Origin of the sequence: Microcoleus sp. B4-C2, assembly GCF_036705265.1 — a bacterium.
Lineage (GTDB): Bacteria > Cyanobacteriota > Cyanobacteriia > Cyanobacteriales > Microcoleaceae > Microcoleus.
Genome location: NZ_JAUBUB010000038.1, coordinates 1 through 52,860 on the forward strand (window position 1 = coordinate 1; position 52,860 = coordinate 52,860).

The 52,860-nt window shown below is 47.8% G+C and carries 35 protein-coding genes; 11 read left to right on the forward strand and 24 right to left on the reverse strand.

Going from position 1 to position 52,860, the window contains the following annotated elements; genetic code table 11:
- Positions 1–149: 149 nt before the first annotated feature.
- The gene (locus QUB20_RS13350; RefSeq protein ID WP_333246799.1) at positions 150–1,334 is read right to left on the reverse strand and encodes an NAD(P)H-quinone oxidoreductase subunit H; all 1,185 of its coding nucleotides are present in this window, start codon (positions 1,332–1,334) and stop codon (positions 150–152) included.
- Positions 1,335–1,391: 57 nt separating this feature from the next.
- Here QUB20_RS13350 and rsmH point away from each other — a divergent pair, with 57 nt between their 5' ends.
- From rsmH to QUB20_RS13365, 3 genes are all read left to right on the forward strand, one after another.
- Complete coding sequence (rsmH, locus tag QUB20_RS13355; RefSeq protein ID WP_333246797.1) at positions 1,392–2,294, forward strand: 16S rRNA (cytosine(1402)-N(4))-methyltransferase RsmH; 903 nt, start codon at positions 1,392–1,394, stop codon at positions 2,292–2,294.
- A 938-nt stretch (positions 2,295–3,232) separates the two neighbouring features.
- Positions 3,233–4,906 (forward strand): SpoIIE family protein phosphatase, encoded by a 1,674-nt coding sequence (locus QUB20_RS13360; protein WP_333246795.1) that lies wholly within the window; start codon positions 3,233–3,235, stop codon positions 4,904–4,906.
- A 508-nt stretch (positions 4,907–5,414) separates the two neighbouring features.
- Complete coding sequence (locus QUB20_RS13365) at positions 5,415–5,837, forward strand: ATP-binding protein (RefSeq protein ID WP_006633914.1); 423 nt, start codon at positions 5,415–5,417, stop codon at positions 5,835–5,837.
- Positions 5,838–6,339: 502 nt separating this feature from the next.
- Here the strand turns inward: QUB20_RS13365 and QUB20_RS13370 are convergent.
- The 3 genes from QUB20_RS13370 to QUB20_RS13380 all read right to left on the reverse strand — a co-directional run bounded on the left by QUB20_RS13370 (position 6,340) and on the right by QUB20_RS13380 (position 8,068).
- The gene (locus QUB20_RS13370; protein ID WP_333246793.1) at positions 6,340–6,765 is read right to left on the reverse strand and encodes a nuclear transport factor 2 family protein; all 426 of its coding nucleotides are present in this window, start codon (positions 6,763–6,765) and stop codon (positions 6,340–6,342) included.
- Between the two features lie 81 nt (positions 6,766–6,846).
- Positions 6,847–6,975 (reverse strand): hypothetical protein, encoded by a 129-nt coding sequence (locus QUB20_RS13375; protein ID WP_333246791.1) that lies wholly within the window; start codon positions 6,973–6,975, stop codon positions 6,847–6,849.
- Between the two features lie 130 nt (positions 6,976–7,105).
- Positions 7,106–8,068 carry an orange carotenoid protein N-terminal domain-containing protein gene (locus QUB20_RS13380; protein WP_333240174.1) on the reverse strand — a complete coding sequence of 321 codons (963 nt, stop codon included), beginning with the start codon at positions 8,066–8,068 and terminating at the stop codon, positions 7,106–7,108.
- Positions 8,069–8,277: 209 nt separating this feature from the next.
- Here QUB20_RS13380 and queG point away from each other — a divergent pair, with 209 nt between their 5' ends.
- Both queG and QUB20_RS13390 read left to right on the forward strand, forming a co-directional pair.
- Complete coding sequence (gene queG / locus QUB20_RS13385; RefSeq protein ID WP_333246789.1) at positions 8,278–9,243, forward strand: tRNA epoxyqueuosine(34) reductase QueG; 966 nt, start codon at positions 8,278–8,280, stop codon at positions 9,241–9,243.
- 187 nt (positions 9,244–9,430) lie between these two features.
- A complete protein-coding gene (locus tag QUB20_RS13390; RefSeq protein ID WP_333056435.1) occupies positions 9,431–10,069 on the forward strand; it encodes an HAD-IA family hydrolase in 639 nt (212 codons plus the stop codon).
- A 151-nt stretch (positions 10,070–10,220) separates the two neighbouring features.
- On the opposite strand, the gene QUB20_RS13395 is transcribed toward QUB20_RS13390, so the two are convergent.
- Together QUB20_RS13395 and QUB20_RS13400 are read right to left on the reverse strand one after the other, a co-directional pair.
- Positions 10,221–11,048, reverse strand: coding sequence for an SWIM zinc finger family protein (locus QUB20_RS13395; protein WP_333246787.1), 828 nt, complete (start codon positions 11,046–11,048; stop codon positions 10,221–10,223).
- Positions 11,049–11,496: 448 nt separating this feature from the next.
- Positions 11,497–16,239, reverse strand: coding sequence for an SNF2-related protein (locus tag QUB20_RS13400; protein ID WP_333246785.1), 4,743 nt, complete (start codon positions 16,237–16,239; stop codon positions 11,497–11,499).
- Positions 16,240–16,688: 449 nt separating this feature from the next.
- Here QUB20_RS13400 and QUB20_RS13405 point away from each other — a divergent pair, with 449 nt between their 5' ends.
- Positions 16,689–18,842, forward strand: a complete 2,154-nt coding sequence (locus QUB20_RS13405) for a polyribonucleotide nucleotidyltransferase (protein ID WP_333240164.1) — start codon at positions 16,689–16,691, stop codon at positions 18,840–18,842.
- A gap of 563 nt (positions 18,843–19,405) precedes the next feature.
- Here QUB20_RS13405 and QUB20_RS13410 read toward each other — a convergent pair.
- Together QUB20_RS13410 and rppA are read right to left on the reverse strand one after the other, a co-directional pair.
- The gene (locus tag QUB20_RS13410) at positions 19,406–20,677 is read right to left on the reverse strand and encodes a HAMP domain-containing sensor histidine kinase (RefSeq protein ID WP_333246783.1); all 1,272 of its coding nucleotides are present in this window, start codon (positions 20,675–20,677) and stop codon (positions 19,406–19,408) included.
- Positions 20,670–21,344, reverse strand: a complete 675-nt coding sequence (gene rppA / locus QUB20_RS13415; protein WP_333056440.1) for a two-component system response regulator RppA — start codon at positions 21,342–21,344, stop codon at positions 20,670–20,672. The genes QUB20_RS13410 and rppA overlap by 8 nt, the downstream gene beginning before the upstream one ends.
- Before the next feature lie 159 nt (positions 21,345–21,503).
- On the opposite strand from rppA, the gene QUB20_RS13420 reads away from it, so the two are divergent.
- Positions 21,504–21,893 carry a hypothetical protein gene (locus QUB20_RS13420; RefSeq protein ID WP_333056441.1) on the forward strand — a complete coding sequence of 130 codons (390 nt, stop codon included), beginning with the start codon at positions 21,504–21,506 and terminating at the stop codon, positions 21,891–21,893.
- 233 nt (positions 21,894–22,126) lie between these two features.
- Here QUB20_RS13420 and QUB20_RS13425 read toward each other — a convergent pair whose 3' ends face one another.
- The 4 genes from QUB20_RS13425 to QUB20_RS13440 all read right to left on the reverse strand — a co-directional run bounded on the left by QUB20_RS13425 (position 22,127) and on the right by QUB20_RS13440 (position 26,452).
- A complete protein-coding gene (locus tag QUB20_RS13425) occupies positions 22,127–23,449 on the reverse strand; it encodes a ferric reductase-like transmembrane domain-containing protein (protein WP_333240160.1) in 1,323 nt (440 codons plus the stop codon).
- A gap of 87 nt (positions 23,450–23,536) precedes the next feature.
- On the reverse strand, positions 23,537–24,808 hold the full coding sequence (iscB, locus tag QUB20_RS13430; protein WP_333246781.1) for an RNA-guided endonuclease IscB: 1,272 nt from the start codon (positions 24,806–24,808) through the stop codon (positions 23,537–23,539).
- Between the two features lie 264 nt (positions 24,809–25,072).
- Positions 25,073–25,855: a superoxide dismutase gene (locus QUB20_RS13435; RefSeq protein ID WP_445299397.1), complete on the reverse strand. Its 783-nt coding sequence runs from the start codon at positions 25,853–25,855 to the stop codon at positions 25,073–25,075.
- A gap of 402 nt (positions 25,856–26,257) precedes the next feature.
- Positions 26,258–26,452: a hypothetical protein gene (locus QUB20_RS13440; protein WP_333246779.1), complete on the reverse strand. Its 195-nt coding sequence runs from the start codon at positions 26,450–26,452 to the stop codon at positions 26,258–26,260.
- Between the two features lie 576 nt (positions 26,453–27,028).
- Between QUB20_RS13440 and QUB20_RS13445 the strand changes: the two genes are divergently transcribed.
- Positions 27,029–27,181, forward strand: coding sequence for a hypothetical protein (locus tag QUB20_RS13445; protein ID WP_333291406.1), 153 nt, complete (start codon positions 27,029–27,031; stop codon positions 27,179–27,181).
- A gap of 87 nt (positions 27,182–27,268) precedes the next feature.
- Here QUB20_RS13445 and QUB20_RS13450 read toward each other — a convergent pair whose 3' ends face one another.
- The 3 genes from QUB20_RS13450 to QUB20_RS13460 form a co-directional block, all read right to left on the reverse strand.
- On the reverse strand, positions 27,269–27,970 hold the full coding sequence (locus QUB20_RS13450; RefSeq protein WP_333246778.1) for a rhomboid family intramembrane serine protease: 702 nt from the start codon (positions 27,968–27,970) through the stop codon (positions 27,269–27,271).
- Positions 27,971–27,997: 27 nt separating this feature from the next.
- The gene (locus QUB20_RS13455) at positions 27,998–29,644 is read right to left on the reverse strand and encodes an alpha-amylase family protein (protein WP_333246776.1); all 1,647 of its coding nucleotides are present in this window, start codon (positions 29,642–29,644) and stop codon (positions 27,998–28,000) included.
- Between the two features lie 123 nt (positions 29,645–29,767).
- Entirely contained in the window at positions 29,768–30,991 is a 1,224-nt protein-coding gene (locus tag QUB20_RS13460; RefSeq protein WP_333246774.1) for a PQQ-dependent sugar dehydrogenase, read from the reverse strand.
- A gap of 688 nt (positions 30,992–31,679) precedes the next feature.
- Here QUB20_RS13460 and QUB20_RS13465 point away from each other — a divergent pair.
- Together QUB20_RS13465 and QUB20_RS13470 are read left to right on the forward strand one after the other, a co-directional pair.
- Positions 31,680–33,023 carry an amino acid permease gene (locus QUB20_RS13465; protein ID WP_333246772.1) on the forward strand — a complete coding sequence of 448 codons (1,344 nt, stop codon included), beginning with the start codon at positions 31,680–31,682 and terminating at the stop codon, positions 33,021–33,023.
- 25 nt (positions 33,024–33,048) lie between these two features.
- Positions 33,049–33,714 carry a methyltransferase domain-containing protein gene (locus QUB20_RS13470; RefSeq protein WP_333232253.1) on the forward strand — a complete coding sequence of 222 codons (666 nt, stop codon included), beginning with the start codon at positions 33,049–33,051 and terminating at the stop codon, positions 33,712–33,714.
- 208 nt (positions 33,715–33,922) lie between these two features.
- On the opposite strand, the gene QUB20_RS13475 is transcribed toward QUB20_RS13470, so the two are convergent.
- The 8 genes from QUB20_RS13475 to QUB20_RS13510 all read right to left on the reverse strand — a co-directional run bounded on the left by QUB20_RS13475 (position 33,923) and on the right by QUB20_RS13510 (position 49,140).
- A complete protein-coding gene (locus QUB20_RS13475) occupies positions 33,923–35,173 on the reverse strand; it encodes a Rid family detoxifying hydrolase (RefSeq protein ID WP_333246770.1) in 1,251 nt (416 codons plus the stop codon).
- Positions 35,174–35,472: 299 nt separating this feature from the next.
- Positions 35,473–40,803 (reverse strand): response regulator, encoded by a 5,331-nt coding sequence (locus QUB20_RS13480; protein WP_333246768.1) that lies wholly within the window; start codon positions 40,801–40,803, stop codon positions 35,473–35,475.
- A gap of 51 nt (positions 40,804–40,854) precedes the next feature.
- The gene (locus QUB20_RS13485; protein ID WP_333246766.1) at positions 40,855–41,757 is read right to left on the reverse strand and encodes an HNH endonuclease; all 903 of its coding nucleotides are present in this window, start codon (positions 41,755–41,757) and stop codon (positions 40,855–40,857) included.
- Positions 41,758–41,814: 57 nt separating this feature from the next.
- Positions 41,815–44,910 (reverse strand): methyl-accepting chemotaxis protein, encoded by a 3,096-nt coding sequence (locus QUB20_RS13490; RefSeq protein WP_333056448.1) that lies wholly within the window; start codon positions 44,908–44,910, stop codon positions 41,815–41,817.
- A 147-nt stretch (positions 44,911–45,057) separates the two neighbouring features.
- Entirely contained in the window at positions 45,058–45,591 is a 534-nt protein-coding gene (locus tag QUB20_RS13495) for a chemotaxis protein CheW (RefSeq protein WP_039887356.1), read from the reverse strand.
- Between the two features lie 699 nt (positions 45,592–46,290).
- Positions 46,291–47,529 carry a response regulator gene (locus tag QUB20_RS13500; protein WP_333056449.1) on the reverse strand — a complete coding sequence of 413 codons (1,239 nt, stop codon included), beginning with the start codon at positions 47,527–47,529 and terminating at the stop codon, positions 46,291–46,293.
- A 358-nt stretch (positions 47,530–47,887) separates the two neighbouring features.
- The gene (locus QUB20_RS13505) at positions 47,888–48,712 is read right to left on the reverse strand and encodes an RNA-guided endonuclease TnpB family protein (protein WP_333246764.1); all 825 of its coding nucleotides are present in this window, start codon (positions 48,710–48,712) and stop codon (positions 47,888–47,890) included.
- A 137-nt stretch (positions 48,713–48,849) separates the two neighbouring features.
- Positions 48,850–49,140 (reverse strand): hypothetical protein, encoded by a 291-nt coding sequence (locus tag QUB20_RS13510; protein WP_333246762.1) that lies wholly within the window; start codon positions 49,138–49,140, stop codon positions 48,850–48,852.
- Positions 49,141–49,863: 723 nt separating this feature from the next.
- Between QUB20_RS13510 and hmpF the strand changes: the two genes are divergently transcribed.
- Entirely contained in the window at positions 49,864–51,609 is a 1,746-nt protein-coding gene (gene hmpF / locus QUB20_RS13515; protein ID WP_333246760.1) for a pilus motility taxis protein HmpF, read from the forward strand.
- On the opposite strand, the gene tilS is transcribed toward hmpF, so the two are convergent.
- Positions 51,606–52,751: a tRNA lysidine(34) synthetase TilS gene (gene tilS, locus QUB20_RS13520; protein WP_333246757.1), complete on the reverse strand. Its 1,146-nt coding sequence runs from the start codon at positions 52,749–52,751 to the stop codon at positions 51,606–51,608. The genes hmpF and tilS overlap by 4 nt on opposite strands.
- Between the last annotated feature and the right edge of the window lie 109 nt (positions 52,752–52,860).

Sequence of the window (52,860 nt, forward strand, 5' to 3'; positions counted from 1 at the left end):
TTTTAGAGACATAAGATAGGCTGCACACTGAAATTATATTTTGACTATTATAGGATCAATCATTCTGTGGCGTTCTCATATCATTATTAACAGTCAGGGCTTTAGTCATACTCGTTTAATAACTAAAGCCCTTACTGCTAACAGGGGGTCTACCTGTCAACCGAGCCCATAATAATGTCGATACTCCCCAAAATTGCCACCAAATCCGCAATCTTCACGCCGCGCACAATGTGAGGCAAAATCTGCAAATTATTAAAATCCGCAGCCCGAATCTTCCACCGCCAAGGAAACACACTATCATCCCCGATAATATAAATCCCCAACTCACCTTTGCCACTTTCGACGCGGACATAATGTTCGCCCTTGGGAATCTTAAAAGTCGGCGCCACTTTTTTGCCAATAAACTGATAGTCAAAACCATTCCATTCAGATTTTGGCCCGCTTTCTAAGCGCTTCGCTTCCAAATTCTCGTAAGGGCCGCCGGGGAGTCCTTTCAAGGCTTGATAGATAATCTTAACAGACTCGCGCATCTCCCGAATCCGTACTAAATACCGGGCTAAACAATCGCCAGCAGCTTCGGTACAAACTTCCCAGTCGAAGTCGTCATAACATTCGTAATGGTCAACTTTCCGCAAATCCCAATTTACGCCGGAACCGCGCAACATGGGGCCGGAAAGTCCCCAGTTAATAGCTTCGTTGCGAGAAATAGTACCCAAGCCTTCAATCCGGCGGCGGAAGATTGGATTGTTGGTAATTAAACGTTCGTATTCGTCAATTTTGGGAATGAAGTAATCGCAGAAATCTTGGCACTTATCTACCCAACCGTAGGGCAAATCGGCGGCGACTCCGCCGATGCGGAAATAGTTATTATTCACCATGCGATAACCTGTGGCTGCTTCCCACAAGTCGAGAATGGGTTCGCGATCGCGCATAGTATAGAAAAAAGGAGTTTGCGCGCCCACGTCCGCCAAAAACGGCCCTACCCACATCAAGTGGTTAGCAATCCGGTTCAACTCCAGCATAATTACCCGAATATAACTAGCCCGTTTCGGGACAGCAATATTTGCCAACTTTTCCGGTGCATTCACTGTCACCGCTTCGTTAAACATCCCCGCAGCGTAGTCCCAGCGGCTCACGTAGGGCACGTACATCACGTTGGTGCGATTTTCGGCAATTTTTTCCATCCCGCGGTGCAGATAGCCCAAAACTGGCTCGCAGTCCACCACATCTTCCCCGTCTAGGGTGACGATTAGCCGGAGTACCCCGTGCATGGATGGGTGGTGCGGCCCCATGTTGAGCACCATCGGTTCGGTTCTAGTCTCAATTCTTGACATAATTAAATGAATTAATGATTACTGACTATTGTTGATTTTTGTTTCGCTTTTATGATTATGAAGGATATCGAGCTCTCTGAGAAGGAGACCCTTGGATCGGATGTCAGTATTGACACCTATCACGTTCCAGTTTTGGGTCAAGAATTAATTGCGGGTTTGGCTGTGCGTCCAGGCGGACACTATTTGGACGCGACGCTTGGGGGCGGCGGACACACGAGTTTGATTTTAGCGGCGGCGCCAGATGTTACAGTGGTGGCGATCGACCGCGATGAACAAGCCATCGGTTTTTGCCAAGCCCGATTTGCCAACTCGCCCGTTGAGTTTTGGCACGGTAACTTTGCTGAATATCAGTCCCCAGAGGCTGAATTTGATGGTATCATAGCAGACTTGGGCGTCAGCTCTGCTCAGTTCGATACACCGGAACGGGGATTTAGTTTTCGCCACCCAGCTCAACTAGATATGCGTATGAACCAGCAGCAATCTTTGACGGCAGAAGAGATTATCAACCACTGGGAAGAAGTTAAACTAGCAGATATTATTTACAGGTACGGCGAGGAGCGACTGTCGCGGCGCATCGCAAGGCGGATTGTGCAAGGGCGCCCTTTTCAAACTACAACAGAACTTGCAGGGGCGATCGCCAGCAGCTTCCCTCCCAAGCAGCGCAACGGCAGAATCCATCCGGCCACCCGCACTTTCCAAGCTTTAAGGATAGCTGTCAACTCCGAACTCGCTTCTTTAGAAACTTTCCTCAACCAAGCGCCAAGGTGGTTAAAACCAGGGGGGAGAATCGGAATCATTACATTTCACAGTCTCGAAGACCGACCAGTCAAGCACCAACTCAGAGGAACACCCAATTTGCAGGTACTGACAAAAAAGCCGATCGTGCCACAATCCGAAGAAGTCGCTAGAAATCCCCGCTCTCGTTCTGCTAAGCTCAGACTGGCAGAAAGAATAACTTGATTCGGCAGTAGTAATATGCTTGCTGCAAAAAGTTCAGAGATTAGGAGGACTTGGATGCAGCAATCAAGTACGATTCGGCAAAGATGTAGGCAATAGCGCCAACAACCCACCACTAACCCTCCGGGTACAGTGGGGCTTGAAATACAGCCGGTGTTGACCAGACTTAGGTAGCAATACCTGCGTTAGTAGTAAGTGTTAAAATTCACACCGAGGACAGTGCCCAGCTAGTTAAGAACTCTGCAATCAGAGCATTAATTAGCCGTTTTGAATGTTGGTGTGTTTAGAAAAGTACCAACTGCTAACAAGGTCATTGCTCGTATCACAGCGTCAGTAACTCAGGGCTAAAGCCACTGAGCTTGTAAGAGAAATCAAACAAGCTGTACTGACCAGCTATCGCCTTAACAGGCTACGTTATTTAGGTCATGACACCCGCTTGATGCGAAGCTAGTCCCCTGCCCTGTCGCTAGTAGTTAAACAGTCTTAAAGTCACGCTCGACAGTGCTGCCAGCCGGCGCAAGCCTCTATAACATTGGCGAAGCTAACTTTACCCCAGAAATGGGAGATTGAGGAAAACCATATCCTCACGCCTTGGGGCAACCATACCCCTCTGCCCCGCGAGGGGATTCAAGGCGATTGAAATCGCCGGGTCGTTTTCCTCTCAGGACTAAAGTCTCGGAGCTTCCCACTTACCGAGTATTTTTTGTGAAAGCTGACTGGGGAATTTTCCCTATTGAAGCGGCCTACCGAGGCGGGTTACAGTATCGAAAGCCTCTCATCTGTGCGAACAGATGGTGCGAAAGGAATGCTCACCTTGAGGTAAAACGGGTTTCTTTAACTCAACTTGACGTAACTGATATGTTGCATATATCCAGCCCCCCTTTTCCTCCCGCCACCTTGCTGATTACAGCTATGGTGGGGGCTTTCAAGGGGGAAAAAAGATGAGTCGGGGAGATGGAAGCAAGCTGAAACTGATGGTAGTCGATGACGAACCCGACAACTTGGATTTATTGTACCGGACGTTTCGACGCGACTTTCAGGTTTACAAAGCAGATAGCGCCCTCAGCGCCCTGGAAGTTCTAGACGAACAGGGTGAGATGGCGGTGATTATATCTGACCAGCGGATGCCAGAAATGAATGGCACCGAGTTTTTGGGGAAAACAGTCGAGCGATTTCCCGATACGATTCGGATTCTGTTAACGGGATACACCGATGTTGAAGATTTGGTTGAGGCCATCAACTCAGGTCAAGTTTTCAAATACATCACCAAACCGTGGAATCCAGAAGAACTCAAATTGGTGATCAATCAAGCCTCAGACACTTACAAATACTACAAGCAGCGCAGCGTTGCATTGCGCCGCGCTTTACGCAAGGAATCTCTGTTCAATGAGGTAATGAGCGTGATTCGCGGGTCGCTAGATTACTCTAGTATGGTACAAACTATTGTTCAAACCGTAGGTCAAACTTTTGAGGCCAACTATTGTATGCTGCGGCCAGTAGAAGCCGATCGACTATTACCGAGTACCTTCCCCTACCAAGCCCAAACCGACGATGCCAGTAGCTTTTCTTTTGATGAAAATTTACTGGTGCAAGCCGTAGCCACCCGCCAAACTCAAGTGAACTCAAACAGTGGGGGGAATGGTAACTCGGTTGAGATTGCTGTGCCCCTGACTTACCAGCAAGAATTGCTGGCGGTACTGGCTTTGTCCCAGATTGGCGGCACTAACCCTTGGTCGGCAGAAGAGATAGAGTTAATAGAAGGTGTAGCAGCTCAAGCTGCTCTCGCCCTGTCTCAAGCTAAGCTATACCAGCGCACTCTGGATTTAGCCAAGCAGATGCAAAACGAGTTGGAAGTGGCTCGCCAAATCCAAACAAACTTGTTGCGCCAAAGTTGGCCGGATTTTGAAACTGTCAGGGTGCAAGCTTGCTGTTATCCCGCGCGGGAAGTTGGTGGGGACTTTTTTGAAGTCTACGTCCACTCCCAAGGGGATATTTGGATAGCGGTGGGAGATGTTTCGGGTAAGGGAGTTCCGGCTGCTCTATTTATGGCGAGCGCGATTTCGGTGATGCGGCGGGAACTTTCCCAAGAAGTTTCTCCAGAGCCCGATCGAGTTATGCAGAACATGAATAGCAGTATGTCTGACGACCTGATCGGCAACAACCATTTTATTACAATGGTTGTTGCTCGTTACACTCCGTCAACGGGACACCTCGCCTTTGCTAATGCTGGTCACATTTACCCGATTGTTTGGTCTCACTCGGAGGTGAAAGCTCAAGCCGCTAGCGGTAAAACGCCAGCCGAGCCTAATTTCCTGAAAGCTCGTGGCATTCCTTTGGGGATACTACCAGTTTGGAGAGGCAAAGCAGGTGCGATCGAATTAAAGTCAGGAGATGTATTTCTGCTGACGAGTGACGGAATTACTGAAGCTAGCGTGACAAGTCAAGCGGTAGCAGGGGGTGTACCAACCCGTTCTATGCTACAACAAGAAGGGCTTTGGCAACTTTTGATTCAGGAACCTGGTTCTTTCAACTTGGACAATTTGTTGGCTCACATCCGAGCTGATAATCCCGTTCAAGAAGACGACCAAACCATACTCTCTCTGGAGGTTCTTTGAATCTGTCAGCGACTCCCGACGCATAGTCGGGGGTGGGTGAGAGCCGAAAAAACTTAAGCCCTGCTTGTTGACGGCCCATAGAGTAGTCCTACAAAGGACGGTGTTATCGTCACCAGTCAAAAACCACAGTAAAAACCTAGCCGGCGATGGCGCAGCTAGTTTCCTGAATCGCTTTCCTGGGGGATTAAATACCTGTAAAGGGTTAAGGTAGAAGGCATTCGTCAGAAAAAACCAACGCTTAAAAGCCAAGGATTGAAACACAGATTTTTTATACCTCACTGCTTACAGTCTCGGTATAATTATCAATTGTTAAGGGGCTTTAAGCCCATAACAAAAGTTTTCAACTATTCTCTTAACTTCTGCCTTCTACCGAATGACGAATGCCTGATTTTTAAACAGAAAAGGCTAGTATCCCCCGATTAGCGACAAGTATTGAGGCCGAATCCATTCGGCTCGTCGTATTTCATACCTGGAAGACACAGGGTTTTCAAACTTACGGGATTTTTTTATGAATACTGAGCTTCATGTGCCAAGCGACTTGCGGTTTTTAACAATTGTTGAAAATTGGTTGCTGAGCAGTTTGGAAGTAGAGCTAGGAGAGCACGTCGATTGGCCGCGTCAGTCGAATCGTTTGCGCTTGGTGTTAGCAGAAGCCTATTCTAACGTGATCCGCCATGCTCACAAAGATCAACCCAATTTGCCCGTGTTAATTCGCTTGAATTTAAAAAATAGGGATATTGGTTTAGAAATTTGGGATTACGGTAAAGGTTACGAAATGGATACTTACAATCCCCCGAGGCCGGAAGCTAAACAGGAAAGCGGCTACGGCTGGCTGATTATGAGCAGACTTATGGATCGGGTGGACTACACTTTGCAAATAGACGGTCGCAACTGTCTCAAGTTGGAAGCGAGTTTGCCGGAAAAATCTTAATTAGTCATTAGTCATTAGTCATTAGTCATTAATGATTGGCAAGGCACTTTTTGACTCGCTTTGGCTGTCTGTCGCACGCGCTGCGGTGACAGCCAATTTTCCGTGCAGTAGCGTCAATCGATTTTAGATTTTAGATTTTAGATTTTAGAATTGAAGCATTGACTTGCGCGAGATAAATACGTTCGGCAAGTTTCATCGGATACAGGTTTTTTATTTCTGGACGGATGAATCACGTGGCGGGTATCCTGGATGCTTGATTGTCAGCCCAAGGCGAGACTGTAAGATTTTAGGGGTAAAGTCCCGATCGCACAAATACCCCAGAAACGGGATTTTTATACCGTGAGTGGCACTTTACCAAAGATTTGGAAAAAACCCGGTTTCAGCCTGATTCTGGCGATAAAGAGCCGATTAACCTGTCGATCGCACGATTTTAGCTATTACGTGCGATCGACAGGTCAAACCAAAACAAACAATTTAAATGTGAAACAGCTTATCAAACATCTCATTTCTTATGTGACCGCAGATTTAGCAATTCTTGGGGAGAAGCTAACAGTTTGACCGTGACTGAAAGGATTTTTTTGTCAGAATTGAGCAAGAACAGCCATCCGACATTAACACCAAATGCGGAAGTTTGCACCCGGCCGCTGACCTGAACTTCTACATTGCCATCTTCTAAAATTTGGCTGACACCTTTCTGGGGTTCTAGCTGCATTCCTCGCGCTTCTTTTTTGAGATAACTGGCGATCGAAATCTTGCCGATAATTGGATCTTCAAACGGCGCGTGCAGAACCCCATCATCGGCAAATAAATTAGCCGTTGCTTCAAAATCGCCCGCGTTTAAAGTTTCAAAATATTGCAGTATCCCTGGCATTGTGATGCCGGCAATCTTTATAGAGCTAGTTATAATAGGTCGAGTTGTTGCGGTCATAAAACAAGTCATTTCAAAGGAATGAGTATACTGTAATCATTCTCTTTGTCGCAGCAAATCCCTCAAAAGATATAAGTAGGGCTAGGAAAATAATTCTCCTAAAAAAGGAGGAACCGGAGAGCGTCGATCGCAGCTTTGGGAGCGATCGACCAAAATCAATACTACTTTCAAAAAATGCAAGTTTAGCCAATCGGCAAACCCTGATACCATCAGTCATTTCCAATCCTTCAATTATTGAATCTAAAATCTAAAATCTAAAACCTAAAATGCTCTAAACCCAGATGCCTAAAGGCATCTGGGTTTTTGGGCAAGCCTGTTTAACAGAGCCAACCAGAATATTCTATTTGCGGATCAAATTGAGCAATTCTTTAGGAGATGCCAACAAGTCGATCGCCACAAAGAAAATTTGACCTTGGGGATCGAGCAAAAACCGCCACGCGATGTTCATACCCACATTCGATCCGAACCAGGGAGTTTCGACTTTGCCAGTGACTTTCACTTGGCGGTAGCCATCTTCTGCGGGTTCCGATACGCCTCGCTCGGGCATCATTTTCAGTCCGATGCACTCTTCGCGCATATAGTTGAGGATAGCGTCGCGACCAACGATCGGCTTTTGGAAAGGTGGTTGCAGGGCACCTTCTTCAGCAAATAAACCGACGGCTGGGGTGAAGTCGAAGGCGTTCATGTAGTCGATGTAGCTGAGCACTGTCTGCTCGCTGATACCCTCAATTTGGGTTTTCACCCGCTCTTCTGGAGCGGTGGGAGTGCTGCGGGGGGCTGAGCGTTTGCCGTACTCTTGGTTAAAAGCAGGGTCATAGCCCATGTTAACTACGGTATTCCGAAGTACGGTAATTTGCTGACCCGGATCTAGTTTCTTGATGGTTTCAAGGACTTGGGTGGCTTCGGGAGACATTTGATAGCCAGCCGGGATCGGAGCCACAAGGCCCTGTTTCATCAACTGTCCCAACTCGTACCAGAAACCGAGTTTGGTGTTGACGCGCAAAGAAGTGTAAATCCGACCAATTGTTGTGTCGGCGTTGCTGGCTAGGTCAAACATGGTTTTGCTTTGAGCAGCCGGCGACATTTGCTTGATTTCGCTCAGAATGCCTTCGACAAGCGCCATGCTGGCTACTCCCGGTGCTGCTGCGGTGATGGAAACGCCCATTTCGGTGTAGGCATACCAGAGCAAGGCTAGTTGGTCTTCAACGCTGAGTTTGTAGAACGCTTCCGTGGTAGCCGGAACAACGCTAGCAATCTCGGTGTTGGAGAAAATAGATTGAGCTGATTGAATACTAACTGCCATATGTATGCTGTGGGATTCGCTGTCGGTTTTACTTGCGTACTTGAATTAGCGAATCGAATTCTCCCTAAATTAAATTATGTAACATTTTTGACATTTTGGAGTTCAAACTTATAAATATAAAGATTGCCAAAGTATTATCAATACTGTCTCAAAATTACTCTGAAAGTTACTAGACTTATGGCACAAATTGTGCAGTGGTTTCTTACGTGATGAAAAAATCAATTAATAGCGATCGCATTAAGCAAAAAGCCCTTGAGTTGGGATTTCACAAAGTCGGGATAGCCTCAACAGACACGGATTTTGATATAGAAAAACAAAGATTGCAAGCTTGGCTGGACAAGGGTTATCAGGCGGATATGGCATGGATGGCAAACCCGAAACGGCAGGATATTCAATTGGTGATGCCAGAGGTGCAGTCATTAATATGTGTCGCCATCAACTACTACACGCCCCACCAACGCCCCGAAAATCCCCTGTGGGAGGGGGGGGACGATGCAGCGATCGAATATGCTAAAATCTCTCGCTACGGTTGGGGGCGGGATTACCATAGAATTTTGCACAAAAAACTGAAGCTTTTGGCAAATTGGGTGCGATCGCAAGGCGAGGGAATTGAAGCACGGTATTATGCTGATACCGGGCCGATTCAGGATAAAATGTGGGCGCAGCGTGCCGGGATTGGCTGGATTGCCAAAAATGGTAATGTAATTTCCCGCGAATACGGTTCTTGGGTGTTTTTGGGCGAAATCTTGACTAATCTGGAGTTAGCGTCGGATGAGTCTCATACTGAACATTGCGGTACTTGCACTCGCTGCATTGAGGCGTGTCCGACGGGAGCAATTACTGAGCCTTTTGTGGTGAATGCCGATCGATGTATAGCCTATCACACGATCGAGAATCGAGCCGAAAAATTGCCCGACGAAATTGCATCTAATTTACAAGGCTGGGTAGCAGGCTGCGACATTTGTCAGGATGTTTGTCCTTGGAATCAGCGATTTGCTAAACCAACTGATGTGGTAGAGTTTGAGCCTTATCCTGAAAATATAGCGCCGACACTTGCAGAATTAGCTGACATCTCCGACGAAGAATGGAACCGCCGATTTACAGCTTCGGCGCTGCGGCGAATTAAACCCGAAATGCTGCGGCGAAATGCGAAAGCCAATCAAATTAACGATTAAAAGTTGATATGTTCGCGCTCAGGGTGCTTAGGGTGCACCTTACCCTATAGATAATAACCCTAGGGTGTGTACGGATCGCCAAGAGTCAATACATTATGCAGTAAGTCATTCCCCCATCTAAAATCTAAAATCTAAAATCTAAAATCTAAAATTGTATGCTTCCCCGTTCCTTATTTGCTATTGTCCAATGACCAAAGTAATTATTTTTGATTTTGACGGCACTTTAGCAGATACAATCGATATTCTTCTAAGCATCACCAACCGTTTGTCAGTAGAATTAGGCTTTAAATCTGCGACCAAAGAGCAAATCGCTCAACTGAGCAATTTAACTTCTTGGCAAGTCCTTCAGTATTCTGGTATTTCTATCTTCAAATTCCCGCTGTTGATTAGAATGTTGAAAGCGGAGTTACGCAGCGAAATCCCCAACATTCGTTTATTTCCGGGGATTAAAGAAGTTTTACTGGAGTTAAAAAAACAGGGATTTCAACTGGGCATTATCACATCTAATTCCAGAGAAAATGTCTTGGAATCGATGAAAAAAAATGCTTTGCAAGACACTTTCACGTTTATTTACTCTGGCTCAACTTTTGGCAAACATAAAGTTATTAATAGATGGCTAAAAACCGAACATATAAATGCTAAAGAAGTCGTTTATGTGGGAGATGAGATTAGAGATATAGAAGCTGCTCGAAAAACCGGAATTAAGGTAATTGCTGTAGGTTGGGGTTTTAATTCTGAGGAGGCTTTGGTGGCACACAATCCTGATTTTTTGATTCAAAGCCCCCAGGAATTGATAGAAATTATGAGTAATTTGCGGGAAGTATAAACTGAAATTGCCAAAAGTAAGACTCCTCGGTTGAAATCTATTCTAGACAAACTCTCGTTCCAGCAGAGAGAAACTCAAGAATAAAATGGGTATTAAAGCTTGATTTGTTATCAGCCATAATCTCTTGTATCATCTCTGGGAATACATTAGGTTAATCTCCTTCGCCCCGTTTCAGTGCTGCTAAAACTGCTTGCTGGCTAACTGCTTGGTAGATTTTGCTAAAATGCTGCTTGAGTGCGTCAGAGGCGGGCGAGGATTTGCTAGCGCTTCCTTTTCCGTCGGTGGCGATGGGAATTGGGCCTAAGATATCTAATACGGTTTCGCTGCTGGGCGGCGGTACAATTACTACTAAAGATGATTCTAGCTGCTGATTGTATTCCCAAAAGCGATCGACCTTTGGCAATTTAGCATTCGTAGTGGGGGCATTTTCGCCGGAGTTGAGTTGGGAATTTTCCTCTCCTTGCGTACCTCGTCTTTGACGAAGTGCTGTCAAGATTTGCTCTTTGGTTCTCCCCCGCAGTTGAAACAGTACGAAGGGGTCTTCACTGAAGCGATCGCCCAATAAGTAGTATACTGCACTGATGTGTTTGCAAGGGTTTTTGGGGTCAGGACAGCTACAGCGCGATCGAATATCAGATAAACTTAACGGAAATAGCGTTTTGCCCGCTGCTGCAAATACATCCTCAATATTGTGCGGCATTTCTCCTGCTAAGAGTTTAGCTGAAAAAACCGCTCTTTGCGACATATTTTCAATCACATAATCCCAATCTTCATCGCTCAATGTATCGAGTCCTAAAGAAACTTGATAGGGTTTTGGATCTGTTCCTTGAACTACGGCAATTACTTCTTGATTGGGAAATTTAATGCTGAGAACTTTACCTTCGCGCGCGTACTGCCAGCCGCGTTCTAACCGCTTTTTGAAGCGGTAGGTATTGATTAAATCTAACCACTGTTGTGTCCACCATTCTCTGTCAATCATTCGATTTTAGATTTTAGATTTTAGATTTTAGATTTGGGAATCGGGAATTGGGAATTGGGAATCGGGAATCGGCCAAACAGGGAATTGGGAATTGGGAACCGGGCATTGGCCAAACAGGGAATTTTCCCTATCTCCTTCTCTTCCCCTCTTCCTTCTTCCTTCTGGCTTCAATCGGGAATTGGGAATTGGGCATCGGGCATTGGCCAAACAGGTAATTGGGATACTGGAGTCAATCGATTTTAGATTTTAGATTTTAGATTAAAGAATTGAAGCATTGACTTGCGCGAGATAAATTCGGGGGCTCCTTTATCGGATACAGGTTTTTTATTTCTGGACGGATGAATCACGTGGCGGGTATCCTGAATGCTTTCGGTCACAAAGGAAAAAACAGCTATCCGTGTATCCGTGACATCCGTGTCGTGCTGTTGGGAATTGGTAATTAAGCACATTATTCTTCTTCGGTTTCTATAATAGCATTGCGATCGAGAATTAGTAAATTCCGAAGTTGGTCTGTATCGAGTTCGGTGAGCCAGTTTTCGCCGGCGCTGACAACTTGTTCGGCTAGAGCTTTCTTACTTTCGATCATATCGTGTATTTTCTCCTCTAACGTACCAGTGCAGACAAATTTGTGGACTTGCACGTTGCGGGTTTGACCGATGCGAAATACGCGGTCAGTTGCCTGATTTTCTACTGCGGGATTCCACCATCTGTCATAGTGGAAAACGTGGGTTGCTCTGGTTAAGTTCAAACCAGTACCGCCTGCTTTTAAAGATAAAATCATAATCGGCGGGCCTTGGGGGTCGTGCTGGAAGCGATCGATCATTTCTTCCCGCTGCTGCTGCTTAACTCCGCCGTACAAAAACAAAACTTCTCGCCCTAAATGCTTTTCTAGATGCGGTTTCAGGAGTTTTCCCCATTCGGCAAATTGAGTAAAAATTAAAGCCCGATCGCCCTCAGCGATCACCTCTTCTAACATTTCCACCAACCGCTGCAATTTTCCCGATTCCTGGCTCTTAATCTCCAATTCTTTCGGCTTAGCTTCTGCTTTCATAAGAGCCGGATGGTTGCAAAGTTGCTTGAGTTTTACCAGCAAAGCCAGAATCATTCCCCGGCGCTGAATGCCTTCGGCTGAGTCTAATTCAGCTATTGACTCTTCGACTATTTTCTGATATAATGCAGCCTGTTGAGTCGCCAGCCCACAAAATACAGTCATCTCCTGTTTTTCGGGCAAATCTTGGATGATTTCTTTGTCAGTTTTCAGGCGGCGGAGGATGAAAGGCCGAACGAGCGATCGCAAAGTCTGCAATGATTCCCTATCTCCGTATTTCTCGATCGGAATTGCAAATCGGCGCTGAAAGAAATTGCGCGGCCCCAAATAACCAGGATTGAGAAACTCCAAAATTGACCACAATTCTTGCAGTCTATTTTCCACCGGAGTTCCCGTCAGCGCAATTTTAAAAGATGCCTCGATTTGCCGCACCGCTTGCGACTGCTTAGCCTCGGAATTTTTAATATTTTGCGCTTCATCTAAAACCAATCCTTGCCATTTAATGCCTTGAAATTCCTTCGCATCGCGGAACACCAGGGCATAACTGGTAATTATTAAATCCTTTCCTTTAATTGCCGTCGCAAATGCTTTGCCTTTAGCGCGTTTGTCTCCGTGGTGAACTAACACTTTTAGCGTCGGGCCAAATTTCTTGACTTCGCGCTCCCAGTTGCCCAATACTGATGTGGGACAAACCAGTAATGTTGGCGCTTCTAGAGAATCTTGTTCTTGTAAATGCAGGAGAAAAGTAATTAGCTGAATAGTATTGTGGCACAAGATATTATTGGCAACAAAATTGTGATGCTTGCTCACCTCAAAATCATAAACCCACCCGCTGTACTCAAAATCCTCAATTTCCTCTATCCGGCAATAAAAAACTTCGCGATCGAGTATAAGTTGCAAATTTTCTCGGACACTATCTAGCTGCGCTACATTGAGATTTGCATAAGCCTCTAGGGTCTGATTCGTCCATTTAGAAGGCTTTAGCTGGCGGTACTCCTGTTCTGCGGAACCACCAAGCACATTTTCCATACCTGCTAACACCTTTCCTAGGCTGATGCGGGAAAACTGCTGGGAACCGTTAATATAAACAGGATTGTGCATTCCGAAATGCCGTAGCGGCAGTTTGGTCATCTCCACTGCATCGGCAACAAGATCCGAAACCGGAATTCCTTCGACATTTGTATTGGCACTAACTTCGCAAATCTGCTCTAATTTACGCTGTTTTTCGGAATCACCGAAGCCAATTTCCTGCAAAAATATGCGCGCTGAGTTACCGCCGAAAGTGCCGATGTAATACGTGCGAAAAATCCCGCTGCCATTGGTGGCGCGTTTCTGCTTAGTGGCGATTCGCAGCCAAATTCCAAAGCGCCGCAGCAGTGTAGAAAGTTGTTGGATGATTAAAGGCGAAGCGGTGCTAATTTCGATAGTCCGCATTTTAGGAATGACAGAACCTTCAGCATCAAAGTAGTTTTTGAGGAAAATTCGTATGCTGTCAAGATTGGCTTGCATGATAAATTGTGGGAAGCTTTTCTCGGCTGACAGTTTCCCCCACTCGTAGCCTTTAGCCTCAAGAAAGCTTTGGTAAGATCGACTACACACAGCTAAATATGCTGCTCTTTCCTTACCGGGAGTACGAACAGCAGGATTATTTATTTTTATCCCATACTTTTTGCTTAAACGGTGAAGTGTGAAACGCAATTCTTCAAGAACTGCCACATCTTTCTGCGTTATTGTGAGCATTGCTTGATCGCGCTGCTCATATCCCTCAGCAATCTGCCAAGCCAGAAACTTGACCAAATCGGGATCTTCCGGCTTTCCTTCCCAATACAATTTAGCAGGAACGCAAACATAATCTCCAACCTTGAGGTCATTTGTCCAGCCATCGCGTCCTAACAATTTGTGGCGGCGGGTAATTGTGATGCTGCTACCATCTTGTAGTTTGATTGTTCGCAACTTTTCTTGTACTTGCTGGCGGTAAAGTCGTCGAATAGTCGCCTGTACAATTTTGCCTGTTTCCTGATGTATGGAATTTACCAGTAATTGCTCGTTAGGTTCAGACCAAAAGCCCTCACCGTCGAATTCTGTTTTTCCGGCATAAGCTTCCCATATTTTTTCAGCTTTTTGTAAAAAACCATTAACAAAAAGCAAAGAATGTGGTAAAATGCACTTTCCTAATCCCATATCGTCCGCGAGACAAGCACCCAAACCCCAGCGTTCTAAGAATGCTAACCAGCCTGCTCCTAGGGCTTGATAAGGCCGCAATTGTCCTCGGAAACTAGCCGGAGTTGCGATCGCACTTACCGCTTGATTATCGCTCAAAGTATTCAACAATTCCTGAAGTTGACCAGTAGCCTCAAAATTCACCACAGGCAATTTTTCGATCATCTGAGTATCGCCCGACGCCAAACGCAAAGCATCCTCCAAAGAAAGAGTCATTTGCTCTTTGCGGCTGGCAAAAAAAGTTTGAGCCGCTTTCACATCCGGCGCGCGCAACTCCACCCACTCACCGTTAATTTCCACCAAAGGCGAATTCAACGCGATCAATCTGTCAAATTCTGCCTTAGAAATGCGCTGTCCGCCGATCGTCAATTCCCACTTAAAATTTAGCAGACTTTGCAATCCCAACCCACCTTTCGCCGGAGTCACTTTCGGAGTTTCCGCTTGAATGCTCAAACCCAAACGACTCGCCCAACCATCCGTCTTTGTCAAACTCGGCGGCAAAACTACGCCCAAGCCACTATCAGCAAACCGCCAAGCTACAGACTTAATAAACTCGTAAGCTTGCAGCGGATTCAATTGGCAAGATTGAGGCCGCTGTGCTTGCAAACTCGGTTCAATTAACGGATAAAGTTTCGAGGCTAAACCCAAGCCGCTGAGCAAAGTTTCTTGAGGCAATTCTATTGTCCGCCCCGCGTAAGCCAAACGCTCAACAGAGTTGTTCCAAACAGTTGTTGCGTCTACCAAAAATTCGGTTTCATCTGCTGCTTGCAAGCAATAATTTAAATTCCAGTTGGCTTTACCGGGCGCTGGTGGTATGAGTTGAAAGCAAGTGCGAAATTGACTTTGTTGAGATAATTGATTTTGCAGGGGTGCAGTCCAAGCACTCAGCTTGGTTGCCAAATTTTCCAATGCTGCTGTTTCTACTTGAACTATCCCAGATTCCTGCTGCAAAGCTTGCAGCCAGTCGCGCACCGGAGAAACTGCTTTGATGTCTAAAGTAGAGCTACCAGCCCATCGCACTTGACTATCTACAATACTACTCAAAAAGCCTAACACCAATTCCTCCGCCCCCATCGGCAAATCCACCGCTAAAGGCAATTGACTGGATTCTTCTGCCTTCTTCCCTCTGACTTCAACATCTGACTCACGCTCATCGATAATTAATCCGTGTATCCGTGTCAAAATCCGTGTCGTGCCTTCCTTCGATTGATATGTTCGGCAAGCCGTCGGCATTTGCTTGACAAAAGTGGCGAGGCGGAGTGTATCTGTAGAACTATCTAACAGGGGTTGCCATTTGGCAATAGCAGAACCGTCGGACTGTTTCTCCAATCCAGGCAAGAATTTGCATCTTGCCAACAAATCCAAACTCCACCTAGCTATATGAGACCAAAAACGCAAATCTGAGCCAACAAAAGAGTCTGGTTCCGTGCTGTTAAGCGGTAGTGATTGCAAGAAAACAAAAGCTGCTTGAGGGTTGAGACAAAAACCCTCTACTTGCCAGGGATAAAGGTAAATTTCCTCGGTTTTGGCGGGTTCCTCAAGTGCTGCTGCGGAGTGCTGCGGCATCAAACTTGCGTTCGATTCTGAGATTTGGGTGGGAAGTGCGATCGCCCGAATTTCCCTTTTAATTGAGGAGTTTGGTGCGCTGATTTCTTCCTTGGTAGTTTTGGGCGATCGCCTAGTTTTTTTGCTTTTTTCCGGGGGAGTTTCTGCGGTTTCCGGTAATTGCCAGTTGAGTTTTCCCGACTGCTGCAAGGAATTTAGGAAAGTTTTAAATTCCGATTCGGTCATTGCTAAGGGGTGCGGTAAATTTATCCCCGATTCTAGGGTTTCAATTGCCCCAAGTTTTCGCCAAGTTTCTCCCCAAATAAATAAGCAACTTTTTTCATTCTCTACGAGCCAACTGCCGTGTAAAATAGCCATATTTTTTTACCCTGATATTTGTATTTAAGTGCGAGGTTGACTACAGCATTTATATGGAATTTATGAAAACTTTATTTAAAACAAACCGAGGAAAATTTGAGCCAGATAGGAATTAGGTAGAATTTTTATATTTAGGTACTTAGGGCACACCTTACCGCTTATTCCCTGACCTAGATAACTAAATCCCTCTTCCTTCTTCCTTCAACGTCCCAATTCCCAAACGAAAATTGATCGTACCATCTATGGAAGGCGTTTAGCGGACGATCGACCGAAGCATCGACCCCAGACAGCAAAAAATAATTTTCGAGTATAAATGCTCATAAGCCAGACGCAGACAGTCGATCGCGAGGCGATTATCCCTGTCTTTTGGCGTCGGACTCTCAAACATCCTGTGGTAATGTTACGATCCCGACAGAGAAAGAATGTGGTAGATAAGGAAGCAGTGCTACATGGTAGAGATAGACAAGTCAATATCCTTCGATGGACGGGATATTAGACTGAAGATTGGTTTACTAGCGCCTCAAGCAGGCGGTGCAGTTTTGATTCAGTCGGGTGACACGGCGGTTTTGGTGACAGCGACTCGATCGCAGGGGAGAGAAGGAATTGATTTCCTGCCCCTGTTGGTGGATTACGAAGAGAGACTCTACGCTGGCGGTAAAATTCCCGGTGGATTTTTGCGAAGGGAAGGGCGTCCCCCAGAAAAAGTGACTTTGACTGGCCGTTTGATCGATCGACCGCTGCGTCCGCTATTTCCAAGCTGGCTGCGAGATGACATCCAAGTTGTAGCCACAACGGTTTCGATGGACGAACAAGTGCCACCAGACGTTTTGGCGGTGACGGGGGCTTCGGTGGCGATACTGCTGGCGAAAATGCCGTTTTACGGGCCGATGGCGGCGGTACGAGTCGGTTTGGTAGGAGACGATTTCATCATCAACCCCACCTACAGCGAAATCAAAGAAGGCGAGTTGGATCTCGTGGTAGCTGGTTCTCCTGACGGAGTAATCATGGTGGAAGCCGGCGCCAACCAATTGCCGGAACAGGATATCATCGAGGCGATCGACTTCGGCTATGAAGCAGCCTGTGACTTGATTCAAGCCCAGCGCGAAATTATGGCGGAATTGGGCATCGATTTGGTGGTAGAGGAACGGCCATCGCAAGATTCGGCCCTGGAAAACTTTATTCGCGATCGCGCCCAAGAACCCATCCGCATCATTTTGTCAAGATTTGAAAAAGACAAAACCATACGGAATGCAGCATTGGACGAAGTTAAGGCAAATGAAGTCGAAGCTGCCATCGCCGAACTTGCCGAAGACGATCCGGTAAAACTAGCAGCCACCGCCAACAGCAAGGCGATCGGCAACGTTTTCAAAGACGTTACCAAAAAAATGATGCGGAAGCAGATCCTCGAAGATGGCGTCCGCGTAGACGGTCGCAAGCTAGACGAGGTGCGACCCGTTTCTTGTCGCGTAGGCGTCTTGCCGTCGCGAGTACACGGCTGTGCGTTGTTTAATCGGGGGTTAACCCAAGTGTTGTCCGCAGCTACCCTGGGAACCCCAGGCGACGCCCAAGACTTAGGAGACGACTTGCACCCGCAGCAAGACAAACGCTACCTCCACCACTACAACTTCCCGCCGTTTTCCGTGGGAGAAACCAAGCCGATGCGATCGCCCGGACGCCGAGAAATCGGTCACGGAGCCCTCGCAGAACGCGCTTTACTGCCCGTTTTGCCATCCAAAGAAGATTTCCCCTACGTCATTCGCGTAGTTTCCGAAATCCTTTCTTCCGACGGTTCCACCTCAATGGGTTCAGTTTGCGCCTCAACGCTAGCATTAATGGATGCAGGCGTTCCCCTTTCCCAACCCGTCAGCGGCGCGGCAATGGGCTTAATTAAAGAAGGCGATGAAGTCCGAATTTTGACTGACATTCAGGCAATTGAAGACTTTTTAGGCGACATGGACTTCAAAGTAGCCGGTACCGACACCGGGATTACTGCTTTGCAGATGGACATGAAAATCAAAGGTTTACCCTTAGATGTGATAGCCACCGCCATCCGCCAAGCCAAACCGGCCAGACTGCACATTTTAGAAAGAATGCTGTCAACCATCGACACTCCCCGCAAGGAAATGTCGCCGTTTGCACCGCGTTTGCTAACCCTGAAAATCGATCCAGAATTTATCGGTTTGGTAATTGGGCCTGGTGGCAAAACGATCAAAGCCATCACCGAAGAAACCGGTGTCAAAATTGACATCGAAGACGACGGAACCGTGACAATTGCTGGCAACGACAGCGAAAAAGCTCAACGGGCTTACAACATTGTCCAAGGCATGACGCGCAAGTTGAATGCAGGAGATGTGTATGTCGGCCGCGTAACTCGAATTATTCCGATCGGCGCTTTTGTGGAAATTTTGCCCGGAAAAGAAGGAATGATTCACATTTCCCAGTTAGCTGACTACCGCGTTGGGAAAGTGGAAGACGAGTTAGCTGTGAACGATGAAGTGATTGTCAAAGTGCGAGAAATTGACAACAAAGGTCGAATTAATTTGACCCGCTTGAATATTCATCCCGACGAAGCGGTAGCCGCCCGCGAAGCGTTGAATAAATAGTTTACAGTTGGTAATTGGTAATTACTTATAGAGTAATTGCTAATTGCTAATTGCTAACTGGTGATTAGTAATTGCTAATTGCTAACTCGTGATTAAATCTGATTGTTTCAGATTTGGGAGTAGGTGCGCGACAGCGACAGATCGACAAAAGTGCGATCGGCTGTAGAAGTTAATAAAGTCGCGCACTTTCCCCTCGGCGGCTGAAACCGCAACTACACAATCGATCGCAACTGTGATTCAAGAGTGACAATCTTCGATGTCCCCGTTATAGCCGCAGGATATCTTCTATGACCGAAAGCATCCAGGGGGAGCATCTCAATGAAAGCAGGCCTCCGCTAGAAATTGGAGTTTTGAGGCAGGAGGCAGGAGGCAGGAGGCAGGAGGGAAGAGGGAAGAGGAAGAAGGAAGGAGCCAGAAGAAGTGTTTTTACAAATATGAGATGCTCCCCATCCAGGATACCCGCCACGTGATTCATCCGTCCAGAAATAAAAAACCTGTATCCGATAAAGGAACCCCCGAATTTATCTCGCGCAAGTCAATGCTTCAATTCTTTAATCTAAAATCTAAAATCTAAAATCGATTGACAGGGGCAGTTCTATTTGAAACAGAGAACCTTTCCCAACCTCGCTACTTACCGTTAGGTGTCCGCCGTGAGCTTCCACAATTTGCTGGGCGATCGCCAATCCCAATCCAGAGCCGCCTTTCTTCCGTGTTCGTACCTCATCAACTCGGTAAAATCGGTCAAAAATGTGTGGCAAATCTACATCGGGAATGCCGATTCCCGTATCTTCTATTTGAATTAAAATGCGATGAGATTGAGTCAATAACCGCAGCCACACTGTTCCTTCAGGTAAGGTATATTTGCAGGCATTGGTGAGTAGATTAGTGATAGCTTGTTTTAATAAATCAGAATTGGCTTTGATGATAACTCTCTCTTCAGGCAGTTCTAAATGAAGGCTTAAATGCTGGGCAACACCCTGTATTGATGAAGTGGCGATCGTATCTTTTAACAGGTCATTCAAGTGAATCGATTGAATCGACTTTGCATCTAACTGTCCTGCCTGTCGTGCTAAAAACAAGAGATCAGTCACCAACCGATTCATCGACTTAGCCGTTTCAGCAATCTTTTCCAATCGAGAGTGCTTAGGCCCGCCGGCATCGACTGGGCTGAGTAAGCCAACCTGGGCATTGCTGAGTATGGTGGCAAGCGGTGCCCTTAGTTCGTGGGAAGCATCAGACGTAAATCTTTGCATTTGGACATAGGCGTTTTGAATCGGTTGCATAGCCAATCCGCCTAAAAACCAACCTACTAGACTAATCGCGCCCAGAGTCAAGGGCAATGTTATCACCATCACAATCAGTAACTCTCTCAGTGTTTTCTGAGCATCCGTCAAAGGGATGGCAATCTGGAGATAGCCAATCGTGCGTCCGTTGTAGTCAACCGGAAGCGTTAATTGTCGCAGCCACTCGGGGGAAGACTCAATGGTTTGAAACGCCGCGCGAGCCTGAATCCGATCCGAGGGCTGCGCCCCATAAAACTGTTGCAGTTGTCCAGTCGCTGAATACCACCTAGCGTAAACAACTTCACTGCCAGAGGGAGGAGAATAATTACCAAGAATCGGAACGTTACTCAGATCGATGTGTTCTTTTCCCTGCCGCAAACCATAGTCAATATTGGCAGCCATGACTCTTGCTTTTTTGTAGAGTAGTCGATCGCACTCTTCTAAGCTGTTAACCGCTCGCTGGTAGTAAATGATCCCGGCAAACACGATCAGAATAGCCCCCATCGAGAGCGTAAACCAGTGGGCCAGATTGCGGCGGCTACGATTAAACATCTGGATTCAAGCGATATCCCATACCATATACGGTTTCTAGCCAACTGACAGCACCTATCATCTGCAATCGCTGCCGCAGACGACGCACTAGGACAGTAATCGCATTACTCTCAGGTTCGTTGCCCCACTCCCACAAGGCTTGTTCTATTTGGCTGCGGGAGAGTATCTGACGAGGATGGCGCATCAGATACTCTAGAAATAGAAATTCACGAGTCGATAACTGCATACTTTGCTCCCCCCGTTCAATAGTCAGCGTTGATAGATGTAGAGTCATATCTTCAACCTGTAAAGTATCCCCTTTCCAAAGTGGCGATCGTCGTCCCAAGGCCCGCACCCGTGCCAGCAGTTCAAACACATCGGCGGGTTTGATGAGATAATCATCGGCTCCAGCGTCTAAAGCGCTAATTTTGTCAACAATCGCATCTTTGGCAGTCAACAGCAACACCGGGGCCGTTTTTCCCAGACGGCGGTATTGCTGGCATAAGCTTAAGCCACTGATCTCAGGTAATAACCAATCAAGGATCAACAGATCATAGTCCCGCTTCGATAAAATCCACTGGGCCGTCGCCCCATCTTCTACACCATCGACAATATGTCCCGCCTCAGAGAGAGCAGCTTGAAGTGGCTCCAGTTGATCTACATCGTCTTCTACCAGGAGAATTCGCATCCGTCTAACCATTGTTCGGCAAATTTTATGTATGTTAGAGAAGAAATTTAGGAAAAGCATCCATCACAGGTAAGATTTATGCCAATCAGTTGCTAACTAAAATGTTGGTAGTTTCTCCCGATTATTTCGAGCAATCTAAATCTAAAATCCAACATTCCCATGACTTTACCTCGCATCCTACCACTTCTACACCGCGCTGCCTGGGAATTTTGGGTACCTCTGCCATTGGTAGCAGCCTTATTCTGGACTACAGGTAACTTCATCGCGGCCCAAACTCTAAGCCGTCCGTATAACTCTGTCAACAAACTACTGGCAGATAGACCGTTAAATCGGAGATTACCAGTAACAATCTTGACCATAAATGCAGAAATCGATCGCAGCCTGGGTGTTACCACTATTTTTGTCAACACCAGTGACTCAACTTTAAAGAAGCTGGAATACGAGTTTCCAGTAACCCAAACCAGTCAGGTCGAAGCAACGATCGCCCAAGAATTAGCCATGCCGGTTGAAAATGTCCGCAAATTGATCAGCTACCGGATGAAGAACTAAGCGGTTGAGCGAAAAATTGCTGCACCATTGGCGAGTGGGAAATAGATCAAGTACCGCCGATCCCAAGCATGGATTTAGTGCCTGTGATGAGAAGGACTAGAAATTCTGTCTTCTCTAAGATCAATAGGCTCAATTCGAGTTTGAATCCAGGCAAAGAGAACCGCAACTCCCAACAAAATGAGCGTTGTGCCTGCTACCAGTTGCAACATGATACTGTAACGCATAGCCCCCCATTAAGCTAAATCAAAGTGTTCCATGTGAACGTTCGTGACGGGAACATTTAGTTCAAATAACGCCCGCTCAACTGCATCCATCATCACCGGAGCCGCACAGACAAAGTAATGCCGACTGCCCCGATGAAGAGGAATGTATTTTTCCAATAATGCTTGGTCAACATAACCTGTGTCACCTGCCCAATCGTCATGAGCTTTTCGCAACACATAGACGATCGATAGATCTAATTTTTCCTTTAAAGCGTCTAGCTCTTCTTGATAGGTCAGGTCGTCCCAGGAGGAAGCCGCGTAGATCAGCAAAAAGGGGCGATCGTCCTTTCGTTCCGCCGCTGTCAACAGGATGCTGAAGATGGGTGTAATCCCCACTCCACCGGCAATCAGCACAAAGCCAGCGCTGTCCCAATAGCGCTCGGTCGTAAATACGCCATAGGGCCCATCCAAATACGCTCTCGTTCCCGGTTGAACATCTTTGATGCCTTTGGTGAAATCTCCGATCGCTTTGATACCAAACTCGATGCGATCGGCGCGATCGGCACAAGACGACATCGAAAACGGATGTTCTCGCATACTCAGCGGGGTAATATTCAGCGTCAACCAGGCAAATTGACCGGGTTCAAAGGTAAAGCCTTCATGTCCCAGCGGACGCAATGCCAGCGTCCAGACATCACCCCGTTGGGGCAGCACTTCCTCTACCACGTAGGGCTTTTGAGTCATCAACCAGGGTTTGACCAACCGCACATAAACGATTAGCCAGAGCGAGACGAGAATAATGCCTCCCCATAGCACAGCTTTCCAGAACAAGCCTAAATAATTGCCAACGGCGAGGGCATGTGCAAAGCCGAATCCCACTGCCACCACTGCCAGAATGGTGTGAGAGGCTCGCCACGGTTCGTAGGGAATCTTGAGTGGTTTGCGCCAGATAGTTGTCACCACCATTGCCAGAAATGCCAGTGTACCCAAGACAGCCATCCGCGCCCGCCAAGGGGCCTGGGGAAAGTTGAGTAGTTGCAGGGTTTCCGGTTGAGCAATAAATAAAATAACTGGATGTACCAGAACCATGAAAAATGCCACCAGTGAGGTATAGCGATGAAACTGCAGCAGGATATCAATCCCGTAAGAGGTTTCGATCCGATTGACGCGGGCCGTCAGGATAAATTGCAACGCCATCATCGCCAAACCAATAAAGCCCAGCGCTACCGAAAACTCAGTCCAGAATCCACGTCCAGAGGGAGCCGGATGCAGTAACAGCACCAACAGGGGAAATAGAGTTAGTGACAGATACCCTACAATCCAGAGAACAGCAACAGCGCTCGGGCTATGCATCAACAACCTTCTCATCTGTTTTCCCCCTTGGAGACCCCCACTGAACCTGTACTCAGGTCAGTGGTGGGAGGAAAAGGGGGGCAAGGTTTATGCTGCATACGAATAACCATCCTTTCTGTGAATAATTGAACAATATTTGTGGCTAACCCCCGACACCAATTTTGATGCGGAAATATTAAATGAACCACTCGTTCTAACGGCAACACGCCCAAAGTATTTACCAACTTTCTTACCAGAAGTAACGATTGCTTTGACCATATCTCCAGTTTGAAAACCTTTAACAAACTTAAGCCGGGGAACATAGCGACATGGAAATCCAAACTTATCGGTACGACACATTTGGCGCGTCCCATGCCCAGTAGCTTTAATTAACAACGGCTTGTTTGTTAAAATCTTCAGCGATTCAACGTTCCCAACACAAGCTGCATCTAGCCAGTGAGTTTTAGCTACATTTAATCGAGTGCGATTGAACTTTGTTAAGCCCCCACTGCCAGTAGAAACAGGCAAACCAGTCATACGGAGTCGATTAAATAATGCCCAACGAGTTGAATTGACTGCTGTTGCGTCTTTTAAATAACGCCTTGCTTGAGACAAAACCCGTTTTAAAACCTCTGGCTTTTTAGACAGGAATTGCTCAATATTTTGAGTTCCTTTCTTGATATTGCAATTTTCACAAGCAAGGCAAAGATTAGAAATGCGATTAGAACCACCCTTAGCTTTGGGATGAATATGCTCGACTTGTAACGGTGTATTTGTAACACCACAGTAAGCACACTTTCTGTCCCATTTGGCTAGCAAGTATTCGCGGACTTCGTAGCCACACAAAACGCCTTGCTGGTACTCGATTCCAGAAATTTCTGGGTTTTCTAATTGTTGTAAGTCGAACCGTACAAGTTCTTGAACAATAGAGGCAATGGGGGCCAGTTTCCTCAATCTAGTCACCCATGTTAGAGTTGTTTCAAGGCGGTGTTGCAAACTGGGCGCTAGCCAACCTTTAGGGCGAGTCCTATTTAGAAATCTAGCTGGACGATAGCGAGTATGGCGATTCCTCCTTCCTCTACGCAATGAACGACGAGATTCAAGGCTGGCTTTAATAGCTTGACCTCGGTGAGTTAGTTCTGCACCAAAGATTACTTTTTCCCCTTGCACTAATGCGAACCCGCTGGTTCTAGAACCCGGATCTATTTTAAGAGTGATTGGTTTTCGGGTTGCTGTTACCTCTACTTTGAGAATTAGTGTGAATGGATACCTTTTAAGAACAGCGGCTTTGCCATTAATTAGCAACTTACGAGCTATTCCTGGGTGGATTGGATTGAGCGGTCGTTTTTGGGTATCAAGTACAAAAACAAAATTAGACATTTAAGTCCTCCCTTTCGGGGTAATGTTCGCTTCGTCAATGTTTAAGGTCGGTAACTATCTTAAAAGCACTGGCTTAACCCTTACACCTGTTTAACTTTTAAGTTCTAGAGCAGAGAACTAGCAACGCATTCTCTGGTAGGTCTTTAACGCTTACCTTAAACGTAGTGATTTAACACTTAAACTGGTCAACTCTGCAATTTCTGTGCCCCCACTATATCGGTACTCCGATTAGTGGTGGGTAGTTGACAGCAAACTCCTAGACGATTATGGTTGGGATGCGAGTTGAAACCGTCGGTTTACTTCTTCCCAGTTGACCACATCCCACCAATTGGTCAGATATTCAGCGCGGCGATTTTGGTAGCGCAGATAATAGGCGTGTTCCCAGACATCGTTGCCCAAGATTGGGTATAAGCCTTCGGTAATCGGATTGTCCTGATTGGGCGTTGTGGTAATTTGCAGTTGTCCTTGGGAATTACGAACTAACCAAACCCAACCACTGCCAAAGCGACCGCCCCCCGCTTCGTTAAACTGTTTTCTAAAGTTCTCAAAACTCCCAAAGGTTTGATTGATGGCTTCAGCAACTGCACCAGTAGGTTGCCCACCCCCATTGGGACTCATAATTTGCCAGAAAATCGTGTGGTTTAAATGCCCACCCCCATTATTCTGAACAGTTGTGCGAATAGCTTCCGGCACACTGTTAAGGTCACGTAGCAAAGCTTCAACACTACGGTTCTGCAAATTCGACTGTTGCTTTAATGCCTCATTGAGATTCTCAACATAAGAGGCGTGATGGCGATCGTGATGAAGCTTCATGGTTTCGGCATCAATAGCTTTCGCCAATGCACCATACTCATAGGGCAACGGCGGTAGTTGCGCGGGGTAGGCGCTCAGTTCCCCACCCGGTGATGCGACAGCAGATGGTTGAGTCGTCGAGGGGGATGTCTGGGATGTCTGCGCCTGTGGTGTCGATTGACAGGAAATGATCAGCAGGACTACCGCAGCTCCTGCTATCAAAAAACGGATAGGTTGTTGTAAAAAGTTTTTCATCGTTTTCGGTCAATTCAATGAGATAAAAAAGACGGTTTGACAGATTCGGAAAAGCCAGCACGATCTGCAGTAGCTCTTGCTTCGCTAAGAGCTTCGCCTGAAATCACCAGGATTGAGCAAGGAGGATGAGGAACGACATAGTTACTGACACTCCGTACTAGCACCTCGGCTAACCTTTTGGTTGCGCTAGCACAACAATAAGGTCTGCTCCCCATTGTCGAGATATAGCAATCCTAAGTGATTTTCTAGATCCGTAAAATCTGAAAGTCTTGCTATACAACAAGTCTACGAAGACAAGAGGGCGTTGTGTTGTGAGACTCAGATCGGATTGCTATACATGGCAAATCGCCCGTCCTGACTTTCCCTTTTCGTAGATAAAGTCTACTGACATCTGCCACAGATTTACTTCTGCTGGTAAAGCCGCCATAGCTTTTGATTTTTCTCCTCTCCTGCACTTAGGGAAGTGATGGGAGTGTACTGACTCAAGTGAGATGGGTCAATACAATGGAAAACTTGGCAAACAGCATTCTCTTGTTCTGCTAGGGTAAGCGCTTGCTCAAAGAGAAAGGGTGTAAAGGGTGATTCATCAAAGGCCATCAAAGTCCTTATTAATTTCCTTCTACTGATTAGCCATGAGCTAATTAGCATTGGAGTCGATTCGACTCAGACTGAAAAAGATATGATCTAAGCGTTTAAGCTCTTATATTTTAGAGTCACAAGTAAATGTGACTAAAAAATGACAAAATTTTTTATTCCCGGCTGGCGGGGTGACAAGCCCACTTGAAACCCAGATGGGGCAAAGGTTGAGCTTCGTTGCGGTAAAAAAAATCGACCGCCGAATTGTGACAAGCTAGCCTATCCTAAAAAAATGCTACGGACATCCTATCAGACCCATTTACAAAAACAACTGACACAGGCTCAGTTTATGTTAATTAAAATCTTGGTTTGCTTGATACAATCAGAAAAACAAGTCAATCGATTTTAGATTTTAGATTTTAGATTTTAGATTTTAGATCAATAGTCCGGCCAGTTTTTATATAGCCCAATGGCTTATTCTCGCTTGACTTTGAACCACTGTGGATAATTAAATCAATGTCAGGTTAGAGCTGGTTCCACGGGTATTTCCCTATCCAAGAACAGCCGAAAGTCGCCGGAGCAAGCTACACAGATTTCTTGACATACCTCAATGCCAAAAATACGGCAAACGGAGTACAGGGAGGCGTGCAAGAGGGAGAGCAGTGGGCAAATTATCTCGAACGATATTATGAATCTGTGCAAGACTTAATGAAAACTCGAAATAAGCGTCGCTTTTATCAACAGGTATAGGGGGCTGCCACCCTGATTATGCCTAGTTTGTAGACCTTTTTGTCACCCTCCCAGATTACTTGACTAATTGATCGATCGCTTCTGAAATTAACGCTCTTTTGACGCAAAGAGACCAAAGAGAGGACCCAGAAGGACACCAAAGACGAATCCTCCCGCATGTGCCCAGTAAGCAATACCACCACCTTCCATGCCGACATTACTGCGTATCTGCAAACTGGCAATACCGTACAAAGCTTGTTGGACAAACCAAAAGCCCAGGAAGAAAATTGCCGGGATACGGAAAGTTGTTATAAAGAATCCTAACGGAACCAAGGTCAGAATTTTAGCGTGAGGAAAGCGAAGAATGTAAGCTCCAAGGACACCCGCTATCGCCCCACTAGCTCCCAACGCAGGCACCGTAGACTGCATCGAGAAAAACCACTGCGCCAACCCTGCCAAGGCTCCACAAAGCAGATAGAAAATCAAAAACTTGATATGTCCCAACTGATCTTCGATGTTGTTGCCAAATACCCACAAAAACAGCATATTTCCACCCAGATGCAAAAAGCCTCCATGCAGAAACTGCGAGGTAATGAGTGTCATCGCTTGAAGTAGAATTTGTGTGAGATCACCACTTTGAAAACTGGTAGTTAATTGATTCGGAACAACCGCATAGGCTTGTACAAAACTCTGCAATTGCGGAGCTGATAAACTTGCCTCATACCAAAAAATAACGATGTTGATACCAATTAACCCATAATTGACGTAAGGAGTAATTCGGGTAGGATTGTTGTCGTGAAGGGGAACCACAATACTTCTTCCTTGTATGGAAATCGGTTAAAAAGGCTGGTTGCCCACGCGAAACCAATGGTAACCGTAGCCTTTGAGATGAATTTTATGAGAGGAATCCACGATCGCCTGATCCGGCTGATCTTCAAACAAATCAATCAAATATTTGTTAGCATCCTCTTTGAGCGTCAATGTTGCTGTACAGGCAGCTTCTGCCAGATTATGTACGGCAATAACCACCCTGCCCTCCCACTCACACCGATGGGCGAATACACTGGGGTGATTTGCCTCCAAGATTTGCCATGCGCCCCAACCAAACTCTGGGGATTCCTTCCGCACGCGGATGGCGCGTTCCATCCAGTTGATCAACGAGTCAGGGTTTCGACGTTGAACCTTGACATTCAAATGCTCGTAGCTGTATTCGCCTTCGGAAATAACAGGAAGGAGGAGTTGATCGGCCTGGGCCGTCGAAAATCCACCATTGGGCGCACTCGACCATTGCATTGGTGTCCGAGCCGGATCGCGCTCTTTCAATGATAAGTCATCGCCCATACCCAATTCTTCGCCATAGTTAATCACTGGCGTGCCTGGTAGGGTTAGCAGCAAACTATAGGTTAGTCGCAGTCGCTGAATATCGCCCTTGACCATAGGAGCAAATCGACGACGGATACCGCGATCGAAAATCCACATTCGATCGCGATCGGGCGCAAATGCCCCTGCAATTTCGTCTTGCTGAACATTGGAGAGTTGATCGAGTGACAGTTCATCATGATTGCGAATAAAGTTTGCCCATTGCCCAATGGGGGGGACATCTGGCAATTCTTTAAATGCTTCAATTAGTGGAGTTGCTGTTTCCTGTGCCAGGGCAAGCATTAAATGTTGATTTCCCCAAAAGTTAAACAGCATTTGCATCCGGTTGCCATCCCCAAAATACCTGGATAGTGCTTCGGGAGGTTCATTGGCTTCTGCCAGCAAAATCGCATCTCCCCGTCGCCAGGAAAGAAAATTCCGCAGTTCATCAATGTAGATGTAAGGATCATCGACTCGCTCAAACAGGTTATCAGCCTGTCTCAGTTCAATGAGATAGGGAGCGGCATCAATCCGAAACCCAGATACGCCCAACCTCAACCAAAACCCCATGATTTTTTGAATCTCTATCCTGACTTCAGGATTAGTAATATTCAAGTCAGCCTGATGGTCATAGAACCGATGGGCATAATAGGCTTCTGCTTCTGGTTGATATGTCCACGTCGCTTTCTGAAAACCAGGGAAGATAATACCTTCTAGCAAATCCTGCGGTTTCTCTTTTGACCACAAGTAGTAGTTCCAGTATTTGGATGCTTTATCTCTACAAGCTGCTTGAAACCAGGGGTGCTGATCTGATGTATGGTTGACAACCAAATCCACAATAACCCGAATTCCTCGTTCTTCTGCCCTATGGGTGAATGCAACAAAATCTCCCAATGTTCCTAAACGAGGATCGATGCTGTAGTAGTCCATCACATCGTACCCATTATCTTTATTGGGAGATGGATAGAAAGGCATGAGCCAGATGCAGGTAACGCCCAACCCAGACAGGTAATCAACGCGCTCAGTCAAGCCTGCAAAGTCACCAATGCCATCACCATTCGCATCCATGAAGGTTTTGACATCGATGCAATAGATGATGGCATTTTTGTACCAGAGATCTAGCATTAGAATTACCCATTCAACTCATAAAAGAACAGGTAAAGCAATCGATCGAGCGATCGTAATTCTCTACCTGTTTTCAATTTGAAGCCCAAAAGTGATCAGAAGGTGACAGGTTCAAAAACTGACTCAGCGAGTAATGCGAAGAATCTTGTCCTGCTCTGGTGGGCAACTGCCGCGACCATCACAATTACTGGTGGTTACATACAATTCCCCATCGGGGCCCATAATCGCTTCTCTGAGCCGTCCCTGCTGCCCCTGCAAATACACTTCATGCTGCTGCACCTGACCCGATCGAGGATCAATGACAATTCGCTGCAATTGCTCTGCCCGCAGTCCTGCAACGATGAGGTTGCCTTTCCATTCAGGAATCGCACTGCCTGTGTAGATGGTGGCTCCTCCGGGGGGTAATGCCTGCTGCCACACGATCGCAGGGGTGACTAATCCTTGCTGTGATTCACAGCGGTAGATAGTGGGCCAGCCCAAATTATCACCTGCCTGGGCAACACTGACTTTATCGTGTCCCGATCGCCCTAACTCGCCACTAGGGCCATGATCGCTGACCCACAGAGTCGATACATTGACCCAATCAAACCCCTGAGTATTGCGAATCCCCAGGATATAAACTGGATTTCCTGGGAAGGGATTATCAGCGGGTACCTGGCCATCAGGGGTGACGCGCAAAATCTTGCCTGCAAGACTTTTGACATTCTGAGAAAGGTTTGGATCTCTGGCGTCTCCGGTGCCAATATAAAGCATCCCATCGGGACCAAACCGAATCCGTCCGCCGTTGTGGAATTGAGCAACGGGAATATTGTCAACAATGGTGCGATCGCGGGTTGCACTCACCCCATCTTGGGACAACTGCCAGCGTTCCACCCGATTCACTGGAGTGCCATTTTGGTTGGCCGTGAAATACACATAAAAGAATCGGTTATTGGCAAAATCGGGATGAGTGGCAATGCCCAGTAATCCACCTTCACCACGATCGCTGACATTGATGGTGGCGATCGCTTGGGGGCGCAGCTTGCCATTTTGCACTAGCCGCACCCGTCCCGATCGTTCAGAAACAAGCAGATCGCGGTTTGGTAAGAAGGCAATCCCCCAGGGAACATCCAGCCCTGTCACCACTTCCTCCACCCGTACACTCACCTGCCCCTGCGGACCAAACCCGTTTTCTACCAATTTGCAACTGGCTGGCTGGGCAGTTTGATTAGTTTGTGCCTGTTGCGTTTCACTACTGATTTGGACAGAAGCCGGTGTTTCGCGCACCTGCGCCTGGGGAGAATTGCAGCCCACTAGACCCATGATGCTCAAAATTAGCCCACTTTTAAGAATGTTTGTTCGTTTCATGCCTTTTTACCTACTAATTACTTTTGAGCTATGCTCCAATTGCCATCAATTTTTGTGAATCAAAGAAAACAGCTAACGCCGCTGCTCCACCTGTTCAAATCACTTTTTCTTGTAGACACGATCGATCGTCGTTTAATCACTTTTGAGCCAAAAATTTGCCGACAATACCAAGCCCTGATCTAGCAATCCAGTGCTTCTAACCATTCAACAACATGATTGCTATTGTGCAAGATCGTGTAGAGTTGCTCATCTTGCAAAAGGCTGAGTGCCGTTTCTGGATTATCTGTGCGGTTGTCTGATTGGCGATCGAAGCGCTCATGTATTGATTTCGTGACGCGGATTTGGTAGATGCTACCTCAACTGCAAGCAATGGTTCGTTCTGGTTTGATTATCCTGCAAACCATCGAAGCATGGGAACCTGTTCTGAGTCATTAATTGGAAAAATGTGGGGATTGTCACCTTTGAGTCACATTTGCTGTGGAAGCTAAGAGTAGACCTTGATTGTCAACCCTCTCCTAAATAGATTTTTAAGGATGAACAGTTCACGTTTCCAGCAACTCTTTTTATTTAATTTCTGGTATCGCAGGAATTCTAATTCTTCTGAGTCGGCGCCGGACTTTTGGGCAAAACGGAAATTGGTTTAAGCCTGGGTGTCGTAAAAAATTCTACTCGTTGAGAAGCTAAAACTGTGGATAGATTAGAGAACACTGCACTGGTGGAACGTAACGAACCCCAAACAGGGACTCCAAAACCCTCTATTAGTCTAATTGATGCGATCGCCTTGATTGTCGGGCTAGTAATCGGCGCAGGCATTTTTGAAACCCCTGCTCTGGTCGCTGCTAATACCGGAACGGTTGGTGGTGTCATAGGAGTCTGGCTGATAGGCGGTGTTGTGTCATTGCTGGGGGCACTTTGCTACGCCGAATTGGCCACGACATATCCCCATGTCGGCGGCAACTACTACTACCTGAAACGGGCATTTGGGCAACCGATCGCAGTTTTATTTGCCTGGGCACGCATGACCGTGATTCAGACTGGATCGATCGCGCTGCTGGCATTTGTGTTTGGCGACTATGCCTCTCAGCTACTTCCACTAGGTGGCTACTCCCCTGCAATTTACGCAGCAGTCGCGATCGCCCTGCTCACAATGCTCAACATCATTGGACTGCGCCAGAGTAAAGGCCTCCAGAACGGGCTAGCGGTGATACTCGTTTTAGGCTTACTGCTGGTCATCGTAGTGGGTCTGGCCTCCTCCCCTCCTCCCGTCCCGGCCCTTTCCTCCGATGCCTCCCGTACCTCTTCCTGGGGCTTAGCGCTGGTCTTCGTGCTGCTGTCCTATGGTGGTTGGAATGAAGCCGCTTACATTTCTGCCGAAATTCACAACCCACAGCGCAATATTTTGCGATCGTTCCTCTGGAGCATTGGCATCATTACAGGACTTTATCTGCTGATTAATCTGGCATATCTGCGGGGATTGGGTATCGCAGGCATGACCGACTCTCAAGCCGTTGCATCAGATTTACTGCGGCGAGTGCTGGGTGAACCAGGAGCCGCGTTTGTGAGTTTACTGGTTGTGACCGCCACGCTGGGGTCGATCAACGCCAGCATCTTTACGGGGGCACGCAGCAGCTTTGCTCTGGGGCAGGATAGGTCGGCATTTCGCTGGTTGGCACGCTGGCACCCGCATCCGAGTTCACCCACAACCGCTTATTTATTGCAAGGTGCGATCGCCCTGACGCTGATTGGGCTGGGAACCTTCACCCGCAAAGGATTTGAAACAATGGTGGACTACACTGCGCCCATCTTCTGGTTTTTCTTTTTGATCAGCACCCTGTCCTTGATTGTTTTACGCATTCGAGAACCCGATCGACTCCGCCCGTTTAGCGTACCGCTTTACCCGATCGTTCCCATAGTGTTCTGCGCCATTTGTGGCTATTTGCTCTATTCCAGTCTGGTTTATACAGGCATCGGCGCGATCGTAGGGGTCATCGTTGTTCTACTGGGTATTCCCTTTGCCCGTCACACTACATAGCAACTTTTTTTGGAGATTTACAATCGTGCAACTCAAAACCATTAGGCAATCATTCTTTGTTGGCGTTAGCATTTTCAGTTTTGCTGCGATCGGCTGTACCCAACAACGTAACTTTGAGACAGTGGCTCCAACTCCGGCTGCCGCATCCCCAACTAATTCTGTTTCCGATGTGGCTCAAGCGACTCCTAGCCCCACAACAGAAGCTCCCACCCGTCAACCCGATGTCGTTTACGTTCCAACCCCTGTACCGGTTGTGAATGAAATGCTGCGGCTGGCAAACGTGCAAGCCAATGACGTAGTTTACGACTTGGGTAGTGGCGACGGTAGGATTGTGATTGCAGCCGCTCAAAAGGTTGGCGCGCGGGGCATTGGTATTGACATCAGCCCAGAACGCATTCGAGAAGCTAACGAGAACGCCAAAAAGGCTGGCGTTACCGATCGTGTCCAGTTTCGTCAGGAAGATTTATTCCAAACAGACTTCAGTGAGGCAACAGTTGTCACGCTTTATCTCCTGCCAGAACTCAACGTAAAACTGCGCCCCAAATTACTCAGTCTAAAACCAGGTACGCGCATTGTGTCCCATGAATTCGATATGGGCGACTGGAAACCTGAGCAGGTAGTAAAAGTGGACGGCAGAACTGTCTACTACTGGGTTGTACCTGAAACTCCTCCTGCTAATTTGAAGAAGTAAGGATCGCGAATTAAATAACTTACAATTTTAATTGTTATTGTGGGATGGGCGTCCCGCCCGTCCAAAAAGGACGGGCGTCCCGCCCGTCCCACAATCTTGTGGAAGTTATTTAATTCTCATTCCTAAGACTATTGCAGCTTGAGGAGTCAGACTCTATATAGCTGGCACGTCGATCGCTCTTCCGGCCAGGTCAGCACACTAACTCACGTTAAATAACCGCAATGCAGTCAATCTCAACTAAGACATCTTTCGGCAAACGCGAAACCTCCACACAAGCGCGCGCCGGTGCAGTTTCCGCATCAAAATATTTCGCATAAACCGCATTCACGGCGGCAAAATCATTCATATCTTTGAGGAAAACCGTAGTTTTTACCACATCCAACCAAGTAGCGCCGGCTTCTGTGAGAATCGCTTCGAGATTTGCCATAACTTGTTCGGTTTGTTTTGCCACATCGTCGGTGTAGACAATATCATTTAGTCTAATGTCGATCGCAATTTGGCCAGCTACAAACAGCATAGTGCCCGTAGCGGCGATCGCTTGATTGTAAGGGCCCACGGGTGCCGGTGCTTTGTCAGTACGAATAATTTTGCGCGTCATAGATGTTACTGTTTGCGATTCTTGTTGATAAGTTTGTTTGGTGTCGATTTCTATTTTAGAGGTTTCTGGCTCGTAGATTTCTCCATCTGGCATTATCGCATCAGTGAAGTCGGCAGTCTTAATATTCCAACCATAGGTTTTAGCATCAGTCAAGTCTGCTTTCTTAAGGTTGGCTCCCTCCAAACTTGCCATCATCAAATTTGCTTGTTGAAGACTCGCTCTTTCGAGATTTGTCCTTTCCAGACAGGCTTTTTTCAAATTTGTCCCTGTGAGGTTTGCTGCACCAAGATCCGCCTCAGTCAGATTCACGCCTGATAAGTTAAATCCAGACAGATTGACACCTCTAAGTTTAGCTTTCTGGAGATTGACATCTTCGAGACTAGCACTACGTAAGTTAACTCGACTCAATTCTGCTCCTGTCAAGTTTGCCCTCGTCAAATTTGACCCTTCCAGACTTGCTTTATTTAAATTTGCTTCCTTCAGAGAAGCTTTAGTTAACGATACACTGATTAATTGAGTACCACTTAGGTTTGCATTGTCCAGTTTAGTATTTCTCAAGTTAGCACTTGTGAGCTTTGCCATACTCAAATCAGCACCGCTGAGGTCTGCAAAACTGAAGTTGACACTATTACCTGTCACCCCGATTAAGTTTGTTCCTACCAGGGATGCTCTACTGAAGTTTGCTCCTTCGAGGTTTGCATTGGTCAAGATTGCCTCACTCAAATCAGCTCCCGACAGATTTGCACTAGATAGCCATATTCCACTCAAGTCTGCATCTTTGAGGTCTATCCCACTTAACTCTGCTTTTTGAAAGTCCCGTTGGCCTTTGGCGTATCTTTCTAAAAGTTCTTCAGCATCCATAAATAACCGATCGCCCTTCCGCTACACCCCACATTCCCAGCCTACCACCAAAACCGAAAGCGCGATCTAAATCCGCATCAATCAATTTTCATCTGCGGTCAATCAACTCCCTTTTTCAACCGCAGATAAACACAGATAAACGCAGATAAATTATATCAAATTCGTCCTTCCTCGGAATCATCCCTCTCTCTGTTCTCTTTCTCTGCGTTCTCTGTGTCCTCTGCGGTTTAATCAATCCAATTTCATCTGCGGTTAACAAATTCCCATTTTTCAACCGCAGATAAAAGCAGATTTACACATTACACACCAACCGGAGCACCAACAACCTCACCTTTCAACATCCGAGAAGCAGCATCAAGCAATTGCTCCTCCAAATAAGGCTTAGTGAAATAGCCTTTTGCGCCCAAACTGTAAGCCATTTGGCGGTGTCTGTCAGCACCGCGAGAAGTTAGCATCGCGATCGGCAATTCACACAAAACCGCATCCTTTTGCATCCGAGAAAGTAGTTCCAAACCGTCCATTCTCGGCATCTCAATATCGCAGAAAACGATATCGCAAGGCAGACCAGATTTCATCTTTTCCCAAGCTTCCTTACCGTCGCGAGCTTCTTCCACGCGATAGCCAGACTTCTCGAAAGTAATCGACAAGAGCGATCGCACCGTAATCGAGTCATCCACAATCAGCACAGTCGGCTCAGTCTTCTCGATTTCCGCCTCCTTAGTAGCCTTCTCGCCCTCATCCCAAAGCGTACCGCCAGTGTCCTTCCGCAGCCTGCCCGTAGCCAAATCGATCAGCTCCAGAACGTCCGCAATCGCCACGATCCGACCGTCCCCAAGCACCGTGGCCCCAGCAATCCCGATCGGCTTGGGCACCGGCCCTTCCAACGGCTTGATCACAATTTCCTGTTCCGTCGAAACCTGATCCACCTGCACCGCCAAGAAATTGCCAGCAGAGCGCAGCACAATCACCGAAATCATGTCATCGTCAGTATTGAACCCGTAAACACTGCCCCGACCCAAATGGCGGCTGTAAGCCAGCAAATCCCGCAGCGGCCGGAACGGCAAGCTTTGACCCCGCCACTCAATGCAAGGCAAACCATCCGCCCCCGTCGTCACCTGATCGCGAGGCACATCGATCATATCCTCGACCCCATCCATCGGGAAAGCAATGCGAGCTCGATCGCTAATGCAAGTCAGAGCCTTAGAAATACTCAACACGAGAGGTAAACGGATGGTAAACACAGTCCCCTTGCCGATCGTTGAATCGATCGACACAGTGCCCCGAATTTCCTGCAAGGAAGTCTGCACCACATTCATACCGACCCCCCGACCGGCATACTCCGTCGCCTGTTCCTGAGTGCTGAAACCCGGCATAAACAGCAAATCGTAAACTTCCGAGCGAGACATCCTCTGAGCCTGAGCCGCCGTCAGCATACCCTGCTTAATCGCCTTCGCCTTCACCCTTTGCGGATCAATTCCCGCCCCGTCGTCAGAAACCGAAACCACCGTTTGGTTCCCTTGGTGGAAAGCGCGAATCGTAATCCTGCCGACTGCAGGCTTCCCAGCCGCCAGACGCACCTCCGGCGCTTCGATCCCGTGAGTAATCGCATTGTTCACCAAATGAGTCATCGGGTCATATAGCTGATCCACAATCATCTTGTCGATCAAAATCTCCTTACCCTCAACCTGCAACTGAGCCTGTTTCCCGCACTTAATCGCGATTTCCCGCACGGCCCGGAACAGCCTGTCCGTCGTCTCCGCAAACGGCTTCATCCGGGCGCGAGTCAAACCTTCTTGCAGTTGAGTCGTAACTTGTCGCAGTTGGCGAGTCACCTGATCCGCCTCATCCACCAAAAACTCAATGTCCGCCGCCGACTCCCGCACCCGCACGATCAGCTCAATAATCTCTTGAGCCAAACTGTGGAAAGGAGTAAACCTGTCCATTTCCTCTGGTCTCCAGGCACTTTCGCGGGTGTGGGCCGAATCCTCAGAGCGCCAGGCCGATCGGTGTCCCTGCCGGTTTGCCAGCAAAGCAATCTCCAAAAGACTCCGCTCGTAGAAATCCTGAGTCCGCTGGCTCACATCGCTCAGCAGCGCCACCTGGTGCAGCAAATTGTCCAAAAACTGCCGCATCCGTTCTTGGTCTTGCTCCAAACTGTTGCGGTTTACCACCAGTTCCCCCATCAAATTGCTGAGGTTATCTAGTTGTTTGACCGGCACCCGCATCGTCTGGTCGCCGAACCCGCCCGCGCGGGCATTCCGCCTGGGTCTGTTGATCGCCGACGGCCCCATATTGCCTTCCCCTTGGCGGCCGCTGTCCTTGGGATCTTCGAGCAGTTTTTCCAAATCGCCAAATTCGTCGTCGCTCTCATCGGCAGCAGTGCGCGGAGCTTTACTAGCAGTTGTCGCCGGTAGCCCGTGAATTTCCGGCATAGTTGCGCTCTCGCTGAGGAGTTCTTCAAGATCCGAGAAAACTTCTGTATTTACCGGACTCTGATTTGTACTCGCAGAAGCTGCTATGACAGCTCCCGCACCGCCTGCAATTAACAGTGCTTCTAAATCGTCAAAATTGCCTTCAGAATCATCCTCATCGCCTGATTCGCCATCGCCAAAAAAGTCTGCCAGCGACCCCTCATCTAACTCCGAGGCATCGGCCTGGGCTGACTCGTCCTCAGCGTCCCAAAAGCCCGTCGTCAGTTCCGAAGTCACCAAAACCTCAGCATCGATCGAATCCAACAAATCATCAAAACCCTCCAACTCTGCGTTGTTGAGAGTAGCGCCCGTTTCCATCGCCGAGAGCAAGTCAGCATCGCCATCAAACATACCATCGAGAGATTCAGCAGGCAGCGGCTCTAAATCCACACTCGAAAAATCAGTTTCCAGGGCATCAAACAAATCATCTTCGCCCTCATACTCCCCGGCGACATCTGTTTCGGCTCGATCGAACAAATCAGCACTCACCCCGCCTGCCAAACCATCGGCAGGTTGGGCAGACAACTCATTCACATCCACAGCAGCGCCCTCATCTGGCGCCACTACAGCATCGGGCTGCTGCACCAGCCCTTCCCCAAACATATCCTCCAAGAAATCGAAAGCTGCGCCCTCATCAGATTCGAGATTTGAAATTTCCGACTCAGGACGATCGTCGGACAAAGCCCCAAGTTCAACCTCTGCCGAATTTGCCAAGCCTTGGTCGGAAACCGCCGCACCATTGTTATTATTGTCGAACAAACTCCCCAAGTCGCCCTCATCAACTCCCAAATCCGCACTCAGCAATTCTGAATCCCCATCCTTGGGCCAACCCCCACGGGCTTGCCCCGAAGCTTCTCCCTCATACTCCGTACCCGTAGGTACAGAACCGAAAAGCTCAGCCAAATCGGCAGCTTCTCGGGAAGTAGCCACTCCTTGCCGATCCCGCACAGTCTGTTCATCCTCAGAAATCGCGTCCGAGGTCATATCCCCAAACAGCGCATCCAAATCCGTATCGTCCCCTTCCAGGTTGAGCGATTGCACAGACTCGTCTTCCAGGCCGAAAGCATCTTCTAGCCAGTTTTCATCTGCTGAGATATCTAAATCAGAATTTGATGTCATGTTAAGAACGTTGCCCATTTCCTCATTTTGTGCGGTGCCTGCAGCTTGAGCTCGATCGCCCCCGTTCTCCCCACCTTCGTCTTCTGAAGAAAGGAAATTAGAAGTAATCCCCAACAACTCGCTCAAATCCGAATCCTCGCCAAGCTCAGAGAACAACTCGAAATCATCCATTTCAGGCTCTTCAAGCGCTTCGGCATTCGCTGAATCATTATTGTCCCCCCCGGCTGCCGGCTGCTTCGATTCTCCGTCTAAAGCCTCCGACTTCAGGGAATACTCCGAAGAGACTGCCTGCCCACCTGTTGCCTCAGATAAGCTTAAATCGCCGAACAAGTTCTCGAAATCAGCATTGTCCTCCGTACCACCAGCAGAAGTTTGGGCCGCCACTTCGTCCAACAGCGTACCGAGAGCATCTTCGTCCGCTTGTCCCCTCGCTGGGGCCACCGTGTCGGATCGCCGCTCCAAACCGCCCCTACCGTTACCCGTTTTAACCTGGTTGCGGGTTAACCGCTGGCTCGAACCCGCATTTTTATGACCGGCAGCTACTGTCGAGCCCTCTGCCTCCTCTCCAAACAGCAAATCCTCCCCAAACAAACTCGTCAGGTCATCAATCGGAGGCGTCCTATTCGTTTCGGAACTTTCCGCATCGTATTCGTCAAACAACAAATCAGTAAAATCGCCGGAATTGTCATCATCGTCTAACCCCAGCATTCGGGCCGCCGATATCCCAGAAGAGTGTGCATAGTCGAGGTCTTCTTCTTCTTCCCAAGCGCCGTCGAGATCCGGGGACTCGCCGTCAAACAAGTCAGCTAAAGTGTTGAGTTCTGCCGCGCCCACTTCCGGGCCGCTGCGGGTCGAGCCTCTAAAAGCACCCGTCTCTATATCCGATTCTGCGAAGGCGGAATCTTCGTCGAACTGGGACAATCGAATGCCATTGTCATCGTTGCTGTCGCCGCTGTCGAGTTGGTCGAATAGCTCGTCTATACTCAGCCCAGAAATAGTCGGCAGCAACTTGTTCAATCCATCCGGGGCATCGCCCGATCCCACCAGATCCCAGGCCTCATCCTCAACAGAAACCACATTTTTCCCGGATTTACTCGGTTGAGCGAAGGCCAGCAAATCTTCAAAATCTGTTTCTGGAACCAGAACAGCCGGCTGCAGCGACAGAAGTTTTGCGCTTGGGGCGATCGACGATTCTAGACCAGAAATTACCAGTTCTTGCGCTTGTTTGATGTCTTTGATCACCGTTGGGGCTAAGGTGCGGTAGGTATTTTCTGGATTGCCGATCGCCTTGGATACAGCTTGGATCAATTCTATCCAGCAGGGCAGTTCAAATTCTTCCCCCGCCCTGAGCAAGTTCCGACAAATGTTCTTAAGTTGCCGCCTGCTTTCTGGCCCCTCCGGCTGTTTAAACTCTTGCAGGAGTTCCCGCATCCTCGCCGGCACGTCCGAGTCAAATACTAGCTGCAGCGCGCTGTCTTCTGTTGTTCTGGCATCAGGTGCGTAAACTGACCGCGAATCTGGAAAACTCTTTGATGAGGCAAAGGCCCCGACTCCCACCCCCGCCATAACTGGTTCGGGTACTGGCATCGCGTAGCTCTCGTCTGCATGGTGTTCTCCGTGTCCAACGAGTCCCCCCAAGTGCCCATTAAGTTCTTCAAATACTGGTTCTAATTCTCGAACCATCTGTTCTCCCAATTCTTCTGTCAGTCCAAAAGGCCCCGACAGTTGCTCTAACAGCCCTTGCAATGTGTCAAAAATTCGCAGAAAAAGGGACTCTAGCTGTTGGTCTACTTTAACGCTGCACTCTTTTAATACTTTAAAACTATCTTCTAGTCGGTGAGCTGTTTGCTGAATGCTCGTCAGCCCCAGCATTGCTGCTCCTCCTTTGACAGAGTGAGCGGCCCTAAATACTTCGTTGACCAGTTCGGGGTCTTCGATCGTGGTTTGCAGATTCAGCAACCCTTGTTCGATCGTATTGAGGTGGTCTTTTGCCTCCTCAATAAAGTAGCCCATTATCCTCTGTTGTTGCTCCGGCAGCATAGTTTTATTCCTGATTTTAAGCGTTATTGTATTGGGTCTATGTTAGTAGTTCTAGAGAAGGTCTCTGTATATCTCGCCCCTTGCCAAGAGAATAATCTGACTGCGAGATATGGCAAATGTCCTGGCTATTTTTCTTTTCGATATGCCCTCACTTAAAAGATAGCGAATCTCCCGCACCTGTTCGGGTTGGAGTTTGCGGTGGACAGATATCTTGCCGGGAACGAAAGGAAAGCGGTTTTTTTCTATAGCATCGCGGGAGTTATCGGCGGGGGTTCCTTCCCACAAATGGTCAGGATTGACACAACCGCGATCGTCGCAACTGTGACAAGCAAAATAACCGGGTTTGACAGACCGTCCCAGTTTGTGTTCCAGTACAAGTCTGTGGGGATAGAAACTTTGATTTTTCCCGTTAATCTTAATAGTTTTCACCGAGTAACCATCACTTCTTTTAGCCAACGTACAAATCATGCAGCCGTTCGGCTGTATTTCAGCGCGAATACCTGGAATTACTTCTATGCCTCGCACTTGTTTTTGAGGTTTCGGCGCCGATGTACTTCCCACATCTTTAATACGTCCTTTTTTAAACCTATCTTGAGAATTTTCCAGCCGAGAACCTTCCCACAAATGGTTAGGATTAATGCAGTTGCGGACATCGCAAGTATGGCAAGCAAAGTATTCCGGTCTAATCGGACGACCTAAGATATTTTCTAATACTAAACGGTGGACAGTAAACGTTTTCCATTCACCGTTAATGCGAAGTCTTTTGTTTGCATAGCCACTGCTAGATTTGGTTAGGGTAGAGATAATACAGCCCGTCGGCTGAACTTCACCAAAGATGCCCGGTATTACCTCTACTATGTTATCGTCCATCTGTGCAACTCCTACTTCCTTTAGGTGTTGAATTGGCATCCCCGCAGGGGTTTCAAGACTGCGAGGTTGCTTTTTGTATGCCATTATTGCCACACTAACGTGCTTGTAAATCAGCCCGCAAAAAAAGCATGAGACAATTGATTATTGTCTTTCTGCTGTTTCTACTCGGAATCTTTCCACCGATGTCAAAAGGTCGCGAGCAACGCCCACCAAATTTTGCAAAGCACCAGAAACTCGCTGCGCTTCTTGGGAGGTTTCCTGAGCGGTCAGCTCGACTGCTTGCATCACAGAAGCTACGGCGCGAGCTGTTTCGTTTTGCTCTACAGTGTCGGCAGTAATCGATCGCACTAGCACGTCAATTCGATTAGTAACTTGAATGATATCTTCAAGCGATCGCTTCGCCTGTTCTGCCAATCTTGTCCCCTCAATAACCTGCTGCGTCCCTTCTTCCATCGCCGTCATTACCGCGCCGGTTTCGCTTTGAATTTGCATCACGATCTGTTCGATTTCTTTCAAAGACTTAGCCGATCGGTCTGCCAATTGTCGCACCTCATCTGCCACGATCGCAAAACCCCTGCCCGCTTCCCCAGCTCTCGCCGCCTCAATACTGGCGTTGAGGGCCAACAAATTCGTCCGGGAGGCGATCGTCGCAATTAAAGCCACAATCTTAGAAATTTCTTGAGAAGCTTCCGCCAACCTCTTGACTTTTCTCGTGGTTTCTGCTACTGTTTCGCGAATTTCCAAAATCCCGGCCACCGTCCGCTCCACAGCCTCGCCCCCTTTCAGAGCCGTTGCCGCCGCGCCCCGGGCCACTTCTTCGGCCTCTCTAGCGCTCTCTGCGACCCGCTGAATCGCGTCGGTGAGGACTTGCACGGAATTCAGCGTTGCCGCCAGTTCCTCAGCTTGCCGCAGCGCGTCGGAAGACAAATCGCCCGCAAACTTAGCACTATCCGTAGCGCCTTTGCTGACCTCCCGAGCCGCCTGCTTCACCTGATGGACGATTTCGCGCAGATTTTGAATTGTCAAGTTAAACGAGTCAGCAACCGCGCCCAAAACGTCTGCGGTCACTTCTGCCGTCACCGTCAAGTCACCCCGGGCCGCTCCTTCCACGTCGTCTAGCAAGCGAATCACTTGGCGCTGCAAGTCTTCTTTTGCCTGTTCCTGCTCGTCAGACTTGCGCCTAGTATCGCTAATCGTGGTTTGGATGACCTTCGCCATGTGGTTGAATTTAGCAGCCATTTTGCCAAATTCATCTTCCGAGTAAACCGTAGCGCGAGCATCCAAAGTTCCTTGAGATACGGCATCGAACTGAGCTTGCAAATTGTCCGACGACTTGCGTACCTGCTTGGCGATCAACTGGCCGATGCCCCAAGAAGTTAAAAAGCTGGTAAAGCCTGCGGCTGCAGTCATTACCCAGCCTGTTTGGCGCAGGTAAACAATCGCCTCCGGTTTGTCTTGCCGCAGAGCTTGATAGGAGGCAATGTTGGTGACGAAAGCCACAGCTACCAGAGAAACAAGTCCCGCCCCGATTGCCGTGTACAACTGTTTTGTAAACAAAGGGGCATTTTCCAAGAAAGCCAGTCCCCCCTGTTCTACTGTTACCGAAGTATCGAGCGCTTCTGTTTCTGTGGGAGAAAAAGTCGACACAGACGTATCAGCCGGGCCACTTATGCTAAATATTTCGTCATCCCGAATTGCTGAGCCATCGCTGTTGTCAAAGTCCAGGCTGCTCCCAGTCGTTCCCATCATGCCGCTGGTCGAGTTGCCGAAATTGGTGTTACCTCTAGTCAAGATCGAACTGGTGGCATCTTCTGAGATATCAAAGTCCGGCAAATTGCCCAAATCGTCAAATTCGTCAAATTCGTCTAAAAAGTCGCTGTGTTCTTGAGCGTTCCCAGTTTTTGACGACCAGGCGCTGTTGTTCTTGTCGGAAGCCCCGAAAGCTGTTGCTTGTTCGTTTTCGTCGAAAGAGAAAGAATCGCTAAAAGCGTCGTCTTCAAAAGCATCTAACTCGAAGTTGTCTCTAGAGCTAAATGCCGGGGGTTCCGAGTCGCTGTAACCGTTGCTGTTGGAGGAGGCTGGATCGACTGAATTAAATTGTCCCCGGCTCGACCTTTGACTTTGAGAGTTGGGGACAGCACCTCCCATCAACAGCGTTTCGTCTTCCGCCAGCGAATAGTTTGACGAGTAGTCCGACCCGTTATTCGACTGTTTGTTTTGAGGTCTAGAAGACCCGAAACCCGACGAGGGCATCGCCTCGGCAAAGGGGTCTTCATCTTCGACCCCAGGTGTGTTATGACCGTAATTTTGGCCAATCTGGGGCGGGGATTGGTAGTCGTAGTCGGAGTTATTGTCGAATTCGTCTGGCAAATCGAGCGCACCAAAAGGTTCGCCAAAATTGTCCGAGGGCCCGATGGGGGAGTCTAGTTGGTTCGAGTCGAAGGAATTCCCGCTTTCTGAAGAGGCAAAACTTTGACCGTTGAGCATCTGAGTCGGAGCTTCGGAAAACGAATCTCCTGAGTAAGGTGCGCTTGAACCAGAAACTTTGCTGCTAGACAAGTCAGCACCATCAAACCCTCCATCATCTAAGGCAAAAGGGTCTCCAAAGTCCGAGTCGGCAAACTCGTCTATGCCGTCTAGCGAGCCGGAGTTCTCAGCATAAGCTGCCATTCCGCCGCTGTCGCCACCAAAGGGGTTAGAATGTGAGGCTAAATCTGGGACTGAGCCTGCGCCATCGTCGTCTTCTGGTTCCCATCCCAAGCCACTCATGCCTAAGTCGGCCAAGTCCTCGTTTTCCATGTCGTCTGGGGATTGACTTCTATAGGAAAGGGATGGGGAATTTCCTTGAAAAAGTCCCAAATCCGGGTCTTCTAACCCTTCATCAAGAGATAAGTCTGGATAGAATTCTAATTCAGTTTCAGCAGACAAAGCCTCGAAATTTTCAGTTTCTAGTTCTCCAGATAAAAATTGGTCTGTGTAGGTAATTCCGCTGTGAGCGTGTTCTACCAAACTCTGGTCATCACTCAGACCTAGCACAACCGTGTACTGTTCCCGCGCCACCTCATACTGTTGCAGTCCGTAGCAGTAAATGTGTCCGCACAGCAGGCGAGCGCTGGGGTCTTCGGGAAAATCTTCTACTAATTGATAAACTAGGGCTGCGGCTTCTGAATAATTGCCATCCATGTAGGCCGCTTCTGCCCGTTGGTAGTCCTGCTGAAAGTTGGTACTTGTTGCCATTTGCCGCCCTCTTTGGATTTTAGATTTTAGATTTGAGATTTTTGATTTTTATCTTGAATTGAATGTTTAGATGCGCGCCTCACGTCGTGTGACTGTTTATGATTAGACCTCAATCGAAAATCGCAAATCGCAAATCTAAAATCGATTTCACGCTGCCCACCGCGCCGAGCGCAGAATTTTCACTTGATCTAGCAGTCGGAGCACTTTCTGAGCTGGTGCACCTAACATCCATTCTCCCCTCAGAAATGGAATCATGCCGTCTGGTGCATTGTTCTGAGAGTGCAGTTGCTCTACGTCGAGCCAGTCCATCCCCACAATTCGATCGACTGCCAGCCCCAAAATCGTGTCTTGGTCTTCCACAGCCACGATCGGGATTTCGGGTCTATCTGTGTTCAGAGGTGTTTGGTCTCCCAGAAATTGGCCGAGGTCTGCCACCCAAATCACTCGTCCTCTCATATTTAGCGTACCTAAAAGCAAAGAGGAAACGTTGGGGATCGGTGTCATGCGGTCTGGGGACGGGGATAGTACCTCTCTAATCCCTGTCGCCGGCAGAGCGAACTCGTTCCCCGAAGGAACGTAGAACCGCAGGTGCAGCTCTCCTTCGGGAGTTTCTAGTTCTTGGAATTCCGGAGCCGGATCTACGCCTAGTCCTGGTAATATAAAGTCTGGGCTACCGCTAATCATAATTCTGACACCTGCATTTCTAGCAAAATTGTTGAGGTTTCCCGCCAAGAAGAAGCCGATCGAAACTTCGATGGTCGAAACTTGACACAGCCAAGCTTGACACAGCCAAGGGGTGAATGGCGCTACTGCCGGAGGTACTTGGCAATAAATTTGTTCCGTCAATAATTGACTGCCAGCAATAAATTCGCGCGACCAATGCTTACAAATTAGCTCAAATCGACTACGAACAATTAATTTGAAACCCCTAAAGCTTCACTTTGTAATCCCACCGCCGTCTCAATTGGTAAAACTCTGGGTAATTTCTGCGATGAATGCTAAACCGATACTGGGATTAGCGAGGAGTTGTTGACATGGCTGATGTCCCGACAATCATGAACGGAGTCAGTTAAGACTGAGAATTGGACTCTCTGACTTTGTACAGAAATACCTAGCAATAAGTAGCTCTGTACATCAGTTTTTCGGAGCGGCTGCAAGTGGAGAACAAGTATATTATATTTGCACTTTGAGCGTGTTAGACCCACTTGGGTCTAGAAATTGAACAGAGTTTTACCGACGCCCTTATGCCAGCGCGCGGATTTATACATTCTAGTTTATGGTGCGATCGCCAATAGTACGTCCAGCTTTCTCTTTGTGGTGGCCGAGACTCGATCTAACCGCAGGTACAAAAAAGCTCCCATCATGCCATGGGGGCGAAACTTATTTTTCTTCTAATTGGTCTTCTAGCGATCGGTCTAATAATCTTTCCGAGAGATTGACCCGAGGGTAGCCTGGGCCCACATATTTTTCTACCAGCATCAATAACTCGCTTTCACCAAAAGGTTTAGTGTAAAAGTCTGTAGCTCCGGCCATGCGGGCTTTAACGCGATCGATAAATCCGTCGATGCCCGTCAACATCACGATCGGCGTCTGCCGGAAAGCGCTAGAACTACGCAGCATAGCGCAAATTTCGTAGCCGTCGAGTTCCGGCATGGCGATGTCACACAGAATTAAATCGGGTTTGAGTGGAAACACCAAACTCAGGGCTTGGAGGGGATTGCCGATCGTAGTAGCTTCGTAACCGTGTTCATTTAAAATTGACTCGACTGTTTTGCGAATAGTATTGTCGTCGTCAATACAGACAACTCTGGGAACTTTGGTTTCTGGGGACGACCATTCTTTTTTGTTGTTGGTGGGGGCAACAGAGGGTTCGTAAAATACTTGCACCAATCCCTGCTGCACAAAGGGGTAAATCGCCTTAGCGACAGTGAGCACGTCTCGGTTGAGGTAGCGCGCCATTTGGCGGATCGAAGTGTGGCCGTCGGCCCAGCGTCTGAGAGTATTAAAGGTATTGACAGGCAGGGCGACTCGCAGCTCGGAGGGGTCTGAAATCACCGGGCATTGGTTGGGCGACTGAATGTGAGGGTGAAACTGCTTCCACTGCTGCACCTGTTTGACAATCTTGGCCAGGAGCGAACTAATTTCTAAGCTGGTCAGTTGAGGAGCCAAAGCTGGGCCCATTTCAAAAGTGAAGGAACCCTGGTGGAGACTGAGCAAGTCAAATAGGGTTTCGTGGATCATGCTCTGGATGATGTTGCGGCCTTGAGCTGGGGTGAGGATGTGGTTTTCTAGCAGGGCCCATAGGTAGCCGTATTCTGGGGCATTGGTAGATGCCATATAGGGAACTTGGATTTTGTCGAGGGCGGTATCTGCTTTGTAGCGGCGCAGGTAGTCGCGCAAGCGAAACAAACTGCCCGCACTCTGGGTAGCGTAAATAATCTGACCGTTGAAGCAGAAGACATACCAGGATTGTCCTGCAAGGGAGCGCGAGGTAGGTTGAGTACCCGTGCCGCTGCCGGTGGAGGTGTAGGCCTCTACGAACAGTTCTCCGGTTCGCTGGCCTAACTCAATCAATTGCAGGATGCTGCGGATGTCTATTTCACTCAAATTTCCCTGCATGCAGCTAAAATGTCCTCCTTAAAACCGTTGGCGTCTGAGATCGGAAAGACTGTGTGCTGGCGAAAACATTGACTTTAGTTTCCGTCAATAATTTACGCGCTGATGCCGATCTCACAATTGGGAATTGACGAAAGGGCGATACTTGCTGCCGGGTCTCGGCCGCGCTACCAGTCCACAAGCTGAAACCGCGCAACTCGCGGCATTCTCTAAGTGTAGAGTTTCACCTTGTATTCCGTTACATAAGACCTACTCACATCTACTCATGACTAGACAAGTCTACTCAGTAGTATTGTAAAGCTTACTTCCTGTTTCATCCTGGCGGTGTCGAAACTCACCAGTCCACAGGCACGAGCCCCGCCTAACTGACGGTTTTTGACAAATTAATTGCCGCGTTTAAGTCACGGTCAATCACCAATCCGCAATAGGAGCATTCAAACACTCTCTCGCTCAAGGAAAGTGTTTCTTTTTTTGTTCCACAGTTAGAACAGGTTTTACTGGACGGGAACCAACGGTCAGCAATTACCAACTTTGAACCGTACAACTCGCATTTGTAGGTTAACTGGCGGCGAAACTCAAAGAATCCCAGAGCGGCAACAGACGCAGCCAACTTATGATTAGCCATCATTCCGCTTACATTCAAATCCTCTATGACCATTAAACCGTGATTTTGGGCAAGTAATGTCGTCAAGTTATGTAACGTATTTTTACGTGTGTTAGCTATTTTTTTATGCAGTCTCGCTATCTTGAGTTGCGCTTTTTGACCGTTGCTTGAACCGATCATTTTAGGGCGGTTTAGCCCTTGCCTTCTTGACCTTTTGGCTGCATATTTTGGGTAGGATTTTGCCCCAGCAATTACTTCACCTGTTGAGAGAGTAGCTAATGCTTTAATGCCGAGGTCAACTCTGAAAATGCTTGTATTGCCTGATTCCTGCTGTTGGGCGTCAAACCGCCAACTGATAAACCACCTGTCGGGTTGACGGGATATCGTGCAAGACTTGGTTAATACTTGTGGCAATCTTTCATAAGTTTTCAAAATGCCAATAACAGGAAATTGAATTTTATTGTCACCCAAGATTTTAACTGCGCTTTTTAACGTGAAAGAGTCACGCCGCCCTTGATTCTTAAATATCGGCACTCCCCGAGTTTTGTTAAAACACCGTTTCCCTGCTTCGCGCAATGCCATTCATGCTTGCTGCGGTGTAGACTTGCTGCATTCATATAGCAATCCTAAATGATTCGTGTAATTCTTGTAGGGGCAAACCCCCCGTGGTTGCCCCAACTTGGCTGGGGTAGGCACGGAGAGTAGGGGTAGCACTACCCCTACATATTTTTACAAATGATGCGAGGATTGCTATAGTACCAAGAATTTTTTGATTTCACTATAGCTACTAAGAGTTTGTGCAAGTCAGTAGCTGTGGGAAGTTTGAGCTTTTCACTCTCGTTGGTTTTATTGTGGTGAAGTATATTTGGGGTCAACCACAATCCCCTATTCAACGCATGACGCGCTACTCCACAATGCTGGGCTAACAATGTGCGAGTAAGTTGATTATTCAGTTTCAATTCGGTTTTGAAGCCTAACAGCATTTTTACCTCTCTATCGCTTTGAATCACGCTATATACTGCTTCAATCCCTACTCATTTCAGAAGGAATGAGTAGATGTGAGTAGGATTTTGGTTACAGTTTCTCACCCTCAGTGCCGATCGACCTTTTTGCTCGCCCCCCGCGAGCGTCATCGGCTCGCGTCATTACCCTATTCTAAGGCAGCACGGTTCAAATCCCTAGTCCGCCGGAGGATGGCGTCCGCTTGGGGGTAGCGATGGCTTTTCTGACGATCGAGCCGCAACTAAAGCCTGGTACAATCAATAGAAAGTTTTTGACGGACTGACCTTTTTCAGCTTTAGCCTATGGCAGTCTTCGCAGTGAGAGCTAGTCTTTAATCAAGTGGCATTGGTACTGCTGTCTCATTCCTCCAGACAACTGGTGACGCCCGTACTTTCTGGAAGTTCTCCCGTGAGAACGTGCTATGCGTTAGTGCTGAAGAAAAGTTAGAAAAAATGCTATCCCCCGATTGGGCAAACAATACCAAGAAGTAAGACTTAATTGGCAAAAAGTGATCCTTACTTGCCTACACTTGTTTACTTTAGGTAAGTTGACTAAAAATCACAGGCAGTGTTATCTTTAGTCAAGAACCTTTGGCTTAAGGGGGATAGCCTACTTATGTTGGAATTAGCCGTCTACCCAACAGCGTAGGAAGTAAACACCACTTATCTTTTAGGCCTTTAAGTAACTTAAAGTAAGTTGGGATAGGTTTTACGAAGCAGAGGACTATTAGTGTGCTGTATCTAGCGGAAGTACAAAAACAGAGAAGCGGCTTTGGTCTCGGTGGCGGTAAGGCTGAACTGAAACTGCTAGCTTGTCAGCGGGGCGAACATAACTGGAGCGCCGTACCAGGTGATGACGCGATCCCAGTTGAGGAAGCTAATAAGTTTAACGACGGCACGCTGGTGCTGGTTGAGTTGAGCGCTAGCAAGCAAGTGCAGCGGATTCAGGAGGCTGCCCGCCAGTTGGTGAGCATTCTGCAAAATTTCTCGCGATTGCAGGACAAGTTTAAGGATAAGGAAGAGGAAATTGAACAGTGGAAGGCTTCTCTGACGTTTTCGAGTCAGGAACTCAATCGCCGGGAAATGGAAATGCAAGCCCGCGAAGAGCAGTTGGCTCAAATGGAAGAGGAGTTGGAGCGGCTGGAGGCTCAGCGCTCGGAAATTGAAAATACTCGAGATGAAGCTAACCGACTGCGAGAAGAAGTCGATCGCAGTCGCGTGGAAATTGAGACGGCTTGGGAACAGTTGCGGGGCGAGCAGCAACGGGTGGCCCAGCAGCAGTCTGAGGTTCGGCAGGGGCCAGTAGTTGATGAGCAGCTGACCCAGAGGATTCAGGAGTTGATGCAGAAGCTGGGAGGGGCAATTGCTTCGGCCCAAGGGGTGCGGGAACAAATGAATCAGTCTCTTGGTGCCGTGGGCGCTCAACAGGCAATTCTGGATCAGCACTGGCAGCAGTTGGAGCAAAAACAGAGCATAGCTCAACAGCAACAAGAAGAGGTCGATCGACAAAATCAGAGCCTCCAAAACCGCTGGCAAGAGTGGTACCAATCTCAAGATACTTTGGCCGGGGCTAGGGCGGAGCTTAAAGGACAGCAAAGTACCCTCAGCGCTAAGCAGGCTCAGGCTCAGTCGGTGTCTTTGCAGGTGCGGGCTGTTGAGGAGCTTTACCAGCAAGTTTCCAGGCTCGCATCTGCTTCGGGTGCTGCGGGTACGGAGCAGAAAGTAGATGTGTCAGCTTTGGAGAAGATGCCTGTTGATGAGTTACAAGGGCTGGTGCAACACCTGCAACAGGATTTGGAAAAGGTGTTCCGGTTTGTTAACGATCAAGAGGAGGAGTTGACTCTGCAGCGGGAGACAATCGAGGAGCTGCAAGAGAAAATTCAAGCTGCTTCCGAGTACGATCGCATGGCTTTGGAAAATGAAATGGCAGATGAGCTCGAAAGTTATCAGATGTTAAACGAAACTCTGGTGGGACAGCGCCTCCGGTTGCAGGAACGAGAAGATGTTTTAAAGCAGCATCAGGCGGTGCTGTGGCGGCGGCTGGGTACTGCTAATGCTTCCAAACAAGAGCGAGGAGATATTGATTTGGGGCCAATTGTCGCACAGCTCAATACTCAGCGACAGCAGCAAAGCCAAGAATTGCAAAGACTGGAAAACGAAATTCAGCAAGTGCAGGAAGCAATATCCCAAATTGAGGCAAATGTCAACCGCCAAAATGGGGAAAGTGAGGCGAAACGCTACGAACTCAAGCAGTTAGAGCAGAATTTGTTCAACCAGAAAGGTGCAGTGGCGCAACTCTGGGGCAGGGTGAATGTTTATCAAGAAATGTTGCAGCCGGTGCAGGACAATTTGAATGCGCTACGCCAAAAGCTCGAAGCGGTGGCGGGGGAACTCGATCGGGTGCAGGAGACGGGAGACGAGCAAAATCGGGTAGTTTCTGAGTTGCGGCAAGTCCTTTCGAGTTTGCTCTCAGCTTAAAATTTAATATGTAAAATTATCGAAGGGTGTTCGACTCGACCGATCGCTCCTCCAGGAAATGGATCGGTTTGCGATCGGTTGGGCGCTACGATTAAGCTGGTTAGTTTTTCTACGCTTTCAAAACTGGGCGCCGAGGGCAATATTTGTTGCAGTAGTTGCCGCATTGCCCGTCGCTGCAAGGCAAGGGGTGCTTCCCGCAAAATCGGGCGATTTAACTTGACGGGAAGTTGAAAATTCACCTGCATATTGTCTGCAATTGGAGACATTGCTCGCTGTAGCAAGTCGCTGGCTGCAAGTTCGAGATATTCTACGTCGGCGCGCAGGAGTTCGGCTGTTTGAGCTAGGGCTTGTTGGGCTTTTGGGTTGAAATGAGTTTCCAAATAAGGCAATAATTCCGATCGAATCCGGTTGCGACTATATTGCAAGTCTTGATTTGTGGAATCTTCCCAAATTGGTAGTTTTTGCTCTTGACAAAATTGACCTGTTTGCGATCGAGTTATTTCGAGCAAGGGACGAACTAAATAGATTTTAGATTTGAGATTTTGGATTTTCGATTGGAAATTTTCACTTGAATTCTCCAATCTAAAATCGGCAGATATTTGGGAGTTGGGATTTTCGCCGGAATTCCGCAATCTAAAGTCTAAAATCGGCAATCCAAAATCGGCGAGGGGCCGTGTCCAGGTGAGGGCAGAAAGTCCATCGGCACCACTGCCGCGAATCAGGTTGTAGAGGAGTGTTTCGGCGCGATCGCTAGCTGTATGGCCTGTAACAATGTAGGGGTAGTTGTGGGCGATCGCAATTTCGGTTAAAGCTTGATATCGCCACTGTCTGGCCGCTGCTTCTGTTTTCGGGATGTCCCAGGCTGTTTCCAAATAGTAGGATATTCCCCAGTTTTTAGCTAATTGTTCTACATGATTAGCCGAGGCTTCCGAGTCAGAACGCCAACGGTGATCGCAGTGAACAATCGCTAGATTCCACCCCCATTTTGGCTGCAAATCTAGCAGTAATTTAATTAAACACAGAGAATCTTGTCCGCCCGATACTGCTACTAGCAATCGCTGATTTGATGGCAATATTTGTCGGTACAGCAGCGTCTTGTGCACTTGAGCGTGGATGTGCGTCCAATTGGAAGATTCAGCCATGAGAGCAGTTTTTTATTAAGCAAAAATCAGGAAGTTAGGATCGCGAATTAAATAACTTACAATTTTAATTGTTATTGTGGGATGGGCGTCCCGCCCGTCCAAAAAGGAC

Bases quoted from the DNA above. Each gene is read 5' to 3' on its own strand.
- QUB20_RS13350 (WP_333246799.1), bottom strand. From the start codon at position 1,334: ATGTCAAGAATTGAGACTAGAACCGAACCGATGGTGCTCAACATGGGG.
- rsmH (WP_333246797.1), top strand. From the start codon at position 1,392: ATGAAGGATATCGAGCTCTCTGAGAAGGAGACCCTTGGATCGGATGTC.
- QUB20_RS13360 (WP_333246795.1), top strand. From the start codon at position 3,233: ATGAGTCGGGGAGATGGAAGCAAGCTGAAACTGATGGTAGTCGATGAC.
- QUB20_RS13365 (WP_006633914.1), top strand. From the start codon at position 5,415: ATGAATACTGAGCTTCATGTGCCAAGCGACTTGCGGTTTTTAACAATT.
- QUB20_RS13370 (WP_333246793.1), bottom strand. From the start codon at position 6,765: ATGACCGCAACAACTCGACCTATTATAACTAGCTCTATAAAGATTGCC.
- QUB20_RS13375 (WP_333246791.1), bottom strand. From the start codon at position 6,975: ATGGTATCAGGGTTTGCCGATTGGCTAAACTTGCATTTTTTGAAAGTA.
- QUB20_RS13380 (WP_333240174.1), bottom strand. From the start codon at position 8,068: ATGGCAGTTAGTATTCAATCAGCTCAATCTATTTTCTCCAACACCGAG.
- queG (WP_333246789.1), top strand. From the start codon at position 8,278: ATGAAAAAATCAATTAATAGCGATCGCATTAAGCAAAAAGCCCTTGAG.
- QUB20_RS13390 (WP_333056435.1), top strand. From the start codon at position 9,431: ATGACCAAAGTAATTATTTTTGATTTTGACGGCACTTTAGCAGATACA.
- QUB20_RS13395 (WP_333246787.1), bottom strand. From the start codon at position 11,048: ATGATTGACAGAGAATGGTGGACACAACAGTGGTTAGATTTAATCAAT.
- QUB20_RS13400 (WP_333246785.1), bottom strand. From the start codon at position 16,239: ATGGCTATTTTACACGGCAGTTGGCTCGTAGAGAATGAAAAAAGTTGC.
- QUB20_RS13405 (WP_333240164.1), top strand. From the start codon at position 16,689: ATGGTAGAGATAGACAAGTCAATATCCTTCGATGGACGGGATATTAGA.
- QUB20_RS13410 (WP_333246783.1), bottom strand. From the start codon at position 20,677: ATGTTTAATCGTAGCCGCCGCAATCTGGCCCACTGGTTTACGCTCTCG.
- rppA (WP_333056440.1), bottom strand. From the start codon at position 21,344: ATGCGAATTCTCCTGGTAGAAGACGATGTAGATCAACTGGAGCCACTT.
- QUB20_RS13420 (WP_333056441.1), top strand. From the start codon at position 21,504: ATGACTTTACCTCGCATCCTACCACTTCTACACCGCGCTGCCTGGGAA.
- QUB20_RS13425 (WP_333240160.1), bottom strand. From the start codon at position 23,449: ATGCATAGCCCGAGCGCTGTTGCTGTTCTCTGGATTGTAGGGTATCTG.
- iscB (WP_333246781.1), bottom strand. From the start codon at position 24,808: ATGTCTAATTTTGTTTTTGTACTTGATACCCAAAAACGACCGCTCAAT.
- QUB20_RS13435 (WP_445299397.1), bottom strand. From the start codon at position 25,855: ATGAAAAACTTTTTACAACAACCTATCCGTTTTTTGATAGCAGGAGCT.
- QUB20_RS13440 (WP_333246779.1), bottom strand. From the start codon at position 26,452: ATGGCCTTTGATGAATCACCCTTTACACCCTTTCTCTTTGAGCAAGCG.
- QUB20_RS13455 (WP_333246776.1), bottom strand. From the start codon at position 29,644: ATGCTAGATCTCTGGTACAAAAATGCCATCATCTATTGCATCGATGTC.
- QUB20_RS13460 (WP_333246774.1), bottom strand. From the start codon at position 30,991: ATGAAACGAACAAACATTCTTAAAAGTGGGCTAATTTTGAGCATCATG.
- QUB20_RS13475 (WP_333246770.1), bottom strand. From the start codon at position 35,173: ATGGATGCTGAAGAACTTTTAGAAAGATACGCCAAAGGCCAACGGGAC.
- QUB20_RS13480 (WP_333246768.1), bottom strand. From the start codon at position 40,803: ATGCTGCCGGAGCAACAACAGAGGATAATGGGCTACTTTATTGAGGAG.
- QUB20_RS13485 (WP_333246766.1), bottom strand. From the start codon at position 41,757: ATGGCATACAAAAAGCAACCTCGCAGTCTTGAAACCCCTGCGGGGATG.
- QUB20_RS13490 (WP_333056448.1), bottom strand. From the start codon at position 44,910: ATGGCAACAAGTACCAACTTTCAGCAGGACTACCAACGGGCAGAAGCG.
- QUB20_RS13500 (WP_333056449.1), bottom strand. From the start codon at position 47,529: ATGCAGGGAAATTTGAGTGAAATAGACATCCGCAGCATCCTGCAATTG.
- QUB20_RS13505 (WP_333246764.1), bottom strand. From the start codon at position 48,712: ATGGCATTGCGCGAAGCAGGGAAACGGTGTTTTAACAAAACTCGGGGA.
- tilS (WP_333246757.1), bottom strand. From the start codon at position 52,751: ATGGCTGAATCTTCCAATTGGACGCACATCCACGCTCAAGTGCACAAG.